At 35.4% G+C, this 57,671-nt stretch carries 55 protein-coding genes, 1 pseudogene and 1 other annotated feature; of the genes and pseudogenes, 35 read left to right on the plus strand and 21 right to left on the minus strand.

Features of this window, described 5'->3' with window-relative positions:
* The first annotated feature begins 450 nt into the window (after positions 1-450).
* Entirely contained in the window at positions 451-2,727 is a 2,277-nt protein-coding gene (helD, locus tag WAK64_RS04800; protein WP_336585805.1) for an RNA polymerase recycling motor HelD, read from the plus strand.
* Between the two features lie 286 nt (positions 2,728-3,013).
* Here the strand turns inward: helD and WAK64_RS04805 are convergent, their stop codons facing one another.
* Together WAK64_RS04805 and WAK64_RS04810 are read right to left on the minus strand one after the other, a co-directional pair.
* The gene (locus WAK64_RS04805; RefSeq protein ID WP_336585806.1) at positions 3,014-3,235 is read right to left on the minus strand and encodes a DUF1272 domain-containing protein; all 222 of its coding nucleotides are present in this window, start codon (positions 3,233-3,235) and stop codon (positions 3,014-3,016) included.
* Positions 3,236-3,522: 287 nt separating this feature from the next.
* Positions 3,523-4,353 carry a DUF817 domain-containing protein gene (locus WAK64_RS04810; RefSeq protein WP_336585807.1) on the minus strand — a complete coding sequence of 277 codons (831 nt, stop codon included), beginning with the start codon at positions 4,351-4,353 and terminating at the stop codon, positions 3,523-3,525.
* A gap of 253 nt (positions 4,354-4,606) precedes the next feature.
* Between WAK64_RS04810 and WAK64_RS04815 the strand changes: the two genes are divergently transcribed.
* Positions 4,607-5,260 (plus strand): hypothetical protein, encoded by a 654-nt coding sequence (locus tag WAK64_RS04815; protein WP_336585808.1) that lies wholly within the window; start codon positions 4,607-4,609, stop codon positions 5,258-5,260.
* A 120-nt stretch (positions 5,261-5,380) separates the two neighbouring features.
* Here WAK64_RS04815 and WAK64_RS04820 read toward each other — a convergent pair whose 3' ends face one another.
* Positions 5,381-5,551: a hypothetical protein gene (locus tag WAK64_RS04820; protein ID WP_336585809.1), complete on the minus strand. Its 171-nt coding sequence runs from the start codon at positions 5,549-5,551 to the stop codon at positions 5,381-5,383.
* A 158-nt stretch (positions 5,552-5,709) separates the two neighbouring features.
* Between WAK64_RS04820 and WAK64_RS04825 the strand changes: the two genes are divergently transcribed.
* Positions 5,710-6,414 carry a pirin family protein gene (locus tag WAK64_RS04825; protein WP_336585810.1) on the plus strand — a complete coding sequence of 235 codons (705 nt, stop codon included), beginning with the start codon at positions 5,710-5,712 and terminating at the stop codon, positions 6,412-6,414.
* Between the two features lie 206 nt (positions 6,415-6,620).
* Here WAK64_RS04825 and WAK64_RS04830 read toward each other — a convergent pair whose 3' ends face one another.
* Entirely contained in the window at positions 6,621-7,538 is a 918-nt protein-coding gene (locus WAK64_RS04830) for an RluA family pseudouridine synthase (protein WP_336585811.1), read from the minus strand.
* Between the two features lie 150 nt (positions 7,539-7,688).
* Here WAK64_RS04830 and WAK64_RS04835 point away from each other — a divergent pair, with 150 nt between their 5' ends.
* Complete coding sequence (locus WAK64_RS04835) at positions 7,689-8,093, plus strand: DUF5365 family protein (protein ID WP_336585812.1); 405 nt, start codon at positions 7,689-7,691, stop codon at positions 8,091-8,093.
* A 259-nt stretch (positions 8,094-8,352) separates the two neighbouring features.
* Here WAK64_RS04835 and WAK64_RS04840 read toward each other — a convergent pair whose 3' ends face one another.
* Together WAK64_RS04840 and WAK64_RS04845 are read right to left on the minus strand one after the other, a co-directional pair.
* Positions 8,353-8,616, minus strand: a complete 264-nt coding sequence (locus tag WAK64_RS04840; protein ID WP_336585813.1) for a DUF2533 family protein — start codon at positions 8,614-8,616, stop codon at positions 8,353-8,355.
* A gap of 503 nt (positions 8,617-9,119) precedes the next feature.
* Positions 9,120-9,911, minus strand: coding sequence for a DUF1189 domain-containing protein (locus tag WAK64_RS04845; RefSeq protein ID WP_336585814.1), 792 nt, complete (start codon positions 9,909-9,911; stop codon positions 9,120-9,122).
* A gap of 516 nt (positions 9,912-10,427) precedes the next feature.
* Here WAK64_RS04845 and WAK64_RS04850 point away from each other — a divergent pair.
* The 5 genes from WAK64_RS04850 (at position 10,428) to WAK64_RS04870 (ending at position 15,505) form a co-directional block, all read left to right on the plus strand.
* Entirely contained in the window at positions 10,428-12,164 is a 1,737-nt protein-coding gene (locus tag WAK64_RS04850; RefSeq protein WP_336585815.1) for a phospho-sugar mutase, read from the plus strand.
* A 45-nt stretch (positions 12,165-12,209) separates the two neighbouring features.
* On the plus strand, positions 12,210-12,929 hold the full coding sequence (locus tag WAK64_RS04855; protein ID WP_336585816.1) for an SDR family oxidoreductase: 720 nt from the start codon (positions 12,210-12,212) through the stop codon (positions 12,927-12,929).
* A gap of 258 nt (positions 12,930-13,187) precedes the next feature.
* Positions 13,188-14,303, plus strand: a complete 1,116-nt coding sequence (locus WAK64_RS04860; RefSeq protein ID WP_336585817.1) for a GAF domain-containing sensor histidine kinase — start codon at positions 13,188-13,190, stop codon at positions 14,301-14,303.
* A 12-nt stretch (positions 14,304-14,315) separates the two neighbouring features.
* Entirely contained in the window at positions 14,316-14,948 is a 633-nt protein-coding gene (locus tag WAK64_RS04865) for a response regulator transcription factor (protein WP_336585818.1), read from the plus strand.
* A 23-nt stretch (positions 14,949-14,971) separates the two neighbouring features.
* Positions 14,972-15,505, plus strand: coding sequence for an NADPH-dependent FMN reductase (locus tag WAK64_RS04870; RefSeq protein WP_336585819.1), 534 nt, complete (start codon positions 14,972-14,974; stop codon positions 15,503-15,505).
* Between the two features lie 177 nt (positions 15,506-15,682).
* On the opposite strand, the gene WAK64_RS04875 is transcribed toward WAK64_RS04870, so the two are convergent.
* On the minus strand, positions 15,683-15,937 hold the full coding sequence (locus tag WAK64_RS04875; protein WP_336585820.1) for a YhdB family protein: 255 nt from the start codon (positions 15,935-15,937) through the stop codon (positions 15,683-15,685).
* A gap of 279 nt (positions 15,938-16,216) precedes the next feature.
* On the opposite strand from WAK64_RS04875, the gene WAK64_RS04880 reads away from it, so the two are divergent.
* From WAK64_RS04880 to WAK64_RS04890, 3 genes are all read left to right on the plus strand, one after another.
* On the plus strand, positions 16,217-17,020 hold the full coding sequence (locus tag WAK64_RS04880) for a hypothetical protein (RefSeq protein WP_336585821.1): 804 nt from the start codon (positions 16,217-16,219) through the stop codon (positions 17,018-17,020).
* Between the two features lie 223 nt (positions 17,021-17,243).
* The gene (locus WAK64_RS04885; protein WP_419465893.1) at positions 17,244-18,677 is read left to right on the plus strand and encodes a SpoVR family protein; all 1,434 of its coding nucleotides are present in this window, start codon (positions 17,244-17,246) and stop codon (positions 18,675-18,677) included.
* A 162-nt stretch (positions 18,678-18,839) separates the two neighbouring features.
* Positions 18,840-19,250, plus strand: coding sequence for a DoxX family protein (locus WAK64_RS04890; protein WP_336585823.1), 411 nt, complete (start codon positions 18,840-18,842; stop codon positions 19,248-19,250).
* A 116-nt stretch (positions 19,251-19,366) separates the two neighbouring features.
* On the opposite strand, the gene WAK64_RS04895 is transcribed toward WAK64_RS04890, so the two are convergent.
* Complete coding sequence (locus tag WAK64_RS04895; RefSeq protein ID WP_336585824.1) at positions 19,367-20,839, minus strand: SulP family inorganic anion transporter; 1,473 nt, start codon at positions 20,837-20,839, stop codon at positions 19,367-19,369.
* A 329-nt stretch (positions 20,840-21,168) separates the two neighbouring features.
* On the opposite strand from WAK64_RS04895, the gene WAK64_RS04900 reads away from it, so the two are divergent.
* On the plus strand, positions 21,169-21,588 hold the full coding sequence (locus WAK64_RS04900; protein WP_336585825.1) for a universal stress protein: 420 nt from the start codon (positions 21,169-21,171) through the stop codon (positions 21,586-21,588).
* 416 nt (positions 21,589-22,004) lie between these two features.
* Entirely contained in the window at positions 22,005-23,174 is a 1,170-nt protein-coding gene (chrA, locus tag WAK64_RS04905) for a chromate efflux transporter (RefSeq protein ID WP_419465896.1), read from the plus strand.
* 139 nt (positions 23,175-23,313) lie between these two features.
* Here the strand turns inward: chrA and WAK64_RS04910 are convergent, their stop codons facing one another.
* Positions 23,314-24,216, minus strand: coding sequence for an aldo/keto reductase (locus tag WAK64_RS04910; RefSeq protein WP_336585827.1), 903 nt, complete (start codon positions 24,214-24,216; stop codon positions 23,314-23,316).
* 277 nt (positions 24,217-24,493) lie between these two features.
* On the opposite strand from WAK64_RS04910, the gene WAK64_RS04915 reads away from it, so the two are divergent.
* The 5 genes from WAK64_RS04915 (at position 24,494) to WAK64_RS04935 (ending at position 32,728) form a co-directional block, all read left to right on the plus strand.
* Positions 24,494-24,748: a transcriptional regulator SplA domain-containing protein gene (locus WAK64_RS04915; protein WP_336585828.1), complete on the plus strand. Its 255-nt coding sequence runs from the start codon at positions 24,494-24,496 to the stop codon at positions 24,746-24,748.
* The gene (gene splB / locus WAK64_RS04920; RefSeq protein WP_336585829.1) at positions 24,745-25,779 is read left to right on the plus strand and encodes a spore photoproduct lyase; all 1,035 of its coding nucleotides are present in this window, start codon (positions 24,745-24,747) and stop codon (positions 25,777-25,779) included. Before WAK64_RS04915 ends, splB begins: the two co-directional genes overlap by 4 nt.
* Before the next feature lie 1,305 nt (positions 25,780-27,084).
* A complete protein-coding gene (locus WAK64_RS04925; protein WP_336585830.1) occupies positions 27,085-28,359 on the plus strand; it encodes an MFS transporter in 1,275 nt (424 codons plus the stop codon).
* A gap of 593 nt (positions 28,360-28,952) precedes the next feature.
* The gene (locus tag WAK64_RS04930) at positions 28,953-30,710 is read left to right on the plus strand and encodes an ABC transporter ATP-binding protein (RefSeq protein WP_336585831.1); all 1,758 of its coding nucleotides are present in this window, start codon (positions 28,953-28,955) and stop codon (positions 30,708-30,710) included.
* The gene (locus WAK64_RS04935) at positions 30,707-32,728 is read left to right on the plus strand and encodes an ABC transporter ATP-binding protein (RefSeq protein WP_336585832.1); all 2,022 of its coding nucleotides are present in this window, start codon (positions 30,707-30,709) and stop codon (positions 32,726-32,728) included. Before WAK64_RS04930 ends, WAK64_RS04935 begins: the two co-directional genes overlap by 4 nt.
* A 167-nt stretch (positions 32,729-32,895) precedes the next feature.
* Here the strand turns inward: WAK64_RS04935 and WAK64_RS04940 are convergent, their stop codons facing one another.
* Complete coding sequence (locus WAK64_RS04940) at positions 32,896-33,516, minus strand: NAD(P)-dependent oxidoreductase (RefSeq protein ID WP_336585833.1); 621 nt, start codon at positions 33,514-33,516, stop codon at positions 32,896-32,898.
* Between the two features lie 143 nt (positions 33,517-33,659).
* Here WAK64_RS04940 and WAK64_RS04945 point away from each other — a divergent pair, with 143 nt between their 5' ends.
* The 4 genes from WAK64_RS04945 to fumC all read left to right on the plus strand — a co-directional run bounded on the left by WAK64_RS04945 (position 33,660) and on the right by fumC (position 37,573).
* Positions 33,660-34,454 (plus strand): amino acid ABC transporter substrate-binding protein, encoded by a 795-nt coding sequence (locus WAK64_RS04945; protein ID WP_336585834.1) that lies wholly within the window; start codon positions 33,660-33,662, stop codon positions 34,452-34,454.
* Positions 34,444-35,142: an amino acid ABC transporter permease gene (locus WAK64_RS04950; RefSeq protein ID WP_336585835.1), complete on the plus strand. Its 699-nt coding sequence runs from the start codon at positions 34,444-34,446 to the stop codon at positions 35,140-35,142. Before WAK64_RS04945 ends, WAK64_RS04950 begins: the two co-directional genes overlap by 11 nt.
* A 15-nt stretch (positions 35,143-35,157) precedes the next feature.
* Positions 35,158-35,892: an amino acid ABC transporter ATP-binding protein gene (locus WAK64_RS04955; RefSeq protein WP_336585836.1), complete on the plus strand. Its 735-nt coding sequence runs from the start codon at positions 35,158-35,160 to the stop codon at positions 35,890-35,892.
* Positions 35,893-36,190: 298 nt separating this feature from the next.
* Positions 36,191-37,573, plus strand: a complete 1,383-nt coding sequence (fumC, locus tag WAK64_RS04960; RefSeq protein WP_336585837.1) for a class II fumarate hydratase — start codon at positions 36,191-36,193, stop codon at positions 37,571-37,573.
* A gap of 55 nt (positions 37,574-37,628) precedes the next feature.
* Here fumC and WAK64_RS04965 read toward each other — a convergent pair whose 3' ends face one another.
* Positions 37,629-37,841, minus strand: a complete 213-nt coding sequence (locus tag WAK64_RS04965) for an alpha/beta-type small acid-soluble spore protein (protein ID WP_336585838.1) — start codon at positions 37,839-37,841, stop codon at positions 37,629-37,631.
* Between the two features lie 256 nt (positions 37,842-38,097).
* Here WAK64_RS04965 and WAK64_RS04970 point away from each other — a divergent pair, with 256 nt between their 5' ends.
* A complete protein-coding gene (locus WAK64_RS04970) occupies positions 38,098-38,355 on the plus strand; it encodes a hypothetical protein (protein ID WP_336585839.1) in 258 nt (85 codons plus the stop codon).
* Between the two features lie 73 nt (positions 38,356-38,428).
* Here the strand turns inward: WAK64_RS04970 and WAK64_RS04975 are convergent, their stop codons facing one another.
* The 8 genes from WAK64_RS04975 to WAK64_RS05010 form a co-directional block, all read right to left on the minus strand.
* Positions 38,429-39,526: an ABC transporter ATP-binding protein gene (locus WAK64_RS04975; RefSeq protein ID WP_336585840.1), complete on the minus strand. Its 1,098-nt coding sequence runs from the start codon at positions 39,524-39,526 to the stop codon at positions 38,429-38,431.
* Positions 39,527-39,619: 93 nt separating this feature from the next.
* Positions 39,620-40,552, minus strand: a complete 933-nt coding sequence (locus tag WAK64_RS04980; protein ID WP_336585841.1) for a PucR family transcriptional regulator — start codon at positions 40,550-40,552, stop codon at positions 39,620-39,622.
* Positions 40,553-40,822: 270 nt separating this feature from the next.
* Complete coding sequence (locus tag WAK64_RS04985) at positions 40,823-41,020, minus strand: hypothetical protein (protein ID WP_336585842.1); 198 nt, start codon at positions 41,018-41,020, stop codon at positions 40,823-40,825.
* Positions 41,021-41,081: 61 nt separating this feature from the next.
* Positions 41,082-41,291: a YheE family protein gene (locus WAK64_RS04990; RefSeq protein ID WP_336585843.1), complete on the minus strand. Its 210-nt coding sequence runs from the start codon at positions 41,289-41,291 to the stop codon at positions 41,082-41,084.
* A gap of 52 nt (positions 41,292-41,343) precedes the next feature.
* Positions 41,344-42,498, minus strand: coding sequence for a YheC/YheD family endospore coat-associated protein (locus tag WAK64_RS04995; RefSeq protein ID WP_336585844.1), 1,155 nt, complete (start codon positions 42,496-42,498; stop codon positions 41,344-41,346).
* Positions 42,495-43,856: a YheC/YheD family endospore coat-associated protein gene (locus WAK64_RS05000; RefSeq protein WP_336585845.1), complete on the minus strand. Its 1,362-nt coding sequence runs from the start codon at positions 43,854-43,856 to the stop codon at positions 42,495-42,497. Before WAK64_RS05000 ends, WAK64_RS04995 begins: the two co-directional genes overlap by 4 nt.
* 12 nt (positions 43,857-43,868) lie before the next feature.
* Positions 43,869-44,945, minus strand: a complete 1,077-nt coding sequence (locus tag WAK64_RS05005) for a YheC/YheD family endospore coat-associated protein (protein WP_336585846.1) — start codon at positions 44,943-44,945, stop codon at positions 43,869-43,871.
* Positions 44,938-46,293 (minus strand): YheC/YheD family endospore coat-associated protein, encoded by a 1,356-nt coding sequence (locus WAK64_RS05010; protein ID WP_336585847.1) that lies wholly within the window; start codon positions 46,291-46,293, stop codon positions 44,938-44,940. Before WAK64_RS05010 ends, WAK64_RS05005 begins: the two co-directional genes overlap by 8 nt.
* Before the next feature lie 15 nt (positions 46,294-46,308).
* Between WAK64_RS05010 and WAK64_RS05015 the strand changes: the two genes are divergently transcribed.
* The gene (locus WAK64_RS05015) at positions 46,309-47,559 is read left to right on the plus strand and encodes a DUF445 domain-containing protein (RefSeq protein WP_336585848.1); all 1,251 of its coding nucleotides are present in this window, start codon (positions 46,309-46,311) and stop codon (positions 47,557-47,559) included.
* A gap of 166 nt (positions 47,560-47,725) precedes the next feature.
* Positions 47,726-48,079 (plus strand): YlbF/YmcA family competence regulator, encoded by a 354-nt coding sequence (locus WAK64_RS05020; protein WP_336585849.1) that lies wholly within the window; start codon positions 47,726-47,728, stop codon positions 48,077-48,079.
* Between the two features lie 104 nt (positions 48,080-48,183).
* Here the strand turns inward: WAK64_RS05020 and lysS are convergent, their stop codons facing one another.
* Entirely contained in the window at positions 48,184-49,644 is a 1,461-nt protein-coding gene (lysS, locus tag WAK64_RS05025; RefSeq protein ID WP_336585850.1) for a lysine--tRNA ligase, read from the minus strand.
* 99 nt (positions 49,645-49,743) lie between these two features.
* Positions 49,744-50,012: a binding site (T-box leader), on the minus strand.
* A 568-nt stretch (positions 50,013-50,580) separates the two neighbouring features.
* Between lysS and WAK64_RS05030 the strand changes: the two genes are divergently transcribed.
* The gene (locus WAK64_RS05030; protein WP_336585851.1) at positions 50,581-51,231 is read left to right on the plus strand and encodes a beta/gamma crystallin-related protein; all 651 of its coding nucleotides are present in this window, start codon (positions 50,581-50,583) and stop codon (positions 51,229-51,231) included.
* 117 nt (positions 51,232-51,348) lie between these two features.
* Here WAK64_RS05030 and WAK64_RS05035 read toward each other — a convergent pair.
* A pseudogene (locus WAK64_RS05035) lies at positions 51,349-51,544 on the minus strand (hypothetical protein); the annotation flags it as partial.
* A 108-nt stretch (positions 51,545-51,652) separates the two neighbouring features.
* On the opposite strand from WAK64_RS05035, the gene WAK64_RS05040 reads away from it, so the two are divergent.
* The 8 genes from WAK64_RS05040 to WAK64_RS05075 all read left to right on the plus strand — a co-directional run bounded on the left by WAK64_RS05040 (position 51,653) and on the right by WAK64_RS05075 (position 57,563).
* A complete protein-coding gene (locus WAK64_RS05040) occupies positions 51,653-53,218 on the plus strand; it encodes a vanadium-dependent haloperoxidase (RefSeq protein ID WP_336585852.1) in 1,566 nt (521 codons plus the stop codon).
* 226 nt (positions 53,219-53,444) lie between these two features.
* Positions 53,445-53,807, plus strand: coding sequence for a PadR family transcriptional regulator (locus WAK64_RS05045; protein WP_336585853.1), 363 nt, complete (start codon positions 53,445-53,447; stop codon positions 53,805-53,807).
* The gene (locus WAK64_RS05050) at positions 53,768-54,538 is read left to right on the plus strand and encodes a VanZ family protein (RefSeq protein ID WP_336585854.1); all 771 of its coding nucleotides are present in this window, start codon (positions 53,768-53,770) and stop codon (positions 54,536-54,538) included. Before WAK64_RS05045 ends, WAK64_RS05050 begins: the two co-directional genes overlap by 40 nt.
* Positions 54,539-54,633: 95 nt before the next feature.
* Positions 54,634-55,128, plus strand: coding sequence for a VanZ family protein (locus tag WAK64_RS05055; RefSeq protein ID WP_336585855.1), 495 nt, complete (start codon positions 54,634-54,636; stop codon positions 55,126-55,128).
* A gap of 300 nt (positions 55,129-55,428) precedes the next feature.
* Positions 55,429-55,863 (plus strand): GNAT family N-acetyltransferase, encoded by a 435-nt coding sequence (locus WAK64_RS05060; protein WP_336585856.1) that lies wholly within the window; start codon positions 55,429-55,431, stop codon positions 55,861-55,863.
* Positions 55,864-55,963: 100 nt separating this feature from the next.
* Positions 55,964-56,206: a hypothetical protein gene (locus WAK64_RS05065; RefSeq protein ID WP_336585857.1), complete on the plus strand. Its 243-nt coding sequence runs from the start codon at positions 55,964-55,966 to the stop codon at positions 56,204-56,206.
* Entirely contained in the window at positions 56,149-56,568 is a 420-nt protein-coding gene (locus WAK64_RS05070) for a YdcF family protein (protein WP_336585858.1), read from the plus strand. The genes WAK64_RS05065 and WAK64_RS05070 overlap by 58 nt, the downstream gene beginning before the upstream one ends.
* Positions 56,569-56,675: 107 nt before the next feature.
* Complete coding sequence (locus WAK64_RS05075; protein WP_336585859.1) at positions 56,676-57,563, plus strand: hypothetical protein; 888 nt, start codon at positions 56,676-56,678, stop codon at positions 57,561-57,563.
* Positions 57,564-57,671: the final 108 nt, after the last annotated feature.

The raw sequence follows: 57,671 nt of genomic DNA on the forward strand, positions 1-57,671 counted from the left end.
TATGTTTGGGAATAAAGAAGAAAAAATTCTCATTATTATTATGTTTGTAATTGCAGCCTTATTATTATTCTCGATACTACGTAGATTTCTGTTTTAAAAAAGCCATAACTACGCGCAAATGAACTGTAAATAGGCAATGTTTTATTGCTGTGTATCCAACGACATATGTGACTTCCATCTCCCAAAATTTGTTTGGTTAATTTCTCTCTTTGAGTAGAAAGAACATCGTAAAGCTTAAAGACGAAGGTAAATCATCAATGGTTTATCTTCGTTTTTTGTTGTTCAAAGAAAAATCATCTATGTACTATATCCTTAAATATATGGAAAAAATAATAGAAAAAGATTGAACTGTTTCTATTTTTCTGATAATATGTTTTCCTGCTCTTTAATTACCCCAACCGTCAGATATATTTCTCCATTGCGGCTGAAAAAAGAAGGAAGGAGAAAAAGATGACTGAACACACACTAAACCATCCAGATATACCGTCTGAACAACAACGTCTTGAATTTACGAAACGGTATATTGATGCCGTTATTCGAACAGCGGAAACGAGTAAGCAACAGTTTCAGCAAAACATGAAGGAGGCTTTCGGTGATATTGATTTTATTGAATCATCGGCTGCTTATCTTGACCTCCTCGCGAATGCCCATTTTTATGAAGTCTCCATTGATGAGTTGAATGCATTAAGAAAAGCGATGAAAAAACCTTACTTTGCTCGAATTGATTTTCAGCAAGAGGGCGTTTCCAAACGAGAAAAGCACTACATTGGGAAAACTTCATTATATCAGCGAGATAACCAAGAACAGATTATAGTGGATTGGCGTTCGCCAATTGCTAATCTTTATTATGAGGGTAGGATTGGTCAAGTCTCCTATGAAGCAGAAGGTGAAACGTATCATGGTGATTTATCACTAAAACGTCAACTCATGATTGAAGACGGCTTATTAGAGGAAATCCGTGATATTGACTTAACGACTACTGACGAACTTCTGCAAGATTCTTTAGCGAAAAGCTCAAGTAATCGACTGACCGAAATTATTACAACCATCCAAGAAGAACAAAACCGCATCATTCGAGCGGATTTAAATAAGCCGATTATTGTTCAGGGAGCAGCTGGAAGTGGAAAGACAACGATAGCTCTCCATCGTATCTCCTATTTTATCTACAATTATAAACAATATTTTGATCCACGACAGCTTATGATACTTGCACCAAGTAACCTATTTATCGATTATATCTCAGAAGCACTGCCCGAACTGGGCGTGGAAAGAATTCGCCAAACAACCTTTACCGATTACACTCTTCAATGCATCCAAGAGAAATTAACCTTAATGTCGGATGAAAAGCTTGTAAAACTTATTGAAAATCCTACAGAAGAAGAACTATTAGCCAGTCGAGTATCGGGTTTTAAAGGTTCAAAACTGATGAAGGAAATTCTCGATCGTTTTATTCAAGGGATTTACTTACGATTTGTTCCTGAAGAAGATTTTACTGTTGATAAGTATCGACTATATTCTTCGAAAAAATATACAAAACTAATGTTGGAAGAGTATTATTATTTACCCCTATATAAACGAGTTGAGAAGCTAAAAACAATTTTACAAAGCACTGTACGATCGAATAAAAAGCAAATGCTAATGAAGGTCGAAAAATTTTATGATGATAAAATTGAAAAAGCCTTACTTCGACGCGAAAGTAAAGAAAGAAAAGAGTATGTAACGCAAGCCCTTGATAAAAAAGAGGCAAGACTTAAAGAACTGAAACAACAAATTCGTTCGGCTGTTAGTCGCTATATGAAGCAATTTGAAAAAAAGAAACTGTTAGCCTACTATACAGAGCTTTTTTCCGACCATGAAACACTTGTTCAATTATCAAGGAATCGATTAACGTATGAAGAAGCGAGAGAGATTTGTTACTATACGAATAATCATATTAGGAAAAAGCGTTACGAATTAGAAGACTTAGCACCATTATTATATTTACAAACCCATCTATTTGGCATTGACAAAGATTTAAAAGTAAAAAATGTGGTTATAGATGAAGCTCAAGACTATAGCTACTTACAAATTCAATCGTTAAAAACAGCCTTCGAGACAGATATGTTTACCCTTGTAGGAGACTTAGCACAAGGGATTCATTCTTATCGAGGTCTAACCTCATGGAAGGATGTATACGAAGATATCTTCCCAAGAGCAACATACACAGAGCTCCAAAAGAGCTACCGTACAACGGTTGAGATTATGGAGGAAGCCAACAAGTTGCTTACTCGCCTTCCTTATGATTTTCCAAAAGTAAATCCTGTTGTCAGACATGGAGAGGAGCCCGAGTTTATTAAAGCTACAGAACTTGAAATGGCTCCTATTATTGTAGAGAAAATAGGTTCTTTAACAAATGAGGCATTTCAAACATTTGCGATCATAGGTAAGACGATGAAGGATTGTGAAATAATAGCGAAAGCATTAGAAAGAATAAAGCCACATTCTGTGAAGCTATTAAAAGAACAGGAAAGCATTCCGAAAGACAAAATAATCGTGGTTCCATCTTATTTAGCGAAAGGACTTGAATTTGATGTTGTTATGATTATTTCTATTACAGAGCCCTTCTCAGCTGATGAGGAACTAGACATAAAGCTATTGTATGTATCGATGACGAGACCACTTCATCGCTTGTATTTTTTAGGAGAAAGAGAGGAGTTATTCTTATTATCTAACCCCTTTCATGCTTGATAGTAAAAAGATTAAGAGCTACGTCTTTTAAATATACAAAGGAAAGTGTAGACATAAACTGATTTCGGAAACTAACCTATATAACTTGTTGCAAAGGTGACAGGACGGGTGAGTGAAGAGGCGGAGAGATGTTAGAAGTCGGTTTCTTCTCATGATGTGATGATTCATTCTAGGCAATAAAGTATCCTATCGTTCCTCCACCTTATAAAATTTATTTGCGTGGAGGAACGGATAATGGAAAGTAGGTGGCACATTAGTGTTAAACAATCTTCAAAGTGTCACCTCATCATTTTTTTTTCGAATTAGATACTATATTCATAACCGTTTTTATTTTCGGGTCTCTTTTTGGCCTTCTCACTAGTTCGCCATAGCAGTTCGGACAAATATAATTGAAACCCTCACTACATGGAAGACAAAATGTACACTCATATGAACATATATAGGCTTCATCCTTTTTTAGCAACGTCTGATTACATGTTTCACAGTTTTTCTTCATTTTTAAACTCACGAACTTTCCCCCTTTTTGATACATTGCTTACTACTTCATTCTTCCTTACAGTATACATTCAACTAAAAAGGAATTATGACCATTTAAAACGAATCATTTCTAGCTTTTTTATCATTTCATGGGAAAGAGTTGCTCCCTTTAACTCAACGCCTCAAAAGGATGTCTTAAAAGAATTAATTATTTTTGTGATTAATAATTCTCTAATGATGCTAACGAGCAAGTAGCGTATCGAATGAAAAATAAGTGAGGTTTAATCAAGATTTTCTCCTACCGATTCTTTACGATCCCTACCATTTAAGAGGGGACGTTATTCCCACTTTTTCCAAGATTGTTGTTTTCCTGCGCTTAGATATGAATTCCTTAGTGGATTTCACATGTTTCAGTTCTGCAACAATCATAAAGCTGACAATGACGAGTAAAAGCCAAGAGCTTATTTTCCCGAGATGAACAATTTGCCAAGTCTGCTCTTGATTAGGATATGTCCAGGCGCCATAAAAAGTAGCAATATTTTCGGCAATCCAAATAAAAAACCCGATAAGAATGAATGAAACAATAAGTGGCATTTTGTAGGACGTTTTGTTTACTGTAAATGATACATACGTTTTAATGAAAACAAGAAGTATTGTTATCTTTAATATCCATCTTAAATCCATGATGTAATGGTGCGTATAAAAATTAAAATAGATACTTGACCCCAGCATGATTGTGACCCAGGAAGAAGGCCAACGATTTAATCGTAAATCTAATCTGCGCCATGCTTGGCACATATAGCTGGCCACACTTGCATACATAAACCCACTATACAGTGGCACTCCATATATTTTTGAAATGGCTTCCTCAGGGTATGACCATGAGCTCATTTGAACCTTAAATAATTCAAGGGCAAGTCCAATGAGATGAAAAACAATAATGACTTTAACTTCATCCATCGTTTCATACTTGAATAGGATCATCATGATTTGCGCCATTAGGCAAATCAGCAAAATGAGGTCATAACGTGCGATAAAGGGAATCTCAATCATTTTTGTTAATGCGAGCGACAAAAAAATAATGATGGGAAAGAGACAAGATTTTGCTTGCTCAAAGCCAAAATAGAGAAAGTTTTGAAAATGCTTCATATAAGACACCTCAACAAAACATAATTTTTCTTCATTTTATCTTGTTTTTTATTGTTATTCAATAATAAATAATTGTTTTTCAATATAAAACGTTATTATTACTTGTAGGGTTCTAAGGTTTCTTTTAATAAGTATAATTCTATTTATATCAGATGTTATTTTAAACCTAGATATCTATTAACCTAATTTGTTCGTCTTTTTTTTCATCACAAACATAGAATTATAATAGTAAGGAGGGGATGTTATACCTACAATGGAGATGGAAATCGTTATTATAACAGGGCTTATCTTTTTGCTAATATTAGCTACGATTGCGATCATTAGTTTAGTACTATCCTTCAAGAAGGAGAATCGTATTTGTTGTATAGGTGGGGGAGTTGCACTTGCGGTTGTCTCTTCCTCATTAGGTTTCTTCGCAGCGTCTTCCGCAATCTTCGTGGGTAGTGACGAGTTTGTAGAGATAGTCAATATTATAGCATTGGCTGTTTTGTTCCTTATTGCCCTTTTAGTGTCAGGCTTTACCTTGCTATCTGTAGTAAAGAAAAAAGAATTTTGTTGTTTAGGCGGAGGCTTTGCTCTGGCAGGAATAGGATACGGGGCAAGTGTCATTTTTATTGTGTCTCTCGAAGAATTCAACTTATTATTATTTATTCTATGGGTGATGATCTTACTAACAATTTCTATCACTGCTTTTTTGGTTATCCTCATGTCACTAAAAAAATGTCAAAGTGGCTTGTGTTGTTTTGCCGGTGCGATTGCACTAGCGGGAGTGGCCCTTGGGCTCGGTTCATTTTTTGCCGCTGGGACTGCGTTCAATGGTCAATTCACTAATATTACCCTATTGTTCATTTTAATGGGAGTGCTTTTAGTGGTTTTCACAGGAACTAGCCATAAAAAAGATATCTAAATATATTCGAATAAAAACGCTTAGAAGTTACTTTCTAGGCGTTTTTTCTTTATTTCACATAGTCTTTTTTATCGCTAATAGGTGGTGGGGATCTATATTATTATACAATCATCCACTTTTTTACTCGTCAAAGAAATGTAACGTTTTTTCCTTATCATTTGTATTCTCTGTTAGATAGGGATTTTCAACAGTTGCATCTTCGGGATCTAGATTTGTTTTGATTACGAGAGAAGGACTTGTGGACGGGTTCACAGCTATTTTTTTCTTAGAATGAAACGGCTTATTTTGCATATCAAACACCTCCTTTTTCTATTATCAGGTAAAGTGTGTAGACCATACGTGGAGGTTCCTTCCAGTGGTTGACAATGAAAGAAATAAACGATATAATTATCTTGAATTAAAGATAATTGAATTCGAGATTTTTTAAAATATATTTTGAGGTGATGGTAATGTTCACAATATATCGAGCTGATGATAGATTTAAAGCAGATCATGGTTGGTTAATTGGGCGACATAGTTTTTCTTTTGCAGAATTTCATGACGATACTAACGTAAGTTTTGGTCCGATGAGAGTACTCAATGACGATATTGTTAAGCCTTTACGAGGGTTTGGTGCTCATCCACATAGTGAAATGGAAATTGTGTCGCTTGTTTTAGATGGACAGTTGAAGCATGAAGATTCGACAGGTCAATCGGCTGTTACTACATTCGGTGGTATTCAAAGAATGACCGCTGGAACGGGCGTAGTTCATTCAGAAGTAAATCCTTCGAGTAATGAAGAGGTTAACTTTTTGCAAATGTGGTTTTTTCCAGACGAAAGCAATTTAACCCCTTCATATGAGAAAACAGAATTTAATGTTGATCAACTAAAAAATAATTTGCTACCTGTTGTTTCAAAAACACACAGTGGTAAAGAAATTGCATATATCAACCAAAATTTAACGATTTATTTATCTGATTTAGAAAAGGGCAAGGAATTGCCTTTTACACAAGATGAGGGAAGAAAAATATTAATTTTTGTTATAGAAGGGGAACTCTCTATAAAAGGTAAAACGCTGTATAGACGTGATTCTGTAAGAATTTCAAATAAAAGTAATTTGGATATCTTAGCAAACGAAAACACACGATTTATGTTAATTGATTTACCTGCATAATGACTTTTCACAACAAGTAAAGTGTAATGTAAAATGTTTAAATCTATCCTAATCAAACAGAAAGAGCTAGATAAGAATCTAGCTCTTTCTGTTTGATTATGGATGGTAGGTAAGGAATGACTGCTGTACAGTTCCATTAAAAAATAGAAGAGTTACTTCATCTATTCCACTTACTATAATTACTTAGAGTTAAATGCTTCCTTACTTTAGGTTCTGAAATCATCACCCACAATATCCCAAACCTCTTCTTGAAGAAAGGGTGCGGTACATTCGATTTTTTCGAAAGTTAATGGATGCTGGAAGGATATTTTTCGAGCGTGTAAAGCTTGATTTGGGAAAATCTGTGTCCCGCCGTATAAAGTATCTCCTGCTAAGGGGTGACCTAGGTTGCTCATGTGGACACGAATTTGATGAGTTCGACCAGTATCGAGAGACAGTTCTACGAGTGTTAGTTTTGCTTTCGGGTAGTAGCACAGCTTTTGATAATGGGTGACCGCCGTTTGCCCTTTTGGAGATACCCTCCTCCTAGTAGGGTGGTGACGGTCTCTACCAATGTTTTTTTGAATGGTTCCTTTATCTTCTTTCATTTTTCCATGTGCTAGTGCCCAGTATGTTCGTTTAATTTTTCGTTCTCTAAGCATTCGATCTAAAATGGCTTGACTTAATGCGTGTTTAGCAAAAATTACAGCTCCAGTTGTATGTCTGTCTAATCGATGAATGGGGTAAGCTCGACATTGTTCCCCTTTTTCTTTTAAATGAAAGGCTACTCCATTAGCTAGTGTATTCGTTTGATCAGGACTATTTGGATGAGTATCGACGCCGGCTGGTTTGTTTACGACTAATAAATGGTCATCTTCAAACAAGATCTGTGCGTTCACATTATGAGGTAAAAAACCATACGCCTCCTCTTTAAATAATTCTATGGAAAGGAGATCACCTAACTTAAGCTCATTGTTCCAAGGTTGACCTAGTCCATTAACTTTTATCGCTTTTTCCATTCTAAACTGGTGAATCAGCTTTTTAGGGGCATTCCATTTTGTTTGGAGCAATTCATTGATCGTAAGTTTTTCAAATAATCCTGAAATTTGAAGGATAAATGTATTTCCTTGTCTTTTAAAGTTCATAAGAAACCTCTTTCTGTTTAATCGTAGCTATTGAGGTAAATGAATTGATAGCGGTTCCATGGAGATAATTACCACGTTAGCATGTAATTTGATTGTGTTATTCTTTAAATGTTGAGCTAGAATTATGTTAAGGAAAAAGGTGGGGTGTTAGTGAAAATTCAATCTGCATCGACGGAAATGCAAGAAGAGAAAATCCGCAATCTTATTAATTATTTTTATGTACGTATTTTTCCTATGTATTTCTCTGAACAAGAAATTCAACTGTATAAGAAGATGAATGTACTGTATATCTCTCCACAAAATCGCGAGTTCCTAGGGACGTTAAGAGAATCGTTTACGGTTATTTCTTGTCTTGATACGTTGATTTCCATTATTGAATCTAGTGATGTTAACCAAAACCAACATCACTATGAGCAAATGTTTGTGAGAAATGTAGAAATTTTATCACAAAAGGATGTATTTTTTCCTTTTTCCTATGCTCTTTTTGTACAAAAACTAAATCAATTTGATCCGCTTACTGTTTTTGATAAGCCAGCTAATGAATATTTAGCTTAAAACCCCTAATAAGGGGTTTTTTCTATTGATAAAGCGATGAATTAACTTTAAATATAAAAAATGCCGTCTTCCTCACTCGCATGAGTGAATAAATGTAAATGTAAATCTATATATAGTTAACATTTCGTGATTAATTCAGAAGAAATTTCATTATATAATAGTGAATATGCCCTTTTTATCTTATACTATTAATTGTTTCTTTTTGCAACGAAGGTACAAAAAAAGTGCTCATTTTAAATAATCGAGCACTTTTTTTAGGTTATGACTGATTAAGTCGGCCCACATATTCCTTTACCATTTCTTCTGAAACAAGTTTACGTTGGGGAACGACACCTGATTTGGCCAGCTCATTCATTTCGTTTGTAATAGAGTTAATTTTATTAGTTGTAAACGATTTGTTTTGCTGACATAAATGTATAGCCTCGGAAATAAATACTTCACGTTGTTGCTCTAATGTAGCAAATTGTGAGGCGATTTCATTATGCTTTTTGGTTAGTTTAGTTATCGCTTTATGTACACTCATATGGTCACTCCTATCAAATGCTTCTTCTATTATGCCTCGTTATGGATAAATCCTGCAAGATTTTCTTCTAAGAAAAACGCCTTTTGCTAGCACGAGAGAAATTAAGTATATTATTTGATGTTAGCTGAAACGTATCGAAGGTACTAGAAAGATGGGATTGGAAGGTTATTTTAGGGGAATTATTTGATCAAGCTTCCTAGCGTCGAATAAAAGCAACGGATGTATATCTTTCTATGAGGGTAAAAAATGAGATGATTGAAGTTGAGACTGTTGATGTTAAACTGATGGATATACAGATATTCTATCGTTAATAAAGCTGTTTTCTTGGTAGTGGCAGTAGATGAAAATAAAAAGGCGTATCCTTCTGAAGAAAGTGTACGCCTTTTTATTTATCACTATCATCAAAAGGTCTTAATAAATGTTAACGAGGTCTTTTAAATAGTTGGCATTTGTTGAAATGGTCAGCGGGAATCATTCTCTATAAAGTTTTACTTTCTTTATGATTATTTTGTTACGGTATCTTGGTCAATGGTTCCCCATTTGTTAATTGCGATTCCCATATAAACCATCGTAATGATGAAGAAGGCATACCACGGTAAATATCCTCCAAATAAAGAAGCAAAAACATCGAGAATGGTAGGAGCTGTGATGGCATAGATGCCGATAGCATATAAAATTCCATAGGAGAGTTTTTTGTTGAGAATAGCTGCAATGATGAGGCCAATTAATGCATATAGGAGCCCAAGAATCAACTTGCTGACGAAAAACCAAGTGATAATAATGAAACCAATGAGAAGACTTAACCACTTAATAAGAGGGAGAAAATCTAATATAGATTGCTTATCAAGTGAAAAGTTACCAAAATCTTTATACTTAAATTCATCTATTACAAAATTGCTTTTGTTAATAATACGATCCTTTAAAATGAATAGGGCTGAATCATATGTTTGTATTTCAGCTCTCATTAAGTCTATGTCTATATTTTCAGCATCATCAATGATGATAATCGTTCCTTCATCTTCAATTATAACCTGCTGGTCTCCTTCAACGTTTAATTCTCCATTATTTAGTGTGAAATCTGGTAACTCTGACTCTATCTCATCAATAAATCCATCAATTAAATTTGTGAATTTGTAACTTTGAATTATAGCGAAAAACAAACCTATCGTGAAGGTAAGTAATAATAAATACAGAACGGCACGACCAACCCCTTCAGTAGCCATATTTTGGAATTGATTTGGTGATGATACTGAGTATCGGACTTTTTGAATAAAAGATTTCTTATTTTCTTTCATTTATATACTCCTTTCCATTTTCTTAATAGGCTGAGGACTTGAGGCAATAGATTCCTTCTCAAAAATAAGGACAAATGGGATGTGATTTAGGTGGTCGGTATTTACTTCTAAATCATTTTTCTTCGTGAAAAAATTAAATGAGTGTAGAGGCGTTGCTCACTTGAGACTTATACAGAAAATATAAAATCGGTGCCTACAAGAAACTCATTGCCAGCTTGTTAATATCTTTATGTTCAGTCACCTACCTTCTATGACTAGTAAAATGAAAGTGCTTAATCAAAATGTAAGGAATATATATGAGAGGTGAAATTGAATTGTTCCTGTGGATAGGTGGCTTCAATGGGTACATTTTCACCTTAATTTGTTATAATTTAAGTAAACTGTTTGGAGTAATCTTCATTGTGAATGGAGGAAGAAGAACTTAAAATTGATAAATTAGAAGTTACTTAAAAATGTTGAATTCACCTTATGAAAGCGGTAGACTAAAATACCATATACCGATTTAGGAGGACTAGGATGAACTGGAAAGATATTTACCAAAAATGGATAAAAGATAATCAATTAGATCAAGAATTGCGTTCACAATTAATGAATATAAAAGATGAAAGCCTGTTAGAAGATGCTTTTTATAAGAATCTCGAATTTGGGACAGGGGGAATGAGAGGAGAAATAGGCCCTGGTACAAATCGAATGAATTTATATACAGTGAGAAAGGCTTCAGAGGGACTTGCCCGATATATTGAAAAGCATGGTGAAGAAGCTAAAAAGCGTGGGGTAGTGATTGCTTTTGATTCTCGTCATAAGTCGCCAGAATTTTCGATGGAAGCAGCAAAAACGTTAGCTACACACGGAATTCAGACATACATATTTGAATCGTTACGTTCGACTCCAGAACTATCATTTGCTTTACGCTACTTAAAGGCATTTTCTGGAATTGTGGTAACAGCTAGTCATAATCCTCCTGAATATAATGGATACAAAGTGTATGGCGATGATGGTGCTCAGTTACCTCCTAAAGAAGCTGATAAGGTCATTGCAATGGTTAATAAAGTGGAGAATGAATTAGCCATTCAAGTTGAATCAGAGGATGTATTGAAAGAAAGAGGATTAATAAAAGTGATTGGTGAAGAGATTGATCAATCCTATCTAGAGCACTTACTATCTATTTCTGAGAACCCACAAGCAGCTAAAGAGACGTCGTTACGAGTGGTCTTCACTCCGCTTCATGGAACGGCGAAAATGATGGTAAATCGTGTATTTGATGCACTAGAATATGAGCATGTCTACATCGTCAAAGAACAGGCTGATCCAGATGCTAACTTTTCTACTGTTGCTTCACCAAACCCAGAAGAACATGCGGCTTTTGAGTTAGCCATTCGAGATGGAAAAGAAGTAGATGCAGATATATTAATAGCAACAGATCCAGACGCAGACCGCGTTGGTGTAGCCGTTAAAAAACCTGATGGAGAGTATGTCCTACTGACCGGGAATCAAACTGGTGCCATAATGTTGAACTATATATTAAGTCAGAAAAGTGAAAAGAACACACTTCCTGAAAATGGAATTGTCTTTAAAACGATTGTAACTTCTGAGCTTGGACGTCAAATAGCCCAAAAGTACAATATGGCAACAGAAGATGTTTTAACAGGATTTAAGTTTATTGGAGAGAAAATTAAACAATATGAGCAGTCAAAAGATTATACATTCGTCTTTGGTTATGAAGAAAGCTATGGGTATTTAATTGGAGACTTCGCTCGTGATAAAGATGCTATTCAAGCGGTATTGATTGCGACGGAGGCAGCAGCATACTATAAAAAACAAGGGAAAACACTTTACGATGTTTTACTTGACCTATATGAAGAGCATGGATTCTATAAAGAAGGAATGAAATCACTTACGTTAAAAGGAAAGCAAGGAGCGGAACAAATCCAATCGATTTTACTTTCATTACGGGAAGAACCAATCAAAGAACTAGCTGGAATAAAGGTTTCTTCCATTGAAGATTACTCAACGTCTATCCGTAATGACCTAACATCTACAAAGCAAACAACAATCAATTTACCGAAATCTAATGTGCTGAAATACTTTTTAGAGGATGGCTCATGGTTCTGTATCCGCCCATCGGGAACAGAGCCGAAAGTGAAATTCTATTTGAGTGTAATGGATGATTCATTACAAAATAGTGATAAAAAACTTGAAAAGTATATGAAAGCATTAATGGAAAAGGTAAATGGTCTCCTTCATACTAACTAGTAATAAATGTAGGAAACCTTTCTATTTAAAAGGAGAGAGTTTTAGATGAAAGATCAAGTTGCGATTGTGACTGGTGCCTCTAGAGGTATTGGAAAGGAAATTGCATATCAGCTTGCTGAACAAGGTGCAAAACTTGTGTTAATAGGAAGTTCTGATGAAATCTTTGCATCAGCAGAAGATATAAAGGCTCGTGGGTATGAACATGTACTCCCCATAAAAGCAAATGTTGCAGATGAGGAAGCTGTTCAAGGAGCGATAAATAAAACACTCGAGAAATTTGGAACAATTGATTTATTAATAAATAATGCAGGAGTAGGTTTTTTCAAGCAGGTTGAAGAAGTAACGGTTGATGAATGGAAGCATCTGTTCGAAGTAAATGTGCAAGGTGTCTTTATTCTCTCGAAAGCGGTGCTACCAACGTTGAAAGAGAAGAAAGGCGGAACGATTCTTACTATTTCTTCAGATGTAGCAAGGTATACGATTCCTAATGGCGCAGCTTATACAGCATCGAAATATGCCGTTCAAGGCTTCTCTGGCTCACTTGCTCAAGAAGTTCGTGAATATGGAATTCGTGTTGGAACCGTAAATCCAGGAATGGTGGATACGTACTTTGCTGGGTCAAACCAAGGCTCTCCAGATAAAGAAGAATGGCTTAAAGTAAAGGATATCGCCTCGGCTGTTGTATATATGGCAAGTGCACCGAAACATATGGTGATTGACGAGATGGTCATTCACCCACTAGTTCAGCAATATCCAATAGCGTAACAAAAAGCGAAGAGAGAATAGGTCTCTTCGCTTTTTTATTCGGAAGGATTCGGTTTAGAAATAGAAATTGGTTATTAGACAAGTTGATTGTCATTCATTTGTCAAAAGGTGTATGGATAGAATGGCTGTAGAATTTTCACAAAAATGCTTATTCTCAGCCGAAAGTCGTAGGAAATCTTCCAGCTAATGTCGAATATCAACTTTAGTCTATTTGATTATAATAATAGTAAGAGATTTAAGGGATTGAGGTCATTGCCTATGAATGAAGAGTTTTCAAGTAATGTTCAACTTTTAAAAGAGATTGCTGAAGTGTTAAATGAAGAAACTGAAATGGAGTCGATGCTTAAACAGGCTGTAGAGCGATTAGTGAAACGTACTTCGTTTACAGCGGGTTGGATTTTTTTTGTGGAAAATCAACAAACACATACCCTCATGACTCAAATTGGTCTACCCCCTGCTCTTACACATGAATCATGTAAGGGGATGAAGGAGGGGAACTGTTGGTGTGTGAACAAATACCGAAAAGGTACACTTAAAAAAGCGTCTAATATAATGGAGTGCAAACGAGTAGACGATGCAATTGCATCGAAAAGAACAGATCACCAAGGGATTCTATATCACGCAACAGTTCCACTTCAATCAGGAGAAGAAGCTTTTGGTCTATTAAATGTAGCAGCACCGTATAAAAGTTTTTTTAACGATGAAGAATTAGCCTTACTGGAATCAGTAGCCTTTCAAATTGGTTCAGCCATTAAACGAATTACGCTTACGAAAAAGGAACAAGACATAAGAGTGATGGCGGAGAGAAATCGTTTGGCTAGGGATTTACATGATTCTGTTAATCAATTGTTATTTTCCCTTACATTAACAGCAAGAGGCGGAAAGGAATTAGCCGAGAGTGAAGAGGTAAAAGAGATTTTCCACGATATACAAGATCTTTCTCAAAGAGCATTGTCTGAAATGAGAGCCTTAATTTGGCAGCTGCGCCCTAGAGGGCTCGAAAACGGACTAGTAGAGGCGGTAAAAGGCTATGCTGAAATGCTGGGCATTCAGGTGAATTTTTCGGTAAAGGGTGTCATTTCTCTCCCTAGTAATGTGGAGGAATCATTATGGAGAATTACACAAGAAGCACTAAATAATAGTAAAAAGCACTCAGGTGCTGAAGAGGTAAACGTATATTTAGAATCGACGATGTCATCAATCAAATTAATTGTAGAAGACAATGGCTGCGGCTTTCATGTTGACCTGAAAAACACCCTTCCGTCGATGGGAATTCAAAGTATGAAAGAACGTGCAGAAGGATTAAATGGACTGTTTCGAATGGAAAGTGTAGTAGGAAAAGGGACGAAAATTGTGACAGAGCTTCCGAAGTAGGAGGAGAAGAAATTGACAATTAAGGTTTTAATAGCAGATGACCATCATGTTGTGAGAAGAGGATTGGTGTTTTTTTTAAAGACGCAAAAAGATATTGAGATTATTGGGGAAGCACAAAATGGAAAAGAAGCGGTTTCATTAGCTAATGAACTCAACCCTGATGTCATTTTAATGGATTTTATTATGCCGGTGATGGATGGGGTTGAAGCCACTCGTATCATTAAGCAAAACGAGCCGAAAATCTCGATTATTATGTTGACTAGTTTTGCAGATCAAGAGCATGTCATACCAGCTTTAGAGGCAGGCGCATCAGGTTACCAGTTGAAAGATATCGAACCTGATGAGCTTGTAAAAAGTATTCGGCAAGTCGTAGAAGGAGAGAAATCACTTCACCCTAAGGCGACGTCCCAACTACTAACTAAAATGATAAAACCTGACCAAAAAAATCGTTTGGATGATTTAACAAAGCGAGAGATGGAAGTGCTACAACAGTTAACAAAAGGAAAAAGCAATAAAGAGATTGCGGCTAGCTTGTTCATTACAGAGAAAACAGTAAAAAGCCATATTTCAAATATTTTTTCCAAGCTAGATGTGGCCGATCGTACTCAGGCTGCCTTATATGCTGTGAAACATGGAATTGTATAAATCATAAGAAAAGGAAGAGAAAAATGAATATATTAATTATTAATGGAACACCTAGGAAAGCTGGTAGAACAAGAATTGCCTCCAAATATATAGCAGATAAATACCAATTTCATTTGATTGACTTATGTGAACAGTCGATTCCACTTTATACGGGAGAAGATGTACAGAATAAAGAGTCAGCAATTATCAATCTGAAAGAAATGGTTAAAAATGCAGACGCCATTATTTTAGCTTCCCCAGAATATCATAGTGGAATGAGTGGCGCGTTGAAAAATGCGTTAGACTTTTTAGGTAGTGAACAATTCTCACATAAGCCAGTAGGGCTCCTTGCCTGTGCAGGTGGTGGTAAAGGTGGAGTCAATTGCTTAAACAATATGAGAACAGTTGCAAGAGGAGTGTACGCAAATGTTATTCCTAAACAGCTTGTATTAGATCCTGATAGCTTTGATAACGAGCGTCAAACTTTATTGCCAGAGGCTGCAATTAAAATCGATGATTTAATCCAAGAGCTCCTGTTGTATACGAAAATAAGCATCGAACTAAAAAAGAATACGTAACGCGATATCCACGAAGAGTTGGATGATAAATGTTTTTTATGAATGGTTATATCTTGTTTTGATTTCCATTCTCTATAAATTTTTTCTCATTAAATAATTTGATTATTACCACCTGTGAATGATTCATTCACAGGTGGTTTCATTTTTTCTCCCTAATCTGAAATAAGTGGAGAAAAATTAAACTTTCATGAAGGTTTGTTCCACTTCAAAAAATCCAGAAATTTGGCTATTGGCATGCTCTATATACCGCATTAGGCAATAGAATTTTCCTTCTACTTCCTGATAATCTTTTGAAAAATTATAAGCATGCAAAAAATGTTCAATTCGTTTAGACAAAAGGTCATCCTTTGTTCGGACCATTAGGATTAATAAATTATCCCATTCCGAACGATGAGTGTAATACAATGCACGATCGTAATCGACCTTGTTCATATACTAACTCCCTCCTTTTGAAGGGTTGTCATTAGTATGTGAACAAAAAGAATTTGTAACGTTGAAAAAGTTGGGTTTGTTTCTATTACGCGAATTCCTTCTATTGGCTGAATAAATAAAGCTACTAGTAAAATTATAGTCGCTTTAAGAAGTAATGAAACAACAATGGTAAATGTAGAAGTTAATTTAGGAAGGATAAACGGTTAATTGCTTAAGTATGATTTTAAGTCCATGGTTAAAGATAAGGTCATAACATTAATATAGGAGATCCATTTTGTTATGAAGAATTTATCTATTTACGCAATTGTTTTCATATTATTCCTGTATCCCCATTCTCAAGCGAAGGCATCTAGTTTGAAAATGACCATCCAGCTTCTTCCTTGGGAAGAAGTGACCAAGGTTATACCAAAAGGAGCGAAATTTGACATTGTTGATGTAGAAACAGGACAGCGCTTTTCTGTACAAAGAAGAGCAGGCAGTGATCATGCCGATGTTCAACCAATAACTCACGAAGATACGAAAATAATGAAAGAAATTTATAGTGGGAGTTGGAGCTGGAAAAGAAGGGCCATTATTGTGGCTTATGATAATCAGTTAGTTGCAGCATCGATGAATGGTATGCCGCATGGTGCTGGTGCTCTTCGAAATGGATTCCCTGGCCATTTTTGTGTTCATTTCTTAAATAGCACAACGCATAGCTCTTCTACTCCAGACATGGCTCATCAAATAATGGTATTTAAAGCTGGAGGAAGGATTAAGGAATACTTACTTACTTTATCCAATCAACATTTACTTGAGGCACTTGCTGCTGTTATCAATAACGACGATCAATCTATTTTATCTCTGATTCTTAGCCAGAGTGATAAACATGATTTCAAAATCATTTCAACGATTGATACCATTGAGTATATTCATACAGAAAAAATGGATGTATCAGAACTGTTTAAGAAATTTGAAGTGAAGTCGAAGGTTTATATAAAAAATGCAGGTCCCATTGTATTAACTATTTCTTTTTTCTTTGTAAAGGATCCGATTAATAATTCATGGAGCATATTAAGTCAAAATCTTACGGAACAGTTGTGAGATAATCCATTACGATATTTGACAATATTTAGAATGAGAACTGTTAAGGGAAACGTTTGTCTTAAATAACCAAACAATAACATTATTCATGTAATGATAGGAAAAGATAAGCTACATTAAAGTACAGACAAAGCGAATATTCCTATCATTTTTTTGTTCTCAGTTTATAGACCATGTAAAATACAACCTCATTTTTCCCCGGGTAGGCTCATACATATAAATTATGAGCATAAAGGGGGAGAGCATTTTGAGAGAAGATGAACAAAAACAGTTACAAAACGCGATAGGAGAGATTACTGAAATAGCGAAAGGGTTTGGACTAGATTTTTACCCTATGAGATATGAAGTATGCCCAGCAGATATTCTTTATACTTTTGGAGCTTACGGAATGCCTACTCGTTTTTCTCATTGGAGTTTTGGAAAGCAGTTTTATAAAATGAAACTTCATTATGATTTAGGATTAAGTAAAATTTATGAGCTTGTCATCAACTCAGACCCATGTTATGCCTTTTTATTAGATTCTAATTCACTTGTTCAAAATAAACTAATCGTTGCTCATGTTTTAGCTCACTGTGATTTCTTTAAAAATAATGTGCGCTTTCAAAATACGAAAAGAGATATGGTTGAGAGTATGGCTGCTACTGCAGAACGAATACGGGAATACGAAATAATTCACGGGAAAGGGGAGGTAGAAAAGTTTTTAGATGCCGTACTTGCGATTGAAGAACATATCGATCCATCATTAATGCGACCTAAGCTGTCTTGGTCAATGGAGGACGATGAGTGGGAAGACGAGAGTGTGCAAGTTTCACCTTATGATGATTTATGGTCTTTAGATGAAAGAGAAAAGAAGAAACCTGAAAATAAAAAACAAAAAAAATTCCCTCCTCAACCTGAAAAGGATATTATGCTTTTTATTGAACAATATAGCCGAGAACTTGATGATTGGCAACGAGATATTCTAACAATGATGAGAGAGGAAATGCTCTATTTTTGGCCACAGCTAGAGACAAAAATTATGAACGAAGGCTGGGCATCGTATTGGCATCAGAGGATATTACGTGAGTTAGACCTTACAAGCAGCGAAGCAATTGAATTTGCCAAGCTAAATGCTGGCGTAGTTCAACCTTCTAGAACAAGTATTAACCCCTATTACTTAGGGATTAAAATCTTTGAAGATATAGAAGAACGCTACAATAATCCGACTGAAGAAATGAAAAGAAGAGGGGTTGAAGAAGGGTCAGGCCGTGAAAAGATGTTTGAAGTACGAGAGATTGAGTCTGATATTTCATTTATCCGAAATTACTTAACAAAAGAACTTGTCATGAGAGAAGATATGTACCTTTTTCAAAAGCAGGGGAAAGATTATAAAATCGTTGATAAAGATTGGAAAGAAGTACGAGATCAGCTTGTAGGAATGAGAGTTAATGGAGGGTTTCCATATATAACGGTTAATGATGGGGATTATCTAAAAAATGGAGAACTTTATTTAAAGCATTGGTTTGAAGATGTAGAGCTTGACCTCAAATATTTAGAAAAAGTACTACCATATATCCATCAACTTTGGGGAAGGACCGTACATTTAGAAACATTAGTTGAAGGTCGTAAAATGCTCTTCTCTTATGATGGAAGGAAGGTTCAACGGAAATATTTATAAAAATATCCAATTAAATAGAAGTTCGTCTTCAATATACATTCGGTGACAAAAAAATAAATAATATAATTAATTGAAATTTCGAACAAATGTAACCTAGCTTACTTCTTTATTTTTTGCTCTGCTTTATGATAGGAACTATATTCCATATAAGGGGGTTAGGAAATGGGAAACAAAACAGAAGTTGGTTTGTTATTGGCTAGAATCACATTAGGTGCAATCATGTTGGCTCATGGGGTCGATAAATTTATGAATTTAGAAATGGTCGTAGGCATGTTTACGGATGTGTTTGAATTACCTGCCTTTTTAGCTTATGCGACTGCTATTGTAGAAGTTGTAGCAGGAGCTGCGTTAATTCTCGGTCTTTTTGTAGAAGGTTCAGCTGCTTTAGTAGGAATTGTTATGTTAGGAGCTATTGCAACCGTAAAATGGGATTCAGGATTTTTCACTGGATGGGAATTAGATTTAGCTTTACTAGGCTTAGCAGTTGCTTTAACATTCGCTGGCAGTAGGTTATTCGCATTAACTACGCTCCTCAAAAAAAGATCTCATGAAATAAATAATAATGCGGCCTAATCGTTAAATACAGGTGGTTCTCAGCATTTAGTCCAACGGCAAACCCGAATGAAAATTCAAAGAAAAACGGACTACCGTTTAAAAGGTTGTCCGTTTTCTTCTAATTAATCTGAGAATTAATGCTCAGATAGGTTTACGTTTGATTTTTGATAGACTGCCAGCTGGTCAACTAGCGATGATGACGCTTCGTTTAAACCAACAATTTTAATGTTTTTGCCAGCTTCTCGGTATTTTAATACAATTTTATCAACTGCACCTACCGCAGAATCGTCCCATAAATGTGCTTGTGAGAAATCGACTGTTATATTTTTTGCTGAATCTTTAAAGTCAATTAATGAAATAAGCTCAGTAACCGAGGCAAAGAAAATTTGTCCTTTTACTGTGTATACTCTTTCTTGTGTCTTTTCGTCTAATATTGATGTTACTTGAACTTTTGATATTTTCGCTGCAAAGAAAATTGCGCTCAATAATACCCCTGCAAGTACTCCTTTTGATAAATCATGCGTTATGACTACTGTCCCGACCGTTACGATCATAACGATAGCATCTGTTTTTGGTATAATATGCAATTTCGTTAACGAAGACCAATCAAAAGTTCCAATTGAGACCATAATCATAACCCCAACAAGAGCAGCCATTGGAATTTGAATCAATACATCGTTTAATAAAATGATTAATACTAGTAAGAATAGACCTGCAACCAAGGTCGATAAACGGCCTCGACCGCCAGATTTTACGTTAATAACAGATTGTCCAATCATGGCGCAACCAGCCATTCCTCCGAAGAATCCAGCAACGATATTGGCAATCCCTTGACCACGGGCTTCTTTATTTTTATCAGAAGCTGTATCAGTCATGTCATCTACAATTTGAGCTGTTAGTAAAGATTCTAATAAACCGACTAATGCTAATGCTAATGAATAAGGAAAAATAATTTTTAATGTTTCAAAGTTAAATGGAATATCAGGAATTAAAAACAATGGTAGCTGTTGAGAAAGCTCCCCCATATCTCCTACTGTTCTAACTGATGAACCTGTAACTACCGCAATAATTGTAATCACAATTATTGCGATTAAAGGAGATGGAACAGCCTTTGTAAACCTTGGCAAAATATAGATGATCGCTAAACTTCCTGCAACCATCGCATACATTATCCAAGTTTCGCCAACAAAATGTGGTAGCTGTGATGAAAAAATTAATATGGCAAGTGCATTAACAAATCCAACCATAACCGAACGTGGAATAAATTTCATAAACCTTCCAACTTTAAAAACGCCAAATACTATTTGGATAACACCTGTTAAAATGGTAGCGGCTAGTAAATATTGCAGTCCATAGTCCTTCACTAATGTAACCATTACAAGAGCCATTGCTCCTGTAGCCGCTGAAATCATTCCGGGTCTTCCCCCAATAAATGCTATGACGACAGCGATACAGAATGAAGCATATAGTCCAACCATTGGATCGACTCCGGCAATAATGGAAAACGCTATTGCTTCTGGAATTAGTGCTAAGGCAACAACAATACCTGAGAGGATATCTCCTCTAACATTTCCGAACCACTGTTGCTTTAATGTTTGTGTATTCAAAAAAACACCTCTTTCTATTATATTTAATGAATTATCGATATAAACAAATTATAAAAACACTATTATTGGACGCCTTTACTTTATAACGTCCGGTCCGAATGCAACGGATTGAATTATACCATTCTATAACTATATTACATAATTTGATGTAAGCGCTTGAAATAGTATTTATCTCTTTTTTTCTCTTCTTTCCTTTCTTTTTGGTGGTGGAATATAAAAACAAACTTTTTCTGCTGGTAATAATAGTTTTTTGGATTGTCACCACAGTAACTTGATATTTAATGGTAGGATAAAAAGAGAGAGATCCATTGGAGTAAGGAGGAATGAATATGTTTAAGAAAATACTATTAGCCTCTGACGGTTCAACCCATGCACAACGGGCCGCAGAAAAAGCGGTGCATTTAGCTCAACTTGACCGAGGTGAACCAGTTACCATTGCCTATGTGGTGGACGGAGCAACATCTAAATCAGACGTGCTTTCCCAAGGAAGCAAAGAGCTTATTGAATTGAAAAGAAGAGAGAGACTGAATGAAACAGAGCAATTTTTTGAAAAAGAAGACGTACCGTATGAAGTAAAAATCTTAAAAGGTGAACCAGGTCCAACCTTAATTAAATTCGCCAATGAAAATGAATTTGATCTAGTCATTATTGGAAGTAGGGGGTTAAACTCCCTTCAAGAAATGGTCCTTGGAAGTGTGAGTCATAAAGTTGCGAAGCATGTCCAGTGTCCTGTAATGATAGTCAAGTAAAAATTTTGAAACACAGTGTGAGAGGGAGTTTAATTGTAGACAACCGTTTCCTATTAACCGTAGAAAAAAGCTTTGTTTTTCTATTAGTGCTTAATATTGTTTAAATTTTTGACATTCACAAAATAGTGATTAGTTAGCGATTAAGAAAGAAGGTTGCCGACATTATCGAAGCATAAAATCTCAGCGTAAGCTGGGATTTTTTTTATGGGGGAAGTTATCATAAAACCTGTGTTATGTCGAAATAATAAGGGTGAAAATGAATTATATGTTTCAGTACCATTCATCTTAACGAATCGTTCTTGACTCAGGTATGAAACCAAAAAAATTTACTGAAGTCGTACACTACTCTCTTTATTGAATAATAATAAACCTATATAATGTAATGTGCATATTGAAAAAAAGGGTGGATGAATGTGATTAAGAAATGGCTTGAAATATTTTTAGTATCTTTTCGGTTAGGGCTAACTTCATTTGGTGGACCTGCCGCCCATTTAGCCTATTTTCGTGAAGAGTATATAAAAAGAAGAAAATGGCTTGATGAAAGGAGCTTCGCCGACCTTATTGCTCTTTGTCAATTCCTTCCTGGACCTGCGAGTAGTCAGGTAGGAATCTCCATTGGGATGGTTCGAGGAGGAATTTTTGGAGGAGTAATATCTTGGATTGGATTTACTTTGCCCTCGGTTGTCGCGCTTGTTATATTTGCGTACATTGTCGAAAGTGGTGATGTAGTTGATAGCAGCTGGATCCATGGCTTAAAGCTTGTTGCAGTAGCTGTCGTAGCCCAAGCCATTATCGGCATGGGAAAGAAATTAACACCTGATAAGCAAAGGGTAACGATTGCAGTAGCAGCAGCGATTGCAACATTATTAGTACCAACTGCTACAGCTCAACTTGTCATTATTGGAATCGCTGCAATCGGTGGATATTTATTATATCGTTCTGAGGAAATTGAAGAAGTACCTAATCTTCCGATTAATATTAGTAAGAAGCTAGGTGTAATCTCCTGGACAATCTTCTTCTCTTTATTACTTCTTCTTCCGTTAGGTAGAGAGTTTTTTTCTTCGATATCATACGCTATTTTTGATACGTTTTACCGGGTAGGTTCTTTAGTTTTTGGAGGAGGACATGTTGTGCTTCCAATGCTTGAAAGAGAAGTGGTACCAAATGGATGGTTATCTGAGGAAATGTTTTTAACAGGCTATGCAGCGGCGCAAGCTGTACCAGGACCTTTGTTTACGCTCTCAGCCTTTCTCGGCGGAGCTATTGGAGGCTGGGAAATCGCGTTAATCGCTGTTCTTGGTATCTTTCTACCATCATTTCTATTATTAATTGGAGCACTTCCTTTTTGGAACACGATCCGTTCATTACCTTTTGCGCAAGGAGCTTTAAAGGGTGTGAATGCAGCTGTTGTAGGTATCTTGTTAGCTGCGCTTTATAATCCAGTGTTTACAAGTGCTGTCTTAAGTGGTGTAGACTTTGCTATTGTGTTAGTTGCATTTAGTTTACTGTATTATTGGAAATGGCCTGCATGGTTAATTGTAATATTAACAGCACTTTTAGGTTCACTAGCTACAATAATCAGTTAATTGGCAGCCTGAATCGGTATATCTTGTAAGCTGTTTAATTGGTATTCACTTATAAAAAGTGGGAGAAGTAAGGTTAAGTGGCATTTTTCTATAAAAAGAAGGATTCAGTGTTGTGTATACTGAATCCTTCTTATTTATATTAAGGAACTTCATGACCCATTGAGCTGTGGAGAATTTCAAACCACTGATCATGGTTTAGCGATATAGATAATGAATCAATGGCTGATTGAATGCGCTCTTTCTTTCCAGTACCGATAATAGGCATGATTTTGGTAGGGTGTTGTAACAACCACGAGTATAGGACTTGATCTATTCCGTCTGCACCGACTTCTTCCTTTATTTTATTTAATGTCCTCCGAAGCCTTTCTCCTTTTTCGCCTTCGGAATTGAAGACTTTTCCACCCGCAAGTGGAGACCAAGCCATCGGGGCAATACGCTTCTCTTGACAGAAGGAAAGGGTGCCATCTTCAATGTTTTCAAGCTCGTATGCAGAGAGCTCAATTTGATTCGTAATTAACGGCTCGTCAAGATAAGATTCTAGCATACGGTATTGATGAGATTTGAAGTTTGAAACACCGAAGTGACGAACTTTCCCTTGTTGTTTTAAAAGTGAAAAAGCTTCTGCTATTTGAGCAGGGTCCATCATTGGACTTGGACGATGAATGAGAAGAACATCGACATAGTCAGTATGTAAATTAGATAAAGACGTTTCGACAGAATGAATAATATGCTCTTTTGTTACATTATAATGATGAGAATTATGGAGTGGACGATTTTTACTCGGTAAAACAATTCCGCATTTCGTCACTATTTCCATTTTACTTCGTAGCTCTGGTTTTAAGGCTAAAGCTTCTCCAAATCGTCTCTCGCATGTATAATCCCCGTAAATATCTGCGTGATCAAATGTTGTAATTCCTTGTTCGAGGCAATATTCGATAAGCTCAAGTGTTTCTTTCGTTGAATAATCCCAGTCACTCAATCTCCATAGCCCATGAACGATTCGAGAGAAGGAAAGGTTTTCTGCTATTTTAATACGCTCCATTTGTTGGTTCCTCCTTCATTTAGTCCTTCTATTTTTAGAAATGCTTGATGCTCTACCGCCATTATAAACGTTTCTTACTCGAGATGTAACTACGTTATGAAATACGAGGTAAAAAGTACTTTATCCTATATATATAGAATGTTTGTTGAAGAATGATGTAATGCATCCATCATGAATGTGTACAAGCATCGCCTTCAATATTACCATTATATAACGATTATGTTTTTAAAAGAACTCCATAAAATGAGTACATCATGAACTAATTGGAGGTTGTGGAGTGGATCTATCTAATAGAGATGTGAACTATAATGTTGGGGATATTGTGTATGTTATTTATCGTAATCCACATATACAAAATGTAGCTAATGTACAAGAAGCAGCTATAGTAAGTGATCCTGAAAACCCTAGTCAATTGGCTTTATTTTTATACGATACACATTACCCACTATCAAATGAAGTTGCGGTTTATAGTACTTCTTTTGAAGCAGAACAGGCATATAACCATTATTTTGGCGGAATGGGGGAGGAATGAAAGTCATGAAACCATTCATGCCTCAATTGGTTTATTTTGAACCAAAGTCACTTGAATACCCGTTAGGAAAGATGTTGAAGGATAAGTTTGAGAAACTAGGGGTTGAGATACGTGAAACGACATCACACAATCAAATAAGGAATTTACCTGGTGAAAATCATTTTCAAAAGTATCGTGTCGCTAAATCGACACTAGTCATCGGATTAAGGAAAACATTGAAGTTTGATACATCAAAACCTTCTGCTGAATATGCGATTCCTTTGGCTACTGGGTGTATGGGACATTGTCATTATTGTTATTTACAAACGACGATGGGAAGTAAACCATATATCCGGACTTATGTAAATACAGATGAAATTTTTGAGGCTGCACAACAATATATGGAAGAAAGAGCTCCTAATATTACTCGATTTGAAGCATCGTGTACATCTGACATAGTTGGTATAGATCATTTAACACATACGCTAAAAAGAGCAATTGAATTTTTTGGAGCTTCAAATCTTGGTAATCTTCGATTTGTGACAAAGTTTCACCATGTTGACCACCTTTTGGATGCTGCTCATAATGGAAGAACTAGATTTCGTTTCAGTATGAATGCCGATTATGTAATAAAAAACTTTGAACCAGGAACATCTTCCTTTGAAAAGAGAATTGAAGCAGCAGGGAAAGTGGCAAGAGCTGGCTATCCGCTTGGTTTTATTATTGCCCCAATATATGTTCATGATGGATGGGAGGAAGGGTATAAGGATTTGTTTGAAAGGTTGCATCATGAACTACCAGAAGAGGCAAAAAATGATCTAACATTTGAATTAATTCAGCATCGATTTACAAAGCCTGCAAAAAGAGTAATTCAGCAAAACTATCCTATGACTAAGTTAGAGTTAGATGAAAATAAAAGAAGATATAAATGGGGGAAATACGGTATAGGCAAATATATTTACGAAAAAGACCAGGAACATCTGTTAAAAGAAACGTTGACTGAATATATTGCAAGCTTTTTTCCAAATGCAAAATTGGAATACTTTACGTGATATAGTCGACATATTCATCATTCAATTAAAGCCCACTTATTTGAGTGGGCTTTAACTATTATCATTTGTTGTTTATTCACGTGATTGCAGTCTATATATATGAAAGTGATATATACTTCTTTTCCCGCATCTGACTATTTACTATTCAAGTTGTCGTATATTTGGTAACGGTAATGGAATTTTCTCAGAGGATGAAACAAACTAATAAGTTAAGAGGATTGGGAAAATATTTGAAAAAACCCAATATTTGTGAGAAAATACGCAGAGAGAAGTTAACGGATGGTGACAAAGAATTTGTAAGGGGCATATTGATGAAAGTTAGAGGATTCCTATTGAAGTGAGAGGCGACTACTATTCAACATCGATTATTTTATAGCCATTAAAAGGTGAAAAAATGGAGCTAGTTAGTAACAGTGGCAGCGTTCTGTTCGTTTCTATTGAAGCAATTAAGTTGGTAATGTATTCATAAATTATTAGCAAAAAAGCAGTTTAGTAGTAAATTTAGTGAAGGTTAGTTCGATATTATATTTATAGACGGATTTTTATGACCATACATGTAGATTGTAGACATCTTTGTTCCTTCATGAAAAGACAAATAGCTCAAGAGCGTATTATAAAAAAGTAATAAAACTTCCTTAGGAGGAATATAAGGAGGTCAAAAAGTAAAGGAGGATGAAAATGAATCCGTTCATCTATTTACTATTTTTGTATCCTGTTTGTTTATTGATCATTGCATTGGTATTAAAATACATAATGCGAAACGTTTCATCATCTAATGTAATTATTTTAACCTCTATTTTTTTTCTTTCTAATCTATTAATCTTCTATTTGATCAAAAACGGAGCCCACTCCGTTAAATTTTTTCAAGAAGGACTTTCTATTTTTGCCGGATTAAGGTTAAGACAATGGTTCCGAATTCTCCTGATCCCAAATGTTTTTACGTTAGTTTATACCCTTTTACTATGGGTAGGGTTCCAACTACCGCGACTGTTCCAAGATGGTGAACACAAGCAGTGGAGGACATTGATTTAGTATGCCGTTTTTTTGCGTGCATTTATCAAACCATTACAAAAGAAAGACTTCGAAAAAATGACTCTCCTATGTCTCCACCAGTCGTTCATCCCTCCCATTCAATTTTAAGAAGGAATCTATTTATAAATGTAGAATTACTATTAAAATGGTAAAGGCTGGTGGGATGGAGATAGAGTTTAAGTTATAAGTTATCGAATTAAGATTATTCCTGTATAGAAAAATTTCAATTTTCAATTAATAGGACGTTTAAATAATGACAGATAGGAGCTTATAATGCAAAAATTCAAGAAAATCTTTCAAAATACTGCGTTTGTTAAATTGTTCTTTGCGAATATTACCTCACAGTTGGGGAGTATCATTGGGTTAACTGCTTTTACATTTTATTTACTTGACCGTTTTTCAGAGCAACCGATGTATGCAACACTGACAGAATTAATGTTTTCACTTCCGACTCTCTTCCTCTTTTTTCTTGTAGGAGTTGTAGCTGACAGGCTTGATCGTCAAAAAGTGGCTTATTACTGTGATGTAATTGCTGCTCTATTATCAATTATTCTACTTGGGGCAATTTATATAGGTTGGATGCCACTTGTTTTTGCAGTACTTTTCACCCGTAGTGGATTTCAAAAGTTTTTCTTCCCAGCAGAGCAAGGCTTAATTCAAGGAACGTTATCGAAAGAAGACTACGGAACCGCGGCTGGGTTAAATCAAATGATCGGCAGCATGTTTAATTTATTTGGTACGGGTTTAGGTGTACTAGTCTATTGGGGCATAGGAGTTTATGGTGCTGTTATCATTGATGCCATTTCCTTTATTTTGTCTGGTATCCTAATTAAGATGGGTACCTATTCTAAAAAAGCAAAATCTCCTAACGGAGAGCATTCTTTAAGGGAATTAAATTTGAAGTTTGTATTAACGGATTTTAAAGATGGGTTGCTTTACATATTGCGTCATAAGTTACTCATGGTACTTATCGGAGGATTTGTTGTACTTGGAGTCGTAAATGGTGGCTTGACTGTTATGCCAATCTTTATTTTAAAGTACAAACTAGCACCTAGTTCATATGAAGAATTTGCCATTATCTTTGGAATCGTAATTGGTGCAGGAATGTTAATAGGTAGTGTAATGGCTGCTAATATTGTGCAAAAAATGAAGTTTTATCATTTAATTGTATTTGGCTTAGTTCTTGGTGGAAGTTCCGTTATTTTTTCATCAGTTGTAACGACAGTGTGGCTGTTCTTTAGTATCATGTTTGTTTTAGCACTGGGTATCCCGTTTATTAATGTAGCCATAGGTGGTTGGTTACCAGCTATTATTGATCCAAAAATGATGGGGAGGGTTCAAGGGTGGATAAGCCCATTAATGATGTTAGCTCATTCTGTCACACTAGGATTTATAGCCATTATGTATCCCACATATATGTCGATCGAAATGTTATATTGGATAGTAGGGGCAATGTTACTGTTTGTCGGCATGTTTTATTTCATTGTTCTACCACGCATTAGTGAACAAAAGGAGAACCAAGATTCAACACTATCCACTAGTGTATAAAAAATCACGTTTCAATGTTTCTATATTAATAAACTACTCGCTAAATAATTAATATCGTAATATATATATAATTTTCAAATTATTCATTGACAATGATTTACTTCGGTGGTAATCTTAAGGAAGATTTTAAACAAGGAAGGAGAATTCGTGATGAAAAAGTTAATCATAGTGAAAGCTCAATTTGATCAATTGCATAATCACGAAATCTGCCCTTACTTTTTTTATTAGTTTCTTTATTTCTAATGAATTAAATATACGTGCACAGATTTCGTTGTAAATCTGTGCTTTTATTTTGACATGCTGTCATGCACAGCATGTCTTTTTTTTGTAGAAATAACGTGAAACGAGATGATTATGCTTTATTTGTGTCTCGTAACGAGAGATGTCAATTAATAAAGTGTATGAATGATAAAACGCAATGGATAGAGAACACTTTATTGGAGTTTACAGGGAATCCTGTTTCTCATAGAAAAAATAATGTATTGGAGGAATGAATGAAAATGAACAAAACAGTGAGAAAAGAAAAAATGATTGTACTTGATCTTGATGATGGTTAGTGAGTAGACAACAGGAGTGGAAAGGTGTGATGAAGAATGTTTAGTATTTTTACGAAATTAGCGTGGTTTTTTAAGGAGAATTGGAAGAGGTATAGCGTGGCAATCTTTTTCTTAATTCTTGTAGGTATTTTAGAAGTGCTTCCACCAAGAATTATAGGGATGGCCATTGATGATATTTTTATAGGTGCCTTAACGTCAACGCAATTAACGAAGTATTTACTATACTTAGTCGTTATAACGATGGCAACATATGCTCTTACGTATATTTGGATGTATCAATTATTTGGTGGTTCTCATTTACTTGAAAAGAAGGTCCGGTCAAGATTAATGAGTCATTTATTAAGAATGACTCCTACATTTTACGAGAAGAACCGAACTGGTGACCTAATGGCAAGAGCTACGAACGATTTGCAAGCGATATCGACTACAGCAGGGTTTGGTGTACTTACTTTGGTCGATTCAAGTATTTATATGATTACGATATTAATTACAATGATTGTCTTTGTAAGCTGGGAGTTGACGTTAGTATCCATTCTTCCGCTTCCTATAATGGCGATTCTAATACAAATATATGGAAAGAAGATTCATGCTCGTTTTACAAGTGCGCAAGATGCCTTTGGTGATATGAATGACCGAGTACTTGAATCAGTTGCAGGAGTAAGAGTCATTAGGGCATATGTCCAAGAACGAGCGGATGAAAAGCAGTTTTCTGACATGACCGAAGATGTTTATAACAAGAATATTGAAGTTGCAAAAATCGATTCATTATTTGAACCAACGATTAAAATTCTTGTTGGGCTAAGCTATTTAATAGGGTTAGGCTATGGTGCTTATCTTGTGTTCCATCAAAGCCTTACTTTAGGAGAGCTTGTTTCGTTTAACGTTTACCTTGGCATGTTAATCTGGCCAATGTTTGCGATTGGAGAGTTAATTAACGTTATGCAAAGGGGAAATGCTTCACTTGATCGTGTTCAGGACACACTTTCATATGAAGAGGATGTGAAAAATCCAGTTAATCCCCTTAATGTAAATAATCCATCAACTATCCAATTTAATCATGTAACATTTCAATATCCTTCCTCGAAAGTTCCTAACTTATCAAGTGTTAACGTCCAATTGAAAAAGGGGGAGACACTAGGAATCGTTGGGAAAACAGGAAGTGGAAAAACAACGTTTATAAAACAGTTATTAAGAGAATATCCAGTTGGTGATGGATTATTGTCAGTTGGAGACGTTCCGATTAATCAACAGTTAAAAGCGAAAACACGTGAATGGATTGGTTACGTTCCACAAGATCATGTTTTATTCTCAAGATCCGTTCGAGATAATATTTTATTTGGTTCTGAGGAGAAAACTGATAAGGATTTACAAAAGGCCATTGACTTAGCTGTATTTAGCAAAGATTTAGAGCGATTGCCAGAGAAACTAGAAACACTCGTTGGTGAAAAAGGTGTGGCTTTGTCTGGAGGTCAAAAGCAGCGTATTTCCATAGCGAGAGCATTAATAAAAAATCCAGAAATTCTCATTTTGGACGATTCTCTTTCTGCTGTAGATGCGAAAACAGAAGCAGAAATTATTGAAAATATACGTCATGAAAGAAGCGATAAAACAACCATTATAACAACCCATCGTTTATCGGCTGTTCAACATGCCGATTGGATTATTGTTCTTGATGATGGATGCGTTTCAGAAGAAGGAACGCATAAGGAATTATTACAAAAGGACGGCTGGTATAAAGAGCAGTGGGTCAGACAACAAATTGAAGAAACCACCTTAGAGGAGGTGTCAAGATGAAGGTAGGAAAGCGATTATTTGAATATGCATTACTATACAAAAAAACGATTATTATCGCACTTATCATGCTAACACTTTCTGTAGCTGCGGAGTTAACGGGTCCATTTATTGCAAAAAAAATTATAGACGATCATATTTTAGGAATTGAAGGGACTTGGTACGAGACGAAAGAGGGGAAGGACGCTATTGCTTATCAAAATAAGTGGTATAAACGGTCTGACTATTTAACGGATCAAGAAGAGAAGGGCAAAGCGGTTAGAGTATTACAAGTGGAGAAAAGCTTTTATTTTATCGGTGAAGAGGTTTTGTTTGATGGTAAAAGAAGTTATGAGGATGGGGTGCTAACGATTGAAAAGGCGAATCGTACTGCGACTTATTCAGCACATCGCCTCAATACAGATGAGTTATTGGCATTTTATCAGCCTGAAATTTCCCGCATCGTAAAGCTTATTTTGTTTTATTTTGTCCTTTTGATTGTAGCGTCAATTTTTCACTATGGGCAAAATTTATATTTGAAAACGGCATCTAATCGAATTATACAAAAAATGCGAAATGATATTTTTCAGCATACGCAAACCTTACCAATTCGATATTTCGACACTTTACCTGCAGGAAAAGTTGTGGCAAGAATTACAAATGATACAGAGGCCATTAGGGAATTATATGTGACCGTCTTGTCCACATTTTTTACAAGTGCAATTTATATAAGTGGTATTTACGTGGCGTTGTTTATTTTGAATCCGACATTGGCAACGATTAGCTTAATATTGCTCCCAATTTTATATATTTGGATCATTCTTTACCGAAAATATGCTTCGAAATATAACAAAATTATTCGCTCAAAAGTAAGCGACATCAATGCAATGGTAAATGAGTCAATACAAGGTATGAGCATTATTCAGGCTTTCGGTCGTGAACAAAAAACGGTTAAGGAATTCGATGAATTAAATGAAACTCACTTTAAGTTTCAAAATAAGTTATTAAATTTAAATTCATTAACTTCCCACAACCTTGTAAATATTTTAAGAAATTTAGCCTTTGTTATGTTTATTTGGTATTTTGGTGGAGGCTCCCTTGGCGGTGGAGGTTTTGTCACACTAGGAGTGTTATATGCATTTGTTGATTATATTAATCGACTGTTCCAGCCTGTAACGGGTATGGTAAATCAGTTGGCTAATTTAGAGCAAGCTCTTGTAGCAGGAGAAAGAGTGTTTACGTTACTAGACGAAAAAGGGGTTAAGGTAAGTGATCAATCTATTCCTCGATATAAAGGAAATGTGACATTTCAACATGTTTCCTTTGGTTACAGTGAAAACCATTATGTGCTAAAAGATATTCATTTTGAAGCGAAGCAAGGAGAAACCATCGCTTTAGTTGGGCACACTGGATCTGGAAAAAGTTCTATTATGAACCTTTTGTTCCGTTTCTATGACTGTGATGAAGGGAAAATCCTTATTGATGGGAAGGATATCAAAGAATTTGATCATCAAACGATACGTGAACATATGGGAATTGTTTTGCAAGATCCATATTTGTTTTCAGGTACTATTGCTACTAACGTGACTTTAAACTCTTCAAAAATTTCTCGTGAGAAAATGGAAAAAGCGTTAAAAGCTGTAGGTGCAAATCGTGTGATGACTCATTTAGAAGAGGGGTTAGATACAGAAGTAGTTGAAAAAGGAAGTACGCTATCCTCAGGTCAACGACAGCTAATTTCTTTTGCTAGAGCATTAGCATTTGATCCTGCCATCTTAATTCTTGACGAAGCAACTTCAAGTATTGATACTGAAACAGAATCTATCATTCAGAATGCGATGGAAGTATTGAAAAAAGGAAGAACGACGTTTATAATTGCGCACCGTCTTTCAACGATTAAAAATGCAGATCAAATTATTGTGTTGGATAAAGGAGAGATGATTGAAAAAGGTACACATGATGAGCTAATGAACTTGAAAGGTCGTTACTACCAAATGTATGAGTTGCAGAAAGGCAAAGAGTCTGTTAAGAAGATCTCTTGAACAAACTCCTTTACCATTTAGTAGAAAATTAATATAGCTTCCGAAGTTTGAACTGCACCTCCATTAAGACAACCAGGAGGTGTAGTTTTTAAACATTTTTTAGAAAAAAAGTTCTTATTATCTCTATCTTAAGAAAGCCACCATATGTTCATTAATTTTAAATCTCCTTAATAAGTTATACCGATTCTAGCGTATTCATAATCATGATTCGTTAATAATGAATAGGTAAAATCCGCCGTATCATAAATGGAAATGGAGCTACTGCTTTCAGGAAGTTGATGCTTTTGTACCCGATAATTTCCTTGCCTTTGTCCAGTAGGTAAATAGGTAGGACAAACGATGGACCACTCCATATTGGATTGTTTTAGCATAAAATAAGTTTTTAAATGATCTTTTACAGCCGTTGTCTTTTTTCGCTTTGATTCAACTGTTAAAAATCGGAACGTACCCGGATTGGACCTGGACTGTAAAATACCAGCAGTTCCAATGGTAATAATACGTTTTACGTTGAAAAGGCGCATTGATTTTAAGATGAGTGGCATACTTTTGGATAGAGTACTATTTTGATCTGTTCCTAAACAACTAACAACAATGTCCGATTGGTTCATTGTATTCTGTATGTCCGTCTCATCTAGAACATTTCCTTGAATAACGGAAAGATTGGAAGAACTAATGGTGATTTTTTCCTTATTACGGACGAGAACACGAACGTCATGTCCACCTTGAACCATGTTATCAAGTAGAATGGACCCTACTCTTCCTGTTGCTCCAAATAAACAAATTTTCACGGAAATTCTCCTTTATTTATTAATAATCTAATTTTACAGGAAGAAATCAGCGATCGAAATCTTTTTGATTGACAATTAATAATGATAGTCGTAAGATGACATTTGTATTAATTAATCCGATAAGAATAATGGGGGTTTAAATAATGAAAAAGTGGATACTTACTTTAGGAATTAGTGTAGCTATGTTTGGATTAGCTGCCTGTGGTTCTGGAGATAAAAAAGATGAAGCTACAAGTGATACTGCACTCTATGACAGGGTCATTGAGGATGGAGAATTATTAATTGGAACAGAGGGGACTTATCCTCCGTACTCTTTTCATGACGATTCAGGTGATTTAACTGGTTTTGACGTAGAAATTGCTCGTGAAGTAGCGAAGCGACTTGGTGTAGAAGCAGTATTTAAGGAGACACAGTGGGATGCAATGTTTGAAGGGTTAAATTCTAAGCGCTTTGATATGATTGCGAACCAAGTAGGTATTAAAGAAGACCGTATAGAGAAGTATGATTTTTCGATTCCTTATATTTCTTCCTCTGCCGTATTAGTAACTGCTGAAGATAGTGATGTTACATCATTTGAAGATATTGAAGGGTTAACATCTGCTCAATCTTTAACCAGTAATTACAGGGAAATCGCTGAGGATTATGGTGCAAAGGTCCAAGGAGTAGATGGATTAGCACAAGCAATTGAACTTTTAGCTGCAGGGCGTGTAGATGTAACAATTAATGATAAGCTTTCAATATTAGACTATAAGCAAAAACAACCAAATGCGAAAATTAAAATTGCAGCAACATCTGAAGACGCTTCTGAAAGTGGATTAATGTTTAATCAAGGTAACGATAAATTGGTCGATGAAGTGAACAAAGCGTTAGAGGAAATGATGGAAGATGGAACATATTTAGAAATTTCCGAAAAATGGTTTGGAGAAGATGTTAGGTAGTATTTTTCAAGATCCCGAAAGAATGATGGACATTTTGCAAAGCTCCCTCTTGCCTCTGCTTAAGGGAGCTTTGTATTATTCAATTCCTCTAACAATATGGTCTTTCATTTTTGGGATGATGTTGGCTATCTTAACTGCATTAGCGAGGTTATCAGGAAGTAAATTATTCAGGGGAGTGGCGAGAGTTTACGTTTCCGCCATTCGTGGAACACCACTTCTAGTACAATTATTTATTATTTTCTATGGGTTACCAACGTTAGAAATTGAATTTTTAAAGTTTGATCCCTTTCCGTCTGCTGTCATTGCATTTTCCTTAAATGTAGGGGCATATGCATCAGAAATTGTTCGTGCAGCGATACAGTCGATTCCAAAAGGACAATGGGAAGCTGCTTTTTCGATAGGAATGACCTATCGTCAAGCATTAAGGCGCGTTATACTTCCACAAGCTGCTCGAGTTTCAATTCCGCCATTATCAAATACTTTTATTAGTCTAGTGAAGGATACGTCTTTAGCATCGTTAGTATTAGTTACAGAGCTTTTTCGTAAAGCACAAGAAATAGCAGCCTCTAATTATGAATTTTTATTGATTTATACAGAAGCTGCATTAATTTATTGGGTTATCTGTTTTATTTTATCCATAATTCAAGATCGAATTGAAAATAGACTAGACCGATTTGTAGCGAAATAGAGAGGAGGGAACAGAATGATTTCGATTCGTAATTTGAAGAAAAGCTTTGGTTCTTTAGACGTATTAAAAGACATGAATCTTGAGGTAGAAAAGGGGCAGGTAATTGTACTTATTGGTCCATCTGGTTCGGGAAAAACAACGTTTCTCCGCTGCGTAAACGCTTTAGAAATTCCAAATAGTGGAGTAATTAATGTGGATCAATTGGAGTTGGATTTTGAGAATAAAATTTCTCAAGCAGACATATTGCAACTAAGAAGACAAACAGGAATGGTCTTTCAAAATTATAATTTATTTCCACATAAAACGGCGTTAGAAAATGTCATGGAAGGTCCAATTATTGTACAACGGCGTAGAAAAGAAGAGGTAAGAAAGCTCGCTGTTTCCTTACTTGAAAAAGTTGGTCTAGGAGATAAAATAGATTATTATCCTCATCAATTATCAGGGGGACAGCAACAGCGTGTTGGAATTGCACGTGCACTTGCTATCCAACCTAAAGTTATGTTATTTGACGAACCGACATCTGCACTTGACCCTGAGCTTGTAGGGGAAGTTTTGAAGGTGATGAAAAATTTAGCAGAAGAAGGTTTAACGATGATAGTCGTCACTCATGAAATGAGATTTGCTAAGGAAGCTGCTGATAAAGTCATTTTTATGGACGGAGGATATGTGATAGAGAGTGGGAGCCCTGAGCAACTATTCGAGCATCCTAAAGAAGAGCGAACAAAACAGTTTTTGCAAGTTCTACAATAGAGACCTTGTTTTTCTAACGGGTTGTTAAGTACAATAAATTTAATAGAAACACAAACAAAGGTCTAATTCACAATGAATTAGACCTTTGTTTGTGAAAGTCATTTGCTTAAAATGATTCTGGGTTTCTATTTCTTTTATATTCGCTAATTATGTTGTTCGTTAAATTATTTTTACACTATATAAAATGACTCATGGTGCTCTTTTAACAAGTTATTTAAGAAAATTAATCATCCTACAGGTTTATTTATGCCAAATGTGGAAAAGGGTAAGATAATACATTTTTTAGGGGGTAAACGAGATGGATTATCGTACCGAAAGAGATACACTCGGTGAAGTGAAGGTGAAAACAGACCGATTTTGGGGAGCCCAAACCCAGAGAAGTATGGAAAACTTCAAAATAGGAATTGAGAAGATGCCACTTGAAATCATATACGCTTTTGCCCAATTGAAAAAAGCTTCCGCCATTGTGAACGAAGAATACGGCACTTTGTCGACAAATAAAAAAAATCTGATTGTAAGGGCATGTGAAAACATTTTACGAGGGGAGTTAGACGAACATTTTCCACTAGTTGTTTGGCAAACAGGTAGTGGAACGCAAACGAATATGAACGTAAATGAAGTCATTTCTTTTATTGCTAATCAATTAAGTAAAGAAGAGAGAGTACATCCAAATGATGATGTGAATAGGTCTCAAAGTTCGAATGATACCTTCCCTACTGCGATGCATATTGCAGCATATGATCAAATCCATAAGAAACTTCTCCCCACATTAACTGAATTTGCAGAAGTATTAAAGGAAAAAGAAACTGAATTTATGAAAGTGCTAAAAATTGGTCGAACCCATTTGCAGGATGCTACTCCACTAACATTAGGCCAAGAAATCAGTGGCTGGCGAATGATGATTAAACATTCAACGGCCATGATAGAAGAGAGTAGTCAGCGTTTATTGAATTTAGCGATTGGAGGAACGGCCGTAGGAACAGGAATAAATGCACCTAAGGAGTTCGGAAATAAGGTTGCGAATCAATTAAGGAATCAAATGAGTTATGAATTTATTTCATCTGATAATAAGTTTCACGCCTTAACAAGCCATGATGAAATGGTTTATGTACATGGAGCGATGAAAGGATTAGCAGCTAATGTGATGAAAATCGCCAATGATATTCGTTGGTTATCAAGTGGTCCTCGAAGTGGAATTGGAGAAATCAGTATTCCTGCTAATGAACCAGGAAGTTCTATCATGCCGGGGAAAGTAAATCCGACGCAAAGTGAAGCGATTACCATGGTCGCTACTCAAATATTTGGGAATGATGCCACGATTGGCTTTGCTGCAAGTCAAGGGAACTTTGAGTTGAATGTATACAAACCCGTAATTTTATATAATTTTTTACAGAGTGTACGATTACTAACCGATGGGATTGCATCCTTTACATCTAATTGTATAAAGGGATTGTCGATAAATAAGGAAACCATTGATAAGCATGTAAATAATTCATTGATGCTAGTAACTGCGTTGAATCCTTACATCGGCTATGAGAAAGCAGCTGAGATTGCCAAACTTGCCTTTAAGACTCATTCTACTTTAAAACAAGCTGCTCTTAAGCTAGGTTATGTAACGGATGAGGAATATGATGAATGGATTCAACCGATTAAGATGGTTAATCTGGAAGACGATCAGTAGCATACAAAAGCCCCTGCAAGTATTGCAGGGGCAAGCCATATCATATTTAATTGTATTAATGTTGTTGGTGTCCACCAATTTGTTGCTCTGCCATTTGTACTAAGCGCTTTGTAATTTCTCCACCAACAGAACCATTTGCTCGAGCTGTTGCATCTGGTCCAAGCTGTACACCAAATTCAGAAGCAATTTCATACTTCATTTGATCGATTGCCGCCTGAGCACCTGGAGCCACTAATTGGTTTGAAGAGTTATTAGGTTGTTGTTGCATGTTGTGTCATCTCCTTGTTGTCAGTTATATGGTTGGGTTAGCTGGAATTGCACCAGCGCGCATGAAGCGATCAATTTGTTTGATATAACCCATCGATGAAATGTTGCTGCTGTTACTCTCTATTATGGTATTAGGTGTATATGATTATACAAATAGTCAACGTGGTAATATATTCCTTGTTAGACTTGCGTCAACATACATATTTCTTCGTTTTTCTGAAAAAATAAACAGAAAATGAATTGAAGGATAAATGGTGATGAATATGAAAGTTTGTCCACTCTGTAACGGCTTAAAGCAACCACATATAGTATGCACGACTTGTAACAATGAGATGCAAAACACCGGGCGAATATATGATTTCTTTGATGAGTATAGTGCTTATATGGATATTGAAAGTATGAAGTTAGTTGATGGTGTAACAAGTAGTGGAGAACAGGAGCAGTGTTCGCATCTGTTTTATTGTGACATTTGTAAGGCTTCGTTCATAAAAAAAATTCTATTGGAAGAGTGTTAACATCGTTTCTACATAAATCAAAAAGGCGAGTCAAATTTATTGACTCGCCTTTTTGATTTATGTGTATGTTGAATTAACGGATACGAATTTCTGATTTTTTATCAAAGAAATGACATTTATTCATGTCAAGGGCTAACTCGACAGTGTCACCAGCTTTAATGATTGAACGTGAATCAACACGTGCAACAAATTCTTGCCCATTAATATCTGAGTATAGCATTCTTTCCGCACCAGTTAGCTCAGATACAATAATCTTTGTTTTAATCGTAGAGCCGCGTGAAGAGTCGATGAAAACAGGCTCATCATGCATGTCTTCAGGACGTACACCAAGAATAATTTCCTTTCCAATGTATCCTTGTTCACGTAAAACTTTCATTTTACCTTCAGGAATCTCTAGTGAATTTTCTCCAATTTCAACTGTACCATCCGCTAGTTTACCGCTAAAGAAGTTCATTGCAGGAGAACCGATAAAACCGCCAACAAATACGTTTTCTGGCTTGTCGTATACTTCTTTTGGTGAACCTACTTGTTGAATTACACCGTCTTTCATAACAACAATTCGAGTAGCCATAGTCATTGCTTCTGTTTGGTCATGTGTTACGTAAATAGTGGTTGTTTGTAAACGCTGATGTAGTTTAGCAATTTCTGCACGCATTTGTACACGAAGTTTAGCGTCAAGATTTGATAATGGCTCGTCCATCAAGAATACTTTCGCATCTCGAACAATTGCACGGCCTAAGGCAACACGTTGACGTTGACCACCAGAAAGGGCTTTTGGTTTACGATCAAGGAGAGCATCTAATCCAAGGATTTTAGCCGCTTCATTCACTCGACGTTCAATTTCAGCTTTGTCGAATTTACGGAGTTTTAATCCAAAGGCCATATTATCATAAACCGTCATATGCGGGTAAAGTGCATAGTTTTGGAATACCATCGCGATATCACGATCTTTTGGAGCTGTATCATTCACACGTTTTTCACCAATATAGAAATCACCTTTTGAAATTTCTTCAAGTCCTGCAATCATACGAAGTGTTGTTGATTTACCACAACCAGATGGTCCAACAAACACAATAAATTCTTTGTCCTTTATATGAAGATTAAAGTCTTTTACTGCTGTAACTTCATTATCATAAACTTTGTAAATATTATCTAATTTTAATTCTGCCATTGTCGATTTCCTCCTAGATAGTGTCATCATTTAATTAAGTATATTGTAAACGAAAGCACTTACATTTTCCTATGTTCAATATGCACAAAAAGGTTAATCATCTTTGTGCATATTGCTCGATTGGTGGTGAAATTCATAGTCTAAGCAGGCAAGATAAGCTGTAATACCGCCTTTAAAGCTCTTCAAATTAATTTGTGTTTTTTCAATAAATTTATCAATTCGATATTGTAGACTATTTCGATGCATAAAGAGTTGTTTGGCTGTCAAACTTACATTGGATTGATTTTCAAGGAATCGTTTAATCGTTAATACCATTTCAGGCTCTTCTTTAAAGCCTTGATGGAGAGAAGAGAAAACCGTTTCTTTTTGTGAATTTGAGAGCTGCTTTAACAAATAAACAGGAAAGACCTCTTCGAAGGTTATTACTTTATTTTTGTGCATCGTTGAAAGAGCAAAAGAAAATAAACTCTTTTCTTTCATCATTTCTTCAGATAATCCTTCAGTCAGATGATGTGATTTTCCAAAGAAAAAGCTAAGCATAGTTAAAAAATCACTTTCTAAAACCTGAACAGCTGCTGATAAATCTTCAATTGACATCATGAAATCAGATTTTTTTTCAATGATTAGACCGTATCCTTTCTCATGAAAAAGGACGATAATCTCGCTTGGAAATATATTAGAAAAAGCTTCGACGAGCAACTCCCTGTCCACATACGAAGAAATATGAAAGTGGATAAAACGATATGTTTCACCTTGCTTTGCAGGGAGCAAGGTTGTATCCTCATCAAATAAGAATCGGTACCATTGTGTCTCTTCAGGTGTATAAGAAATAAACGAGGATGGCGTAATAGGTTCTAAAAAGACGGCTAATAGGTCTTTTTCCTCTATTGATAGTACTTCTTTAGGAATCCCAATATAGTGGGGTTCACCTGATACTGTATACCAATGATAATGGTTGTGTTCCTTTCCAGGCATTGCTTTTTGAATTCTTGCATTTGGATATTTTTCCTTCAATTTTTGGAACATGAAAAGCCCCTCTTTACTGTCATAATAGTATCATTGTATAGAAAATCGCTTACATTTCAAAGGAATACTACTCCTTTAAGTTTTATTTATATAGAGCTTCCTTACTATCAATTAGTTAGTATAATGATTGTAAAAAACAGCTCGTTCTACGATTTGCGCTATCTAAGTGTAAATGAACATGAAAAAATAATGCAGCAAAAAAGAGTAGGGTTTCTCCTACTCTTTGTAATAATTTGCTTTATTATAATAAGCTGAAGTGAATTGTTGTTTTTATTTTGTTTCATTTGAGGGGGATTCATCGAGAAAAATATCGACACATTCTTCAATGTTGGCTTTATCAATTCCCATATGAACAGAACCGCCAGACATCCCTTCATTAATAAAGCGATCTACATCCAAATAAGCTTTGTGTTTTCCTTCATAATCGGTATCAGGGAGAAATTGAGGGTTGCTTTTTTTCTTGTTCATTAATAATTGACCTCCTTCACGTCTTAGTTTGACTGAATAAAGGAAGTCTCATGCAAGAAGTTTACTCATATACGTGAAAAAGCATTAGGTCATGGATGTACTGCCTAATTTTCTCCTCATCCTCTTTTGAAGGTTTAGGGGAGGTCCATTCTATATCCCCATTTTTCAAATAATTTCCAGTAAGCTTAATTCCCTTAAAGTAGAACGAAAAGCCCCATCCTGGCAGCTGGTTATTTTCATATAGTGACTTATATTGAAAATGTTGGATCATATTTTGCCACCTCCATCTTTATTGTAAACCCTTCCATCAGAAAAGCAACTATTTAATTGGAGGTGAATATTTTTACTAAAGACTTGATTCTCTCTTCTTCAATCCCTTCTTCGTCAAATTTCATGGGCTTGCTATTAATTTCAAAAAGGAATAAATCTCCTTCGGTTGAAAGCCCTAAATCTAAAGTGAATTCTCCCATCCAACCAAAACGATCACTTAAACATTTTCCACATTCCGTAACAATTTCCTGTACCTTTTGTTCGTTCACTCGATGTTTTATCTTTTCAAAAGGAAGCACACTTCCGCCCCTTTTCACGTGAGTCGTAATCTTTTCTTTACCAGCTAATCGAATGCCGATTCCTGTCACGTTGTACAATTTTCCGTCAGAGTGAGCCATTACTCTTAAGTCATATTTATGGCCTTGATACATATCGGTCAGAATATGCTCTTGAATAATATGATGACTAGCCCAGTTTTCATGCTCTCTCCATAATTCAGAAATAGAAGGGAATTTTATTGTACTACTCGCATTTTTTCGCAACACAGAGCTGTCGGGGTTTAGCTTTATCAAAGAAATACCTTCTCCTTGTGAGGAAGTAATTTGTTTTACATAAGCGCTCGAATAAGTTGTTAGCATATTTACTAATGTGTTCTTATTTTCTATTTTCTGTGTGAAGGGGAGGCAGGGTGAAAGAATAGGATTTTGTTTTAATGCTTCGTATAATTCCCATTTATCCATAAAGCATGGATTAAAGAAAGGGATTTGATGTTGGGCGAAATAAGTGGTCATATCTTGGAAGGTTTCACTTTTTTCTTCTTGTCGATGGATAATTCGGTTATACACTATACTCGGAAGGGGAAAACGAGTCTCGAGCCAAGAATCAGATTCTGGCTCGTATACAATTCCATCAATTTCATCATATTCTATGTCTTGAAGTGAAAAGATAAAGCTAATTCCCCCGTTTTGAAGGATTTCACGTTGAATTTGCTTGAACAAGCGTGCATTTACTAAAAGCTTTCCTTTCTCATTTCGAGAGGTAAGGATCCCTACAAGAGTGACAGAGCTTTTTGATCTAATCTTAATTGGAAAAGCTACAGATTGACCGTAATCTTTATAAAGTAAGTAGCTTTGACCAAAGGGGATCGTAATTTTATTCGTTTGTTGGTGAAACCAAGTTTGGGACGTTGCATGATAGTACATGGTCATAAGAAAAGCTCCTTGTGCTGTTTCATTGCTTTTTCTGTTAAGTATATTCCATAAGAAAGAGCAAGCTTATTAGTCAAATATTCAAAATGTTTTAATGCAGGGTGATGAAAAATGGAGCGCCCTGGCTTGGAGTTCGCTTCAAACATCCAAACGCGTTCCTGTCTATCAATACCTAAATCAAAACCAATTTCTCCAACAACCCCCTCTGTATTCTCTTCTATGCTTTTAGCTAACTTTAATGCAGCCTCTTTCAGAAGGGATTCATATTTTCTTCGGTCTACTTCTGAAAAGATTTCGGCTAAACTTTTCACTTCACCACCACTATGCACATGGGTTGTTACACTTCCACTTCCAGCTACCTTTGCAGCAATTGCGCTCACTTCCCAGTCACCGTCTTCATTTTTATTCACATGAATGCGAAAATCGATGGGGGATTGCTCGACTCTAAGGAGTGAAATACCTTGCTGAATTAAAAATTTGTCAGGGTTTTTTGACTGTAGTATTTTTTCATAAAGATATTCAAGGGAAGAACTTTTTACTAATTTATTTTCACCTTGATGTCGAAAACGGCAAAAGTAATTTCCTTTTGTCCGATCATATAGGATTTGATGAATCCCAATACCGAGGCTTCCATTTTTCGGTTTTAAGAAAATATTATTATACTTTGCAAGCATTTTCTCTGCTTGAGAAAAGGAAAGGAATGGGTGAGTTTCTGGAAGGTAGCTCTCAACGGAATCATCAGAAAATAACCGTTCAAAGATCTCAAGTTTATTGAAAAAACCTGGATTATACCAAGGAATAAGATAATCATCTTGTAATCTTGCTTTAATTATTTGTGCTTGCATTCGATTTTCACTTTTTCGGTTGGGGAGTCGATCATAAATGACATTTGGAAAAGGGACTTTGATTTGTCTCCATTCTTCGTCGATGTAAAAAAGTCCCATAATATGTTCTCCTGTCCAATTAATATGTTGCTCTCCAAATAGAAATGGGACTATCCCATGAGGTTCTTGAGTGTTAATTAGCTTTTGAAAAAAGCCAGTTCTTTCGCCCACGGGCTTTGCATCATTTGCGGTAAAACCGGAAGTGAAAATACCAATTAAAGGTCCGAGAGAAATCGTTTCCTCATGTACAAAGCAATAGAGCTTGTTTATAAATTTAGGGATTTGTAGTTGATTTGCGAGCGACGTTGAAAGGATAATTTCTTCTTTTTCGTGCGGGTGTGGGAGACAATGAATATTTAGTTTATTGGTACCAAAGCAAACCGTTAAGAAGTCGGAAGTTGGTTGAACTGATTTTGGGTAATAAAGAAGCGGAAGTGCTTTAGTTATTATGATAACATCATAAGCCTTTTTCAATGTGATTACCTCCTATAATAGGGGAGAACGATTAAGCCAATGTCTTTCTACATGTTTACAATATTGGAGGGGGGCATAGTATAACGTTTCTAAAGTATCAGGATATAGTTTTTCTATAAGAGTTCTACCAGGCTTTGAGTTGATGTCACAGATCCAAATTGAACTGTCTTCTCCAATTAAAATATCAATGCCCAATTCAAATAATGGGGCGAACGTTTCCTCTAAAATGACTGGTAAACTTGCAATGAGGTCTTGTAGCTCAGTGAAAATAAATTCCCACTGTAGATGTTTTTGGCTTTTCTTCCATGTTTTTAACGGGATAATCTCAGCTCCAGCATGAAGGTTAGTTAAAAGCGAATACTCTTTGCCACATCGGACTCCTAATCCTCTTTTTTGCCAATGACCATATTCGTCTTTTTGCAAGAAAATCCGAATATCAAATGGTTCGTGATTTTTTGTTTTACTTTGAATTCGCTTTTGGACAATAAAGTCGTGTTTTTTTATTAAGGCATTTACCCATGTTGAAAACATAGGAAGTGTTAAGCTTTTACTTTTTGTCACTTGTTCTTTCGTCATTGAAATGACGACGTGTTTATCTTGTAATGAAAGGCCGTAAACCGCAAATCCGCCAGCACCATCAATGGGCTTCATGATTACATGCTTATGTTTTTGTAAAAATGAAAGAAGAGATTCGGCATTCATTACATACTCGGTGTCAATTAAATAGGCTGATAGGGACGGGGAGTTGGTAAGCGATGTATGCATTTTCCATTTGTCAGGAAGGCCGTACCCAATAAATAACGTGTCCTTTCTATTCTTTAACCATTGAACGATACGCTTAGCTTGCTGTGAATCGGTAGGATTGTTATAAAAACAACGGTCGTAAATAAGGGTAGGAATCGGCATGGTCGTCTTTTTCCATTCATTTTCGTCATAATGGTAGCCCGTGACATTTTCTGAATAAGGATCTATAGACAAAGGAGAAAATATGAAAACTTCTACTTCCATATCAAGACTACGTTTGCCTATCTCATCAATGGCCTGAGGAACTGGATAAGGGGTTAAAGTCATAATGCCTAACTTAGTCATTTGAAATACTCCTTTCTAACCAAACACATTCAAAATAATGATATAACGCTTTAACAGAAGGACGAATTCCACTATCTTGAGTGAAATTTTTCGATGGTTTACTGTTCACTTCTATTAACCATATTTGTTTATCTTCGTCGACGGCTATATCGATTCCAAGCTCGCCGATATGAACATTCATTTCCTTGCTTAGTATTTCAGCAATTTGAATCGAGAAATTTTTCATTGTATTCCATAGTTGCTTTCCGGCTTTTTCACCATAATGCTCTCGCAAAAAAGATTGAGCCTTTTCCATTTCTCCACCTTGTGCTAGGTTAGAAACAAATGAGTTAGGCTTTGAAAATCGAACAACACTTGAAATTACTTGCCAGACTTTTTTATGATTAGGTATAACTAAAATACGAAAATCAAGTACTTTATAATGAACACGTTCAAGGGGAATGGTTTTTTGAATAATAGATTGAGAGGAGGCTAGTACAGGCTTTAATGTTTGAATGAGGTCCTGTCGATTCTCAAAAGTAATTTCACTGCTCTTTGCGGTATGATAGAAAACATAATAATCATTTTCCATTTTTAGGCGAATGATATCTCGTCCTTGGCTTCCGTGAATGGGTTTAATAAATATATCTTGATAGGCGACTAGTAATTGTAGTAATTGGTTCAAATCTTTATACAAGAAGGTTTCAGGAATAAAAGAGGAGATACTTTCATGCTTGCTTAATGTTTCATAGACCTCCCATTTTGAAAGAAACTTTTCATTAAAGAGTGGAATCCCTTGGGATTGGCATTCGGTTACAAATCGTTGAAAAGCAGTCTTTCTTTCCTTTTTACGCGAATGAATGCGATTGTATATGACGTCAGGTAAAGGGAAGAAGTCCTTTTCCCATTTATGTCGATTTGAATAGTAATACCCTTCTACAAAATTATCTTTAATCGCTGAAAAATTTGAAACATATAAAAAGCCTCCATTTTGAAGTACATATTCATGTAACTCAAGTAAGAAATGTTCAAGCGTTAAAAAATCGGGGATTTTGTTTTTTATTACGATTCCTGTTAACACAGTAATGAGCGGACCTAATCTTAGCCCATCCCCACTCTCGTTTATGCATATTTGATATGGTTGGTGATGAATAGGCATCCCTAGTTCTGAAAAACAAGCTGTTGAAAGGTGAATTTCATTGAGCTGTAGAATGGAGGATGTTTCAAGCTTTGCTAAAGTATCTTTTTGTCCGAACGAAAGTTTAATTTGGTCGCCTTCTGCTGTAATCTCAGTCTCAAGAAGCGAAGGGTGAAGGCGAATGATGTAATCCTGTAGTTTCGCTTCAATTATGTTGACAGATGTGTTCATGAAGGGATTCCTCATTTGCTTAACCCGTCTATTAAAATTATAATGTGTGAATGGGCTATCGTTGATAGTGCATTTTATGTGAAACAGAATAAAATTGTGTTTGATGTAAGAGGAAAGGTTGAGGAAATTGTGAAAGAAGTAATTATGATCCTGTTTATGATAGGTATTGGAGCTGTTATAGGGGGAGTTACCAATTCATTAGCGATTAAAATGTTATTTCGTCCCTATGTCCCAATGTATATTGGAAGATGGAGGGTGCCCTTTACACCGGGTTTAATACCGAAACGAAGAGGAGAGCTTGCTGATCAACTAGGTAGTATGGTTGTAGAACATTTGTTAACTCCAGAAAGTATTCAAAAAAGAATTCTCGATGATACTTTTTCAAACGAGCTAACACAGTGGGCGAAAGATGAGGTCAAACAACTTAAAAGTTCTACAGTTTCGCTTGAGGAGCTTCTTGAAAAAGTCGGGGTTAATCAACCAGAAGACAGGATTCATGAACTAACCGAACGATGGATGATGACAAAATATCAAGATTTTAAGTTGGCATACCAAAACACGTCTATACTACAAACACTTCCCCCAGAACTTGAAGTAAAAATAGAAGAGAAGCTTCCATTTATAGTGGATCTAATAACAGATAAAGGTATTCAATATTTTTCATCAGAAGAAGGAAAAGCAAAAATAAAAGTAATGATCGATGATTTTTTAGCTGAAAGAGGAATGCTTGGCGGGATGCTGCAAATGTTCTTAGGTAACACTTCTGTTGTGGATAGAGTGCAGCCAGAGTTAATCAAATTTCTTCGCCATACTGGTACAAGGCAATTAATACTTCGTCTAATTACGAACGAGTGGGAGAAGGTAAAGCATACAGAATGGAAAATCCTTTTTGAAAATGTTGAAGATGATAAAGTGATGAATACGATTTCACAAACGATGAGGAAAATCGTTGATGTAAAAGGACTGTTAGCTATTTCTCTTGGAGAGCTTATTGCAAAAATAAATGAGAAGCATATCGACACCCTTGTGCCTATCGTGGTTACAAAAGGGGTAGAGAAGGTATCACATCGACTACCAAGGCTATTAGAAAAGCTAAAGGTACAGGAGTTGGTGAAAGATCAAGTGGATTCTTTCTCAACACAACGTTTAGAAAAAATGGTGTTAGATATATCTAAAAGCGAGTTGAAAATGATTACTTTTCTAGGTGCACTGCTTGGTGGAACAATTGGTTTTGTCCAAGGAGTCATCGTTTTATTACTAAAATAGATCAATAAGGGAATGTTCTTTCATTCCCTTTCATAGTTTGTTATAGTGGATAAAGATTTACTGGGAAAAGATTGAACATATGAGCGGTACTTAAACAAGGAGTGTTTTACTGCTATTGATGTAATGACAATCTATTCGTTCGGTAAAAACTAGAGGAGGCCAAAATATGTCTGTAAATTTACATGATTACGCAAATGAGCTAGAAAAAGTATTAAGACAGAGCGAGGAGTATACTCATCTTAAAAAAATGTATGATGAAGTAAACAAAGATGAATCTGCTCAGAAAATGTTTGAAAACTTCCGTAATATTCAAATGCAACTTCAGCAAAAGCAAATGACCGGTGAGGAAATCACACAAGAAGAAGTAGAGCAAGCTCAAAAGTATGCAGCACTTGTTCAGCAACATGAGAAAATTGGGAAGCTTATGGAAGCGGAACAACGCATGAGCATGGTCATTAGTGATCTTAACCGTATCATTATGAAGCCGTTAGAAGAACTATATGGTTCTATGCAGCAATAAATAACACAAGTATTTTAAAAGGGTCATAATAATGGCCCTTTTAAAATACCCTTCTTTCATTTAAACCAGGAGCTTCTAGAGGGCTCTCTTAGAAATAAACCTTGTTACAGTTTTTTTGTTAATGGAAATAAAACACAATCTTTAATCGTATGACTATCCGTTAGTACCATTAATAAACGTTCAACTCCAAATCCCCAGCCAGAAATCGGAGGCATCCCATATTCCATAGCGGTTAAATAATCTTCATCCATCTCCATAGCTTCTAAATCTCCATTATTCTTTAACAGGGCTTGAGCCTCCAACCTTTTTCTTTGTTCAATTGGGTTAACCAGCTCAGAATAAGCATTTATAACCTCAACACCATTCACAACCAATTGAAACCGGTCTGTAAGAGTAGGGTTATCTTCATTAGCTCTAGCTAGTGGAGACAAATCAATAGGATGTTGAATTAAAAAGGTTGGCTTTACAAGCTGGGGCCGGCACATTTTTTTATAAAGTAGATCAATGAAATTACCTCTACCTAAAGATTCAATATCAGAATGATCCAATTCAATATTTTTTCTTTGCGTCTCTTTGTATAAACCTTTAACGTCAGGATAAAGATCAATATCAATTCCTGTGTTTTTAAAAATTAGATCCCTAAAGGAAATAATATCCCATTCTAGTGAAAAATCAATCTTCTGACCTTGTATGGTAATGGTCGTTGTATCAAACGTTTGACCTAGAATAAATAAAACCATTTCGCGCATTAATTTCATTGTATCTTCAAAATTCCAATAGGCTGCATATCCTTCAACCATTGTGAATTCTTGAAGATGTTGGGGACTCATTCCCTCGTTCCTAAAGCACTTTGCAAATTCAAACACTTTAGTAAAACCACCAACAATTAATCTTTTTAAATAAGTTTCCGGGGCAATTCGTAAGTTCAATTCAGTCTCTAAAGAATGATGATAAGTCCTAAAAGGTTTCGCTAATGCACCTGAGGAGGTATGCTGTAACACTGGTGTTTCTACTTCAAAAAATCCTTCATCTTCAAAAAATCTACGAATGGCACGTGCCATTTTGGTTCGGGCCAACAATCGACTTTGTGTATCTTCAGTCATAATTAAATCTAAATAACGCTGTCTATATCTAAGTTCAACGTTACTTAAACCGTGCCACTTTTCTGGAAGTGTTCGCAATGCTTTCCCAAGAAAAACATAGTTTTCGATACGCAATGTTTTTTCATTGGTTTTAGTCGTATACATATTACCTTCTACACCTAGAAAATCGCCTATATCCAAGAAGTCACAAAATTCGTTAAACAAAACCTCTCCAATTTCATCCTTCTTCAAAAGCAGCTGTAAGCTCCCTTGTATGTTTGAAATGGTAATAAAAATTAATTTCTTGAAGTTTCGGATTCCTATGATTCTACCGGCAACTCGCACACCAGAAGTTCCATCATCCAGTTGTGAGGCTTCAAAAAGGTCATAATTAGTTGAAAACCTATCAGGATAGGTTCTGATCCCTTTGGATGTTAAAGTGTCTAATTTCTGTATTCTAAGTTCTGTTTGTTCATTCTTCATGCTTTTCGCTCCAGTCATATAATTTATTTATTAAACTTTGCTCAACGATAGGTTAATAAAAGAAAACAACAAAAAACTCTCACCCCCAAGATTCTTCATCTTGAGGACGAGAGTTTATAACTCCGTGGTACCACCTCAGTTTATCGATATGTCACCATATCAACCTCTTCAGGTACGGCAATATTGTAAGTAGTTGCTTATACCCTATCTCTTTAACGGGAGATCCCGTCGCAGTATCACTAAGAAAAACCTTAGATCCGTGCGAAGCTCCGAGCCTTTTTTCATTAAGATCATTATTACTCCTTCCCACCTACCGGAGCTCTCTGGAAATAATTTATCAAAATTACTCTTCTCTTCATAGCCGTATAGTTCATATTGAAAATTAAAAATATTTTATACTAAAAATTTTTTTATGTCAATTACTTCCTGATAATGTGCCTCCAGTTTTTTTCTTATACCTGAGGTACCTTTCTTAAGACTAATTCCAGTGAACGAGATCAATTGCATCTCCCATTTCTACAGACAGGCTTTCTTCTAATTTACTGACTCCTTTAAATGCTAGGAATGAAAAACGGCATTCTCTACTTTATAAGACTGTGAAGGTCTTACAAGAAATTTGTTACAGATGGGTCAAGGACATCGTTTAGACTGCAGTAGTTAGATAGATAATTAATGGCTAGGACCACTTAATTAAGTGGTTTTTTACTGTTTTCATTTGTTCAAAAATAGCCGTTTTTATAAATTAATAGCTTCAATTTCCTTCCTTAGCTTGATGGGGATGTGGTTCTCTTCCGCATAGTGAATATTTATTAAATATTAATAATTCCTTTATTTTAAATAAATAACAATACTTGTATAATTATAAAGAATATAGTAAAATATCATCTGTTATAGTTGGTAGATAATATAAATTTATAAATAAGGAGATGAAGAAAGATGAAGAAAAAAGGAATTTTAAATCTATTTTTAGCTTTCTCTATGGTTTTATCTCTAGGAGGGTTTACGCAAGCAGAAGCAGCAGAACCAGGATTAGAAGGTGCACCTTTGCCTGGAGTCTATCTCTATGAGGATTATGATTTTGAAGGGGATGTACTGCATTTTCTATCTCCTGGAGAATATAATTTAGATGATGATTATGACTTTAATGATGTATTAAGTTCTTTAAGAATTGTTGGTGACTACTCAGTAGTGCTTTATGAAGATAATGATTGGACAAATACCCGTTCATACTTTGATAGTAGTGTAGTGGATATCTCAGATTATGCAATAGACAATGATAATGCATCGTCTATCATTATTTACAAACTTCCTAAGAACGATGGAGGACTTCATTTATTTGAAGATTATAATTTTGAAGGAGATCATTACAGATTTGGTCCAGGTCTATATGATTTAAAAGATTTTGATTTCAATAATGAAACTAGCTCTTTTTATATTAATGGTTCTTATAGAGTAACATTCTTTCAAGATACTTTTTCAGGAGCAAGTATCACTGTAAAAAGTGTGACATACTTAGAACAGGAAGAATTTAGAAATTTCATCCTAGGTAATGACACGATAACCTCGATATGGGTAGAAGAACTGTAAGGTAATTAGGAAAAAATTCAGATATTAACAAAAACAAACCTGTACCCTTTAGAGAAGGCAAGAGACTCTTTAAAGGGTATATTTATGTTTAAAATAGAAAAAGGAGAAAGTTTCAGTTTATACGTGTGCTGTAGCCGCATACATTCCTGCCGTATTATTATCACCTCCAGTATACCCCTGAATATCTAATATTTCACCGCAAAAAATAGCCCGTTTCTTAATTTGGATTGCATGGTTTTAGGATTGATTTCTTTAAGCTGAACACCGAGCCAGTGACAAAGGCCTCTTCTAAAGACCTTGTTCCATTCACATAAAAAGAGAGCTTTAATAGTTTTTTTGTACTTCCTAGTTAATTGTCTCTTTCCATTTATTTTTTCTCACATAACATATAGTAAATACAATGGAAAGGTTGACTTCAACTATGTTTAACAGCTTTTTAAACTTATGTAAGAACATTCTTTCACGCATAAAAAAAATGTTCGCAGAGACCCAATCTCGACGGGTAAAAGCGTTTGTCATTCGTAGCCGTGCTGCTAAATATTATCTCAAAAACACCCCAATCCTTCTGCATCATAACAATGGAGATGAAAACAGATTTCCGAATAAAGTAGCTAGCTTCACTAAGGGATTGCCACATAATGAACTTGGTGAGGTAGATATAGATGCTTATAGCCACTTTTTAGAAGTGCTTAAAACGGGAGATGCTAATGCTTTTGAAACAATTTCTCTTGGTGGAGAGAGAAAACTAATTAATCCTCAAGCTTCCTATGCATTTGAATTGGTGGGACCTGATAGTCATCAATTAGAAATTCCATCGGCTCCTTCCTTTAGCAGTGTAGAAGCAGCAGATGAAATGGTTGAGCTATATTGGCAAGCACTTACTCGTGATATTCCTTTCACTCAATATAATACGAACCCTTTAACCATCTCCGCTGCAAATGAGCTTTCTAGCTTATCGGATTTCAAGGGACCTAAGGTTTACGGAAAAGTGACACCTGATACTTTGTTCCGTGGCAATACACCGGGTGCATTAGAGGGACCATACATTTCACAATTTCTGTGGAAGGACATTCCTTATGTCGCAAAGTCGATCGTACAGCGGTATCACACAACGACCCCTAACGACAACCACTTAACCTCCTATCGAGATTGGCTATCTGTCCAGAATGGCTCATCTCCTCCTACTCCAAACGTATTTGATCCTATTCCTCGTTATATTAGAAATGCACGGGATTTAGGAGAGTATGTTCACAGAGATATTTCTATAGAAGATGGACTGACTCCTGTGCTTATTTTACTAAGCTATGGTAATGAAGTTTTTGACTCATCTAATCCATATCTTACTTCAAGCACTCAGGAGAAATTTGTAACTTTTGGTCCGCCTCATGTGTTAGATTTTGTATCTAGAGCTGCTCGACCAGGTTTAGAATCAGCCTGGTTTCAAAAGTGGCTCGTTCATCGCCGCTTGCGACCTGAAGAATTTGGTGGAAGAATTCATAATACCATTACAGGAGCAGCTAACTATCCTATTAATTGGGAAGTACTAAATTCAGAAGCAGTCTCGCAAACTTTTAATATGTATGGGACCTATCTTTTACCACAGGCTTATGAGGAAGGCTGCCCCACTCATCCTTCCTATCCTGCAGGTCATGGAGTATTTATAGGGGCGATTGTTACAATGCTAAAGGCATTCTTTAATGAATCATTCATTATCCCTGACCCAGTCATAGCCAGTGAGGATGGTCTTTTCTTAAATCCTTATGATGGATTGCCACTTACGGTGGGTGGAGAATTGGATAAATTAGCTTATAATATTGCAATTGGACGAAATGGGGCTGGTGTACACTACCGCAGTGAAGGTATCAACAGTTTACAGCTTGGAGAAAAGGTTGCGATTGGAATTCTACTCGATTACAAAGAGACATATAACGAGGAATTCGAAGGATTTTCCTTTACCACTTTTGATGGTAAAAAGGAAACTGTTTAAAATAAGTTGATAGGGTCTGGTAAAATTAGGAATAGGTTAGCTGCCAAAAATAATCATAAGGGCGCTTTTCTGCAAGAAGGGAAGCGTCCTTTTTTGTATAGATAGGATCTTTAATGAATATTAAATTGTAGAGTGTGGGGAAGTAAAAAAATAAACAACCTTGTTATTCGATGTACTATGTAATACAATATGAATAATACAGGTTACCAAAAAAAGGAGCTTGAAAATGGATAGAGAGATTATGAAAGGTAGCATTGATATTTTACTACTATCCCTTTTAGCCAAAAGGGATATGTATGGGTATGAAATCGTCAAAAGTTTAAAGGAGAACAGTAAAGAGCTTTATAACATGAGTGAAGGTACACTATATCCTGCATTAAAACGTTTAGAAAAAAATGAATGGATAATATCTTATTGGGAAAATGCTGAATTAGGCGGAAGAAGAAAATATTATCAAATCGTTGACAGAGGCAAAAAAGAACTTAGTAGAAAATTAGGGGAATGGGAAAAAGTAAATGATTTAATTAAAGTTACTACGGAGGGGTTAGCATGGATAAAACCATTGAATCCTATGTTGAGGAAATTGTAAAAGAGCTACAATGTGATCGAAAAGAAAAAAAAGAGATTGTAGATGAAATCAGTGATCACTTAAATTTATTAAAACAAGAATACATAGAGCAAGGTTTTTTAGATGAAGAAGCTAGCCAAAAAGCCTTAGAGAGCTTTGGTGAAAAAAAGACAATTCGTGATGGGTATAAGGAGTTCATCTCCCCTTATTATAAATTGTTTAAAATAAGCAGCTGGGTGTTATTCTGTATCTTTTCTTTTGTGGTTATTTGGAAATTATTATTAGGTAGAATAGTGGAGAGAGTTATTAATTATCAAAACGGCTTCCCTCAAAACCCTTACTTTTTTTCGTTTAAAGAACAAAGAGGGTTATTTACATATGACATAGACGTATGGTTATCAAACGTCAATATTATCCCATTTAAGAACATAATTAATTACATAGTGAACAATGATAGATTTAATATAGATATTATCCTGAATAACACGTTAGGAAACATCCTTATTTTTATCCCTTTGGGGTTATTTCTGCCAATCTTATTTAGAAGATACGGTTCATTTTCTAAAGTAACTGCTTTTTCAATAATGACCAGTTTTTCAATTGAAGCCCTACAATTTAGTACTCAAATAGGACAATTTGATATTGACGATGTCATTTTAAATAGTATAGGAGGAATTATAGGGTTTTTATTAGTAAAACTAATCGTGAAATTTTCAAGTGTGGCTCAAAAGGTAGATTTAAAATTAAATTAAAGTCCATTGCTATATTCGTAGTTTACCTTCAAAGTAGGTAGTCGAATGGTGAATTTTTCAAGTCAAATAAAACTTAGGGATTGGCAGGAGTATAGATGCAAAAAGTATTGAAAGTTGGTTTAGGTATTAGCTTTATCATTTATTTATTCATATTAGTTGTGATTTTGTTTTTGGGGCAAAGAGCGTATACAGACCTTTCATTATTGGAATATATAAAGAGATCTTCTAATATTATTCCCTTTAATACAATCAGCAAATATATTACAGCAATATTTGATGGAAGTATGAATATAAATATTCCGATACAAAACCTCTTTGGTAATGTTATTTTGTTCTTCCCAATGGGTGTGTATTTACCATTCTTTATAAAGAAAGTGAATAAAGTTAGTGCATTTTTCATTTTAATGGTTGTACTTATATTTTGGGTTGAATTTATCCAATTAGTGACAAGAAGAGGAAGTTTCGATATAAATGATTTCATCTTAAATGTGCTGGGTGCTTTAATAGGATTGGCAATATGGAAGTCGAAAACTATTGAAAAATATTTAAATAGAACCAATCATGATTCATTGACCAAAAGTGTCCATTAATCGAGTGAGAATGAAGGGAAGGAATGGTAAGGATTCATGAAAAGGAAAAGGGTTCTAGTTTGAAAGGTCTGAATAAATAGTATCAAAAAGGTTTTTTATCTATTTATTAGGCTAAGTAGCAATAGTGTAATGGAAAATCAAAAGGCGCTTAATGCGTCTTTTTGTGTTTCGTACTCTTGTGAAATATAGGTGAATTTGAAATAATTGTTATTGTGTGAAAACATTTCCGTTTTCATATTAAATGAAGATTCCTGTTGTGAATGCTCATACAACACAGGATAACTTGGAGGGGGTTTTGTAGTGGAAATAAGAAAATATAAATTCGATGATATCGCACAATTTACACATTTGATGGCCGATTTAGGCTATCCTGCTTCAATTGATGAAATGAAAGTAAGAATGAAACGTATTGAATCTAATCCCAATTACTATACCTTTGTTGCAGAAAAAGAAAAGGTACTAGTTGGAATGATTGGAATCACTATTCATACTACCTATACAAATAACGATGAAAAGATTCAAATAACATCCCTCGTAACAAGAAAAGAATATCGGAGCCAAGGTATTGCTAGAGCATTGGTGAAATTTGTAGAAGAATGGTCAATAAGAAGAGGGTCAAATTTTATTTATTTGTTAAGTGGAATAAGTGAAAAGAGGGTAAAAGCCCATGAACTATATAAGTACCTTGGTTATGAAATAACGGGTTATAGGTTTGTAAAGCACCTGGAAAGATAATCTTCAATTTATCCGTTATAAAACGGATGACCAATACGGTGGCGAGTTATTCTATTATTGGAAAAAAGTTAGGGTTAAATTATAAGACTAGAGATGTCATGTGTATATTTCTAAATTAGACGTTGAAAAGCTAACAGATAATCAAATGACAAAGTTATTATTCTCAAGCATTGAGGATGATCATGAAAGAGGAGATTGTATCTTTGTAGTAGGTAGCAGTAAAGCCATTCAGTACCGCTCACCAAAAGCAGTGGAGCTTTACAATCAAGGAAGAGCAAAAAAATATTGTTTTCTGGTGGAGTTAAATGGAAAGGAAGCGCATTACCAGAAGCTCTCGAAATGAAAAACGCAGCCATTACATTAGGGGTGCCTGAAAAAGATATTATAATAGAAGACCAATCCCTACATACACTAGAAAATGTACTTGCTTCCTTGCTAGTTCTAGATAGGGAATTTCACTTACATCGCATCAAGCGGCTTTTAGTTGTGACAACTTCGTACCATATGAGAAGGTTGCATATAAATTTAAAAACCTATATGCCTGATTGGATTAACGTAACCTTGTGTCCAGTTGAAGATAATAATACGAGAAATGATAACTGGTTTCTTAGTGAAACAGGCAGAAAACGAGTTAAGAATGATTCTGCAAAAATGATTAAGTATGTAAAGCAAGGTGCTTTGTACGATGAAAACATAAATATATAGTTAAATAGTTTTCGGAATAAGAATGGAAAATCCAGAAGAATGACTGGAATGAGCTTAAAATAAGGCAGTAAAAAAATTTACCTCGAAATAAGGGAGTTAGAATCGAAATGAATATTGAAATTATGCCAACTAAAGAACAAATGAAAAGTTGGATAAATAAGTATGTTCCAGACAAAGATTTCTTTTTCGTTGATGAAAGCGGATTAAGCAATCTTAAAGGACATTTATCTGATGTTTTAGTGATTCCTAAAGAGGAATTTTTTAACCGTTCATCTTATAAACAAATTGACCTTGCCAATAGTTATATGTATTGGAATATTTCAAGTAAAGCTAAGTTTGTTATTGTGGCAAATCCAAGTTGGATAACAAATTTATCGGAACAAAAGGCTAGAGAAATCTTTGAGATGCAATTTACTATGGGAAGAGGGTTAATTTTTCCGTTAGGTGACTTCCCTCAAATAAATATAATTCCAAAAGATTACATTGTCTCTGAAAAAGACGAGGAATATGTTGTTATTCAACAAGATATGTGGAAAGCGATGCACTATGCGATCAAGGAAGACTTACTGTTAACATATGCTAAATTATGGGATGACTGGACTTGTTGTGAGATTCCAAAACAAACTCCATTACATATTAGAAACTATACAAATAAATTTACTACTCTTTCAGGAAGCAATTGTTTAGCTGCCACCTTATTTGCAGTAACTGAACAAGATTGGATTTTAGATGAATGGGTGCACCAAGAGACTTTCAAATTTGCATTGGAAAGTGCTGGGTATGTTTTATTGAATAATGATGAATTAAGTAACGGAGATGTTATCGCTTGGGTAGATTCAGATAATGTGATTCAACACGCATCCTATCATATTAGTAATAATTTTTTCTTTAATAAGAATGGACAAACCTTTTTCAACCCTTGGACAGTGACTCACTATAACCAATTAAGTAAAAGGTGGCAGAAATATAATATGGTAATTTATCGAAAAAGATAAATTATTTTGTAGCAATTACAAATAATGATAGCTTTATAGCAAAGGTAGATGACAATCTTCTCATTAAAGGATTAAGTATGTGTGAAAGGTTTCGACCTTTAAGAATGA

Origin of the sequence: Bacillus spongiae, from assembly GCF_037120725.1 — a bacterium.
Lineage (GTDB): Bacteria > Bacillota > Bacilli > Bacillales > Bacillaceae_K > Bacillus_CI > Bacillus_CI spongiae.

What these genes read in the sequence shown, in the direction of transcription:
- helD (WP_336585805.1), top strand. Translation starts at nt 451, where the DNA reads ATGACTGAACACACACTAAACCATCCAGATATACCGTCTGAACAACAA.
- WAK64_RS04810 (WP_336585807.1), bottom strand. Translation starts at nt 4,353, where the DNA reads ATGAAGCATTTTCAAAACTTTCTCTATTTTGGCTTTGAGCAAGCAAAA.
- WAK64_RS04815 (WP_336585808.1), top strand. Translation starts at nt 4,607, where the DNA reads ATGGAGATGGAAATCGTTATTATAACAGGGCTTATCTTTTTGCTAATA.
- WAK64_RS04820 (WP_336585809.1), bottom strand. Translation starts at nt 5,551, where the DNA reads ATGCAAAATAAGCCGTTTCATTCTAAGAAAAAAATAGCTGTGAACCCG.
- WAK64_RS04825 (WP_336585810.1), top strand. Translation starts at nt 5,710, where the DNA reads ATGTTCACAATATATCGAGCTGATGATAGATTTAAAGCAGATCATGGT.
- WAK64_RS04830 (WP_336585811.1), bottom strand. Translation starts at nt 7,538, where the DNA reads ATGAACTTTAAAAGACAAGGAAATACATTTATCCTTCAAATTTCAGGA.
- WAK64_RS04840 (WP_336585813.1), bottom strand. Translation starts at nt 8,616, where the DNA reads ATGAGTGTACATAAAGCGATAACTAAACTAACCAAAAAGCATAATGAA.
- WAK64_RS04845 (WP_336585814.1), bottom strand. Translation starts at nt 9,911, where the DNA reads ATGAAAGAAAATAAGAAATCTTTTATTCAAAAAGTCCGATACTCAGTA.
- WAK64_RS04850 (WP_336585815.1), top strand. Translation starts at nt 10,428, where the DNA reads ATGAACTGGAAAGATATTTACCAAAAATGGATAAAAGATAATCAATTA.
- WAK64_RS04855 (WP_336585816.1), top strand. Translation starts at nt 12,210, where the DNA reads ATGAAAGATCAAGTTGCGATTGTGACTGGTGCCTCTAGAGGTATTGGA.
- WAK64_RS04860 (WP_336585817.1), top strand. Translation starts at nt 13,188, where the DNA reads ATGAATGAAGAGTTTTCAAGTAATGTTCAACTTTTAAAAGAGATTGCT.
- WAK64_RS04870 (WP_336585819.1), top strand. Translation starts at nt 14,972, where the DNA reads ATGAATATATTAATTATTAATGGAACACCTAGGAAAGCTGGTAGAACA.
- WAK64_RS04875 (WP_336585820.1), bottom strand. Translation starts at nt 15,937, where the DNA reads ATGAACAAGGTCGATTACGATCGTGCATTGTATTACACTCATCGTTCG.
- WAK64_RS04880 (WP_336585821.1), top strand. Translation starts at nt 16,217, where the DNA reads ATGAAGAATTTATCTATTTACGCAATTGTTTTCATATTATTCCTGTAT.
- WAK64_RS04885 (WP_419465893.1), top strand. Translation starts at nt 17,244, where the DNA reads ATGAGCATAAAGGGGGAGAGCATTTTGAGAGAAGATGAACAAAAACAG.
- WAK64_RS04890 (WP_336585823.1), top strand. Translation starts at nt 18,840, where the DNA reads ATGGGAAACAAAACAGAAGTTGGTTTGTTATTGGCTAGAATCACATTA.
- WAK64_RS04900 (WP_336585825.1), top strand. Translation starts at nt 21,169, where the DNA reads ATGTTTAAGAAAATACTATTAGCCTCTGACGGTTCAACCCATGCACAA.
- WAK64_RS04910 (WP_336585827.1), bottom strand. Translation starts at nt 24,216, where the DNA reads ATGGAGCGTATTAAAATAGCAGAAAACCTTTCCTTCTCTCGAATCGTT.
- splB (WP_336585829.1), top strand. Translation starts at nt 24,745, where the DNA reads ATGAAAGTCATGAAACCATTCATGCCTCAATTGGTTTATTTTGAACCA.
- WAK64_RS04925 (WP_336585830.1), top strand. Translation starts at nt 27,085, where the DNA reads ATGCAAAAATTCAAGAAAATCTTTCAAAATACTGCGTTTGTTAAATTG.
- WAK64_RS04930 (WP_336585831.1), top strand. Translation starts at nt 28,953, where the DNA reads ATGTTTAGTATTTTTACGAAATTAGCGTGGTTTTTTAAGGAGAATTGG.
- WAK64_RS04935 (WP_336585832.1), top strand. Translation starts at nt 30,707, where the DNA reads ATGAAGGTAGGAAAGCGATTATTTGAATATGCATTACTATACAAAAAA.
- WAK64_RS04945 (WP_336585834.1), top strand. Translation starts at nt 33,660, where the DNA reads ATGAAAAAGTGGATACTTACTTTAGGAATTAGTGTAGCTATGTTTGGA.
- WAK64_RS04950 (WP_336585835.1), top strand. Translation starts at nt 34,444, where the DNA reads ATGTTAGGTAGTATTTTTCAAGATCCCGAAAGAATGATGGACATTTTG.
- WAK64_RS04955 (WP_336585836.1), top strand. Translation starts at nt 35,158, where the DNA reads ATGATTTCGATTCGTAATTTGAAGAAAAGCTTTGGTTCTTTAGACGTA.
- fumC (WP_336585837.1), top strand. Translation starts at nt 36,191, where the DNA reads ATGGATTATCGTACCGAAAGAGATACACTCGGTGAAGTGAAGGTGAAA.
- WAK64_RS04965 (WP_336585838.1), bottom strand. Translation starts at nt 37,841, where the DNA reads ATGCAACAACAACCTAATAACTCTTCAAACCAATTAGTGGCTCCAGGT.
- WAK64_RS04970 (WP_336585839.1), top strand. Translation starts at nt 38,098, where the DNA reads ATGAATATGAAAGTTTGTCCACTCTGTAACGGCTTAAAGCAACCACAT.
- WAK64_RS04975 (WP_336585840.1), bottom strand. Translation starts at nt 39,526, where the DNA reads ATGGCAGAATTAAAATTAGATAATATTTACAAAGTTTATGATAATGAA.
- WAK64_RS04980 (WP_336585841.1), bottom strand. Translation starts at nt 40,552, where the DNA reads ATGTTCCAAAAATTGAAGGAAAAATATCCAAATGCAAGAATTCAAAAA.
- WAK64_RS04985 (WP_336585842.1), bottom strand. Translation starts at nt 41,020, where the DNA reads ATGAACAAGAAAAAAAGCAACCCTCAATTTCTCCCTGATACCGATTAT.
- WAK64_RS04990 (WP_336585843.1), bottom strand. Translation starts at nt 41,291, where the DNA reads ATGATCCAACATTTTCAATATAAGTCACTATATGAAAATAACCAGCTG.
- WAK64_RS04995 (WP_336585844.1), bottom strand. Translation starts at nt 42,498, where the DNA reads ATGACCATGTACTATCATGCAACGTCCCAAACTTGGTTTCACCAACAA.
- WAK64_RS05005 (WP_336585846.1), bottom strand. Translation starts at nt 44,945, where the DNA reads ATGACTAAGTTAGGCATTATGACTTTAACCCCTTATCCAGTTCCTCAG.
- WAK64_RS05010 (WP_336585847.1), bottom strand. Translation starts at nt 46,293, where the DNA reads ATGAACACATCTGTCAACATAATTGAAGCGAAACTACAGGATTACATC.
- WAK64_RS05020 (WP_336585849.1), top strand. Translation starts at nt 47,726, where the DNA reads ATGTCTGTAAATTTACATGATTACGCAAATGAGCTAGAAAAAGTATTA.
- lysS (WP_336585850.1), bottom strand. Translation starts at nt 49,644, where the DNA reads ATGAAGAATGAACAAACAGAACTTAGAATACAGAAATTAGACACTTTA.
- WAK64_RS05030 (WP_336585851.1), top strand. Translation starts at nt 50,581, where the DNA reads ATGAAGAAAAAAGGAATTTTAAATCTATTTTTAGCTTTCTCTATGGTT.
- WAK64_RS05040 (WP_336585852.1), top strand. Translation starts at nt 51,653, where the DNA reads ATGTTTAACAGCTTTTTAAACTTATGTAAGAACATTCTTTCACGCATA.
- WAK64_RS05045 (WP_336585853.1), top strand. Translation starts at nt 53,445, where the DNA reads ATGGATAGAGAGATTATGAAAGGTAGCATTGATATTTTACTACTATCC.
- WAK64_RS05050 (WP_336585854.1), top strand. Translation starts at nt 53,768, where the DNA reads ATGGATAAAACCATTGAATCCTATGTTGAGGAAATTGTAAAAGAGCTA.
- WAK64_RS05055 (WP_336585855.1), top strand. Translation starts at nt 54,634, where the DNA reads ATGCAAAAAGTATTGAAAGTTGGTTTAGGTATTAGCTTTATCATTTAT.
- WAK64_RS05075 (WP_336585859.1), top strand. Translation starts at nt 56,676, where the DNA reads ATGAATATTGAAATTATGCCAACTAAAGAACAAATGAAAAGTTGGATA.